The organism is Pontimicrobium sp. MEBiC01747, from assembly GCF_053601635.1.
This window is the reverse complement of record NZ_JBSHNS010000486.1, coordinates 1-52,204: the sequence shown is the minus strand read 5'-3', so window position 1 is coordinate 52,204 and position 52,204 is coordinate 1. Positions and strand designations below refer to the sequence as shown.

The following is a 52,204-nucleotide window of genomic DNA, read 5'->3' as shown; positions in this document are numbered from 1 at the left end:
TCCCCTAACATATCGTTAAGGTCATCGCCTAAATTTTTTTCGTCAGACATGTAATTAATTGATTATTGATTATGGTTTAAAGTTAATAAAATAATTGGTTTATAAAAAAGCTTTATCTATTGGTTCCCATAACTCTATTTTATTACCATCGTTATCTAATATCCAACCAAATTTACCATAATCGTATTCTTCTATGTTTCCTACAACGGTTACACCTTCTTCTTTTAAAGATGCAATTAATTCTTTTAAGTTTTCAACCCGATAATTAAACATAAAATCTTTTTTAGAAGGCTCATAGTACTTAGTGTCTTCTGCAAAAGGACTCCACTGTGTAGAGCAATTGTTGCCTTCTTTATCTTTCCACCAAAAGGTGCAGCCATAATCGTCTGTATTAAAACCTAAGTGTTTTTTATACCATGCTTTAGTTTGTTTTGGGTCTTTGGTTTTAAAAAATAATCCGCCAATACCTGTAACTCTTTTTTTCATAAAAAATATTTTTTTTGATTCCTAAGGCACTAGGGATCTCTTTTATTGTATGTTGTTTATAAAGCTTACTTCTTCTTTAAATTCGTTTCGTATATGTCTATCCATTCTTCTGGTGTCATCTTTGCTGTTAGTTCGCCAATTAATTCATAAGGAATTTCTTCTAGTTTTTTAAATCTAATACAGCTTTTTCCCATATCTAGTTTACGTTTGCAATGCTTTGGGTATTCGCTAACAAACCAATCGTGAAGCTCTTTGTTTGCATAAATACCACTATGGTATAAATTCACTGAGTTTTTTTGTGAAGCAAAACTCATAAAAGGTAACGGTGTTTTAGGATCGCAATGGTAGCCACCTGGATATACTGCGTGTGGAACATAATAACCAATCATTCCGTATTGAATACCTTCTTCAAAACCTTTAGGAAGATTGTCTTTTATAACTTTTCGTAGTTTGTTTAAAGTATTTTTTCGTTCCTCTGGAACTTGACTTATATAGTCTTCTGGAGACGTTGCTTTGTATTGCATAGTGTTAAGTTTTATTTGCGCTGTAAAATTAATGCAGATATTAAAGATATAATTAATCCTATTAATACCACGGTTACAAACATTATAAATGCCATAAAACCAGATCCGCCATAGTCTTCCATTTGTTGTATTAAAACCGCTTTTTGAGTTTTATACTCTTCTGGAGTTAATGTACTTTCCATTGTTTTTAGTGTTGTATCTAAGTATTCTTGGGCAAAATCAGGATTGATTAATGTTGTATAAGCATAATCTGCAATAGCAATTCCTAATCCTACAAAAGCCGAAATTAGAAGTCCAATAATAAATGCTTTTCCTATGCTTACAATACCATTGTTTACTTGATCTCTATAATGTTTTATTCCAAAAAAGATAAAGGATAGAGAAGCTATCATAGTGGTATAACCAACAATTTCTTGAGAAGAATAACTCATACCTTTACCTAGCCAAAGTGCTAATAAAAATAAAAGTATGGCTACTAATAAGCCATAAGTACCAAATTTAATTACTGTGTTTTTCATAAGTTGTTTCGTTTAAAATTATGACCTAAAAGTAATTTAATAGCCAGTTTTTGGACTCATACTAAAGTACTAAAAGACTCATACTTTAGTCTAAAAGTAGTAATTTTAAAGGATTTGAAGAGATTTTGCAATTAAAATAGCTTGGGTACGTCGCTTAGCATTTAATTTAACGAGCAGACTAGAGACATGTGTTTTTATAGTGCTTTCTGAAACAAATAATTTACTAGCGATTTCTTTATTAGATAACCCTTCTGAAATACTTTGAAGAACTTCGTATTCACGTTTACTAATTTCTAATTCTTCAATTTTTTTATAATCAATTTTTGGAGTGGTATCAATTTCTATTGTTTTATGTAAGCTTTTTTTGTTGATATATATACCAACAAAAAAGAAAATAATAGCAATAATAGCTATCACTATTTCTATTTTTAAGTTATTAGATATTAAAGCATACTTGCTAAATTGAAAGAGTAGAAGCAAGGCTAAAATAAGTGTGCCAAAAACTAGAATCGTTTTTTTCATATTTATTGTCCAGACAATCGAAAACTGTATTAAATTTTATTTTTTAAAATTAATAAAATTTAGCTTTAATTTTATTTACAATAGTTTGTGCTAGTTTTTCTTTACTTTCTATTGTCCAGCCTGCTACGTGCGGTGATAAAATAACATTTTTAGCTTCTATTAGATATTTAAAGGCTTCGGGCATATCGTTATTAGTAAATAGGTTTTCGAAAGACGATTTTTCGTATTCCAATACATCTAGTCCAGCTCCAAGAATTTTACCAGATTGTAAGGCCTGCATTAAATGAGAGGTTACTACACTTTTTCCTCTCGCCGTGTTAATTAACCAAAATGGTTTTTTAAACTCATGTATTAATGTATTGTTAACCATACCTATAGTTAAAGGGGTTTCTGGCGTGTGTAAGCTTAGTACATCTGCATGTTTTTGTAATTCTTGTAAAGACACTTGCGTTGCATTATTATCACCTACGTTAGGTTTTAAATCGTAACATAACACTTTAACATCAAAACCTCTTAATTTTTTTGCAAAGGCTTTCCCCATATTACCATATCCAATTAAGCCCACTGTTTTACCGTCTAGTTCAATGCCTCTATTGTCTTCTCTTAACCATTGGCCTTGCCTTACTTCTTTATCTGCTTTGTTTAGTTTGTTAAAAAGCGATAATAGCATAGCTAAGCTATGTTCTCCTACGGCGTTTCTGTTACCTTCTGGAGCAGCAATAAGTGTAATGCCTTTTTGTTCTGCATAATCGCAATCTATGTTTTCTAAACCTGCACCAACACGACCTATAAATTTTAGGCTAGTTGCTGCATCTATAAAATTGGCATCTATACTAAAACGACTTCTTATTATAAAACCATCATAATTATGAATGATTTTTAGAATGTCTTCTTTGGATGCTGTATAGTTTTCATCATTTGTATACCCCAAATCGTTTAGCTGATTAATTAAGAGTGGGTGATTGGTATCTAGATGTAGAATTTTCATAGTTTTCTAGTGTATACAGGAATCTGTTAAATTGATATTTGATTTTAAATTGAAGGGTACACGGTTTGTGTTTTTTTATCTTTTACATTCCCTGTGTGTGCTGTCGTTAGTTTTTCAAATAATAATAGATGTACTTCTTCTTCGTTTTTTGTCATAGGATTATGTTCTACCCCTTTGGGTACCACAATTAGCTCCCCTGGTTTTACAATTTCTGTTCGGTCTCTAAATTGCATATATAAAGTACCTTTTACAACTTGAAATAATTCGTCTTCATGTTCGTGACTGTGCCAAACAAATTCACCCTGTATCTTGGCTAAAAGTACTTGCATATCGTCTACTGTTGCAATTCTGTGCGGGTGCCATTGTTTTGTAAACTCTGCGTGTTTGGCTTTTATATTGATTGCTTTCATAATCTAAAATGCTTTGAGAATGTTTAAATTTACGAAGTTTTGCGTTAAGGATGGAGCAGTCTGTTTGAGCTCTTTTTATTTTTTATAAAAAAGCGAGCTGCGAAATGGGTATAAAAAGAGAGTAAAGCCTGATCCTTGAGTAACGCTCTAGATATTAAGAATTAATTTTGCTATCCAGAAGTATATTAATATACCAAAAATATCATTACTTGTAGTGATAAAGGGACCCGTTGCTATAGCTGGGTCTATGCCTCTTTTGTCTAAAAATAATGGAATAAATGTGCCTATTAAACCAGCGACAATAATAACGACAACTAAAGAAACGGAAATAGCCAATGCTTTTAATAGTTCTGTAGTATAACCCCAAACAAATAAAAATAAAAATAAAGCCAGTATGCTACCGTTTAATGCTGCAAGTAGCATTTCTTTTATTAGACGATTATTAATGCTTCCTTTTACATCGTCGTTTGCCAAACCTTGTACTATGATGGCGCTAGATTGCACACCTACATTACCGGCCATAGCCGCAATTAATGGTGTGAAGAAAAATAACACTGCATATTTAGTAAATGATTCTTGAAAACCCTCCATAATTAAAAAAGCTCCTACTCCACCAACAAGTCCTAAAAATAACCAAGGTAGCCTAGCTCTTGTTAATTCTAAAATACTATCACTAGCTTCTACATCTTGCGTAATACCTGCTGCTAATTGGTAATCTTTTTCGGCTTCTTCTTTTATAACATCTACAATGTCGTCTATAGTAATGCGTCCTAAAAGTACTTTGTTTTCATCTACTACTGGTATAGCTTCTAGGTCATACTTTTGCATGATTCTAGCGACTTCATCTATATCTTCGTCTACTTTTACATAATCTACTTTTGGTATGTATACTGTAGAAATATGTGCTCGAGGTGAAGCCATTAGTAGGTCTTTTAAAGAGAGACGACCTATAAGTTTTTCGTTTTCATCTACTACATAAATAGAGTGTACTCTAGTTACCTCTTCTGCTTGAGCACGCATTTCTTTAACGCATTGGGTAACGGTCCAATTTTCATTTACCCTTACTAACTCTTTTGCCATTAAGGCTCCGGCAGTGTCTTCAGAATAGGTGAGAAGTTCTTGTATTTCGGCCTTATGTTCTTCGTCTTCTATTTGAGAAATGACTGCTTCTTGTCGTTCTTCGGGAAGTTCGTTTATAATATCTGCTGCATCATCGGTATCTAGTTCCTCGATTTCTTCTGCAATCTCTTTAGCAGAAAGAGAGGATAATATTTTTTCACGATCGTCATCATCTAACTCCATCAGAATTTCTGATGTCTTTTCACTATCTAATAGCTTAATGATGTATGTGGCCTGGTTTATTTTTAATTCTCCGAGAATTTCGGCAATATCAGCGTGGTGCAAATCATTTAACAGTTCAAGAATTTCAGTATTATTTCTTGATTCTATTAATTGTTCTACGTTTTCTATAAGCGCTATGCTTATTTTAAACTGAATATTTTCGTTAGTCTCTTCCACCAAACTTTTGTTAGTATAGGGCTTAATCTGTTGATTCTTAATAAATAGAATTTTTGAAAAAGCGATTTTTAAATTATAATTTAATCGGCGTCTGGCATATCGTTTTCTATAAAACTGGTAAGTTCTATAAATTGGGATACGTTTAATTGCTCTGGACGTTTGCCAAATATAACATTTGCTTTTAAATTATCGCTTAGATTAAATGTTTTTAAACTGTTACGAAGTGTTTTTCTACGTTGCTGAAATGCTTGCTTTACAACTTTAAAAAATAACTTTTCATTACAAGGTAAGCTATAATCTTTTTTTCTAGTTAACCTTAGCACACCAGAATCTACTTTTGGTGGAGGATTAAACACGGTTGGTGGTACTGTAAATAAATATTCTGCATCGTAAAATGCTTGTGTTAATACAGATAAAATACCATAAACTTTACTGCCTTCTTTAGAGCAGATACGAGCAGCGACTTCTTTTTGAAACATGCCTGAGAATTCTGGAATTTGATCTCGTAATTCTAAGGTTTTAAATACTATTTGCGTAGAAATGTTATATGGAAAATTACCAATAATGGCGAAAGGCTCGCTGTTAAATGTTTTACTTAAGTCGTACTTTAAAAAATCTTGTTCTAATATTCTAGGTGCTAAATTGAGGTAATTGTTTTTTAAGTAGTCTACACTTTCGGTATCTATTTCAACAACGTAAGTGGTTACTGGTTTTTTTAATAGGTATTTTGTTAATACCCCCATTCCTGGCCCAATTTCCAAAACATTTTTATAGCCTTGTAATTGTAGCGAATCTGCAATTTGTTCTGCTATGGTTTCATCTTCTAAAAAATGTTGCCCTAAAAACTTTTTTGCTTTTACTTGATGATTATTAGGTTTTTGAGCCATAGTTAAATATTAAAAGAATGAAATGATAGAATTTTATAAAAGATAAGGTATTATTTAAAGTTTACAGTGTATTCGTCAATAATTTGTAATTCTGTTCTAAAGGCTAGCATCTTATCTGCAAAACGTTTTAATCCATCGGCCTTTAACTTATCTGCATCTTCTCTATAATAAGCATCTAAAGCTTCACGTGAGTATGAACGGTATTGAATAGAGTAAGTTTGTCCGCCCATTTCTTCTTCTACTAATACTTTGGTTAATTTAGCATCTTTAAACTTACCTGTGGCTAATACTTGCGGAATGTGCTCTTTTATCCATTTTAACCATTCGTCATGTGCGCTATCATCTATATTTACGGTAACATTATATATATACATCTTGAATTGTGATTTTGTAGTATTATAAATTTGAAATTCTATACGTTAATAAAGTAAATCAATTTATTAATCCAATTTTTTTGCAAATAACAGAAGTTCTTCATCAGCATCAAAAGGAAATACAGTTTTTTCGTAGTTTAACCCTAATTTTTCCAATAGTGCTATGGAGCCTTTATTGTTAGGTAATGTAATGGCTATTATACGTTTTAAGTTAAATTTATGTTTAGCTAGTTTTATAATTTCTAAAGAGGCTTCGTAACCAAACCCTTTTCTTTCGTATTCTGGAAGCATAGCAAAACCTATGTCTACATCGTCTAAGGTGTTACGTTTTATTAAACCACATGTGCCTATTGGTTTTAAGTTATTATCTTTTAAGAGTAGTTTGTAGAAACCAAAACCATTGTCTTTGTAGCTTTTAATATTGCCTTCTTTTAAAGCAGTTATAGCTTGGTCTAGTGTTTTTATATTTCTATCTCCTATATATTGTATCCAATGAGGTGTGTTTACTAGTTTTAAATAAAACGGAGCATCTTCTGTAGTAAATTTAGAAATAATAAGTCTCTTCGTTTCTGCTATTATCATCTTGTTTTAATTTATAGCATCACCTCTCAAGGCTCTAAATCTTTTACGAGATTCTACAAAGTAGATACTATCGGCATGGTTAAAAACTATAGTTTCGTATAATGCTTTTGCTTTTTCTGGTAAGGCTAATTTATTGGCATACAATTCGGCTAACGCAAATAATGCATCGTCTATAAGGATGCCTTCTTTGTAGTTTTTAATTATAGCTTCGTAGTTATCTTTTGCTTTTTCATATTCTTGCTTATCTTCAAATAATTGTCCTTGTTTTAAAAGCGTTTGCGGAATAATAGCTTCTGTTTTATGGTTCTTTAAAATAGTACTTAAAATAGTAATGGCTTCGTCCTTTCTGTTTTGAAAAGCTAACAAGTCTGCTTTGGCATAACTTTTTAAAGCTACTTGAAGTGAGTCGTCTAGTTTATTGTCTGAGATAAGCAGTTTTAAATCTAAGGCATCATTTGCTGTAAGTTGAGATGTTGAAGATTTTAATATTTTTAACTGCGATTCTGCCCACTTAAAATCACCTTTATAATAGCTTGTTTTTGCAACTTTAAAACGGGCTTCTTGAGATAAGGTGCTGTTTTTTAAACTTCGTTGTATTTGTGTGTAATAGATTAGAGCTTCATTAAACTTTTCTTCTAATACTAAAATATCACCGAGTTCTAGTTTTATTTTCGCAAGGTTAAATGTAGTAAGGTTTAGTTTTAAACTTTCTTTTAAAAAAGCAATAGCTTCTTTAGTTTTATTCTCGTTAAATGCTAAAAAGTGAGCGTAAGCAATTTGTATGTCTAAAGTATTAGAGAAACGACCAAATTCATTAATAGTATTTAGGTATTTATTATTAATATCTGGATAGTCTTTTTTAGAAGCTAGTTCTGTTTCAATTTTAAGTGTATTGTAATGAGCACTAATTTTCGTGTCTATGTCTTGAGTATTCTCTATAATAAACAAAAACATTTGCTTTGCTAAGTCGTACTTTTTATTAGTATAAGCTATTAGTGCTAATTCTTCAACACGGTCTAAAGAGGTTAGTTCTCTTTTATAGATTGCTTTTTCTTGTATAAATGCTTTTTTATAATCCTTTTGCTGAATAAACAACCAACTTAACATTTCGTTCCAGATGATGTTAGGGCTAGTCTGTATTTTTTTAAGTAGAATTTTTTTTAAGATAATATTATTTTCATTAGTGCCATTTTCACTAATAAAGGTACTAAACTCTCTTTTTATATTATTTAAATAAGAGGCATTAACTTCAGAGAAATTAACGTAGCTATTAAACATTTTTTCAATATCTCCTTGCTCTCCATAAATACGTGCCAATTGCATATTAAAATTAAGCTCTGGTTTTAAATCCATTGCTTTTTTATAAGTGGTAATAGCCTCATCTAGTAGAGAAAGGTTTTCAAAACGTCTACCTATTCCATAAGCATAATTAGCATTGGTTTCTATAGATTTAATGGCCTTATCATAGTTTAACTTGGCATTTATAGTATCTTTTTGTAAAGCATAGTTATAGCCTAATTCTATAATATATGGCCCATAAGCTCTTTTTGCTAATTGAGCTTCAATTAAATTTTGTGCTTCTGTATATTGCTCTAGTTGTTGGTGTATTTTTATTAATTGAATAATATAACTAGGATTATTTTTGTTTTTCTTTACAAGGCTTTTATAAGATATTAATGCTTTTTCAAACTCTCCATTTTTAAAATACTCTCTTGCTACAATATCGTCTTGTGCAAACGTATTGAGACTAAACAAAAAAAGAAATAGTATTAAAAACCGCATATTTATTTACTTTCTGTAAATATAACAAAAGTAGTATGTAGATATTGTGAAATAAATGCAAAAACCTGAAATTAATCAGGTTTTGCTTATAGTGTTTAAAGGGTTTTTAAAATCGTTTAGTTGTTTACAATAGCTACATTGTTTTGCTTTGGGGTGTTTATTTTTTCAACATCAGATGAAAATACTTTAAAAGCAATAACAATTAACGTAGCTAACAAAAGTAGACGTTTAATGTTTTTCATGATTTGTTAGATTTGGGAAAAATAAATTTCATAATAAAATCTATTAAATCAAACAAAACATTGAAAAAATCGTCAAATAACGTTAAAAATTAACACTTAATCGATTAAAATAGAGAAAAGAGCTACTTTTATAAGCCTTAATTTATAATTTTAAACCCTGTATATGGTACTAATACTTCAGGTATTACTATGCCTTCTTCTGTTTGGCAGTTTTCTAAAATACCAGCTAAAACTCTAGGTAAAGCTAAAGCACTTCCATTTAAAGTGTGTGCTAATTCGTTTTTACCTTCACTATTTTTAAAACGTAACTTTAATCTATTGGCTTGAAAAGTTTCAAAATTAGATACAGAAGATATTTCCAGCCAACGGTCTTGTGCAGTAGAAAATAATTCAAAATCGTAAGTTAAAGCAGATGTAAAACCAAGGTCGCCTCCACATAAACGTAAAATACGATATGGTAATTTTAGTTCTCTTAAAATTTCTTTTACATGTGCTACCATACCATCTAATGCTTCATAAGATTTTGTAGGGTGTTCTACACGTAAAATTTCTACTTTATCAAATTGATGTAATCTATTTAATCCACGAACATGAGCGCCATAACTTCCCGCTTCTCTTCTAAAACAAGGGGTGTAACCAGTTATACCAACAGGTAAATCGCTTTCAGGTAATACTACATTTCTAAATATATTTGTACCAGGAACTTCGGCTGTAGGAATTAAGTATAAGTTATCTCCAGTAACGTGGTACATTTGCCCTTCTTTATCTGGTAACTGTCCTGTTCCAAATCCAGAAGCCTCGTTTACTAAGTGAGGTAATTGGTATTCTGTATAGCCAGCAGCTGTATTTTTATCTAAAAAATAAGCTATTAAAGCACGCTGTAAACGGGCGCCTTTTCCTTTGTATACAGGGAAGCCGGCTCCTGTTATTTTGTTTCCTAGCTCAAAATCTATAATATCGTATTTCTTTGCCAATTCCCAATGTGGTAATGCACCATCATGTAATATAGGGATATCCCCCTCTCTAAAGGTTTCTTCGTTATCCTCGTCTGTATTTCCTTTAGGAACAATTGCATTAGGAACATTAGGTATTTTATATAATAACTGATTTAAATCCTCGGCTTTTGTACTTAAGTTTTCTTTTAAAGTTTCTACAAGCTTCTTTAAATCTGTTGTTTTTGCTTTTAAAACAGTTGCTTTTTCTGCTTCACCAGATTTATACAACACACCAATTTCTTTGGATAACTTATTAGATTCCGCTAAAGTGTTGTCTAATTCAGCTTGTAACGCGCGGCGTTCCTCGTCAAAAAGAATAACATTGTTAATCATTTGTGTAGCATAAATATTTCGTTTTGCTAAACGCTCGATTACGAGATCCTTATTGTCTCTAATAAATGGTACTTGTAACATGATGTTTTGTTTGGGCGTTCCCTTACAGGTCAGGCTTTACTCTTGTTTATTATCTTTTTATTTATGAATCGTGAATGTATTCATTTCGCAACTCGCTTTTTTATTTTTTTTTGGAAAATAAAAAGAGCTTAAACATATTGCTCAATCCTTAACGCAAATTATAAATTTAATTTAAAAGCGTAAAAGTAGTAAGTTTTTAGATGCTAGGAAATAATTTGTAGGTCTATTTTGAAGGAAGTAACCATTCGCTATGTGCAAAAGGATTCCATTTAACACTCGCTATATCTGTTTTTGGGTTTACTAATTGCTTATAAGGCTTTCCATTTACACTTATTTTACAATTAACGTATACTGCAATGTCTTTACCTCTTGTTTTAAAATCTTGCTTTAAATGTTGAGCAAATTGCCATATTACATCTGGTTTTGAGCTAGCCATTCGTTTTTGTTTGGCAGATAAGTAATTGTCTAAATTTATAATTTTACTTTCTTTAGTAGCTTTATCTTCTACTGTATAAACGGCAACACCATGTTTAGCACGTAGCATCATCCTCCATGACATTCTATGGCCTTCCTCTGTAAATAATACACTATCTTCAATAAAATGATGGCGGAGTGGCAATGCTATTTGAATAACAAAATAAATACAAAAAACGACTAACATAGGTTTCTTGTAAGAAGGAACTATAATCTCTGCTTTATCATAAAAAACTTTCTTTTTCAAGAATATATTTTTTATCGTTTTCGGTTCAAAAAAGAATAATGAAAATGCTAGAGATAAAAAAGGAAAAACACCAACTTGAAATACAATAGCATTAAATAAGTGGAAAAAAATAGAGGCGAAAAAAGCATACTTTCTAGTAGGTTTAAAAAGAAGCAAAGGAATAATTAAACCATCAAACAATAAACCGCCATAGCATATTAAATAGGGCATAAAATCATTTTGCAAAAAGCCTCCAATTATGGGGTAATTAGCTTTTCCTGCCATTAATATTTTTGGAAATGTTAAATCCATCCAATCTGGATACATTTTAGCAATTGAGGCGTAAGTATATAAAATGAATAATTGTACTACAAATACCCATTTACACCAACTAGGCATGGCATTGCGTTTTATGCTAGGATTTAGTTTAGCATCTATAGAGGCATACTTGTTTGCTGGGAGAAATACCATTATTGCGCTTAATAATATAAGTAAATAGTAATGGTTATTATAAGATGCTTTTTGCATAAAATAAGTACAAGACCACATTATGGTAAACACAATCATACTCATTCTATATTTGTATCCTAACATAATGAGTAAGCCAAAACACCCCATTACACAATAATATACATACATCCAATCTCCTGGTAAAGGCTGTAACCATTCAAAACCAATAAAGGAAAAAGTGAATTCTGGGTCAATTAAAGTTCTTTTAATCCAACCAGTAAAAATAGCGCCTACAGATTCTAAAAAACATAGTAACCCGAAAATAATCCTAAAGACTACAAGCGAACTGTTATCTATATATTTGAATAAAAATTTATTTAACATTGTCTGTTATATACCTTAAAGCATTTTCTTGATCTAAATATAATTGTTTTTTTAAAGCTTCTATAGATTCAAATTTTTCTTCGTCTCTTAACCGCTTTAAAATCTCAACTTGTAAGAGTGTTCCATAAAGGGAGGTGTTTAGGTCGAAAAAATGAATTTCTATAGTCTGTTTACTCCCATTAACTGTTGGGTTAGTCCCTATGTTCATCATGCCATAATAGGTTTTGTTTTGGTATATAGTTTTGGCTATATATACACCCTGCTTAGGAACTAATTTGTAAGATTCTTGTAATTGTAAATTGGCGGTAGGGAAATCAATAGTGCGCCCCAGGCCTTTACCTTTTACAACTTCTCCAGTTAATATAAAGTTATAGCCTAAATAGGCGTTAGCAGTTTCAATATCGCCTAGTTCTAGAGCATTTCTAATTTTTGTAGAACTTACAGCGACATCATTAATATCTTGCGCCGTTATTTCTTCAACTTTAAAACCATAAACCTCACCAAAAGCTTTCAAATCTTCAATATTTGCTGCCCTATTTCTGCCAAAATGATGGTCGTACCCAATAATAATATATTTTGCTTTAAGCTCTTTAACTAATATGTTTTCAACAAATTCTTTAGCTGTTAACCTTGAGAACTCTTGAGTGAATTTTTTAATAATTAAAGACGCTACACCGTAGTTAGCTAAGATGTCTTTTTTTTCATCTATAGTATTAATAAGTTTAATGTTGGCATCTTTTTGTAAAACCATTCTTGGGTGAGGAAAAAAAGTAAGAATAGTAGGTTCTAAACTTTTTTCCTTACCAACGGTAACCAAGCGTTGTATTATTTTCTGATGTCCAATATGGACACCATCAAAAGTACCTATGGTAATTACTGTTTGCTTTTCTGATTTAGGTGTAGATCTCAAAAATGAAAATAATTTATAATACAAAAATAGAAAAGCAATTGGAATAACATTAAGAGCTTCCAATATTATTAACTAATGCTTCTAAGTTTATTAAGTAATATCCTATTAAATCGATAGATTTGTTTATTGGTGTTAATATTTAGTTTATTGCATTATTTAACGTTTAATGGTGTTAAAAACAAGGTATTAAATTTGTTTTTATGATGAAAAAAAGAAAATAAGTGTTAAATTTGAGTGAATTAAAAAATCTTCATTCATGAGAACAAAATTACATTACGTATTTGTTTTGATACTATCATTGTGTGTAGGAGTAGTTTCTGCACAACAAAGCGTATGGTCATCAAGTACATTTAGAGATGGGACACAAGGTGTGTCTATGAAAAAATTAGATAAGGAAAATTATAGTATTTTTCAATTAAATATCGAAGGGTTTAAAGAGCAATTAGTTGGTGCGCCTTTAAGAAGTGCTTCTAGTGGAAAATCTAATACTATAATTACTTTTCCTAGTATAAATGGAAAAACAGCTCAATATCGAGTAGTTGAGACATCGATATTTTCTGATCCAGAATATGCTGCTATTGCACATCCAAATATTAAAACATATTTAGGATCTAGTGTAGATGGTAAAGGAACTAGAGTAAGATTCAGTGTTACACCACTAGGTTTAAATGCCATGATTTCTACACCTGGAGAAGAAACTGTGTTTATTCAACCAGCAACTAAAGTATCTAACGGACAGTATTTAGTTTACAATAGAAATGCTAGACCAGACTATTCAGAAGACTTTGAGTGTTCTACAATAGGAGAGATGGTTAAAAAAGAAGCAATGACGTTAACTAGTAGAGATGCTAATGATCAATTATTAAGAACCTTTAGAATTGCGGTATCAACAACTTCAGAATATACAGCTTTCTGGGATGATGGTAATGCTGGAAATGGTGATGCACAACAAGATGCTTTAGCTCAAATGATTTCTACATTAAACAGAAACAACGAGGTCTTTGAAGTAGATATGGCTATTACATTTGTTTTAGTTGATACTGCAGACGACCCTGCGTTAGATTTAATTTACTCTGGAACAGATCCTTATGGAGGAAACTTAAATGGGGATTTACAAACAAATCTAACAGCTACAGTTGGAGAAGCAGATTACGATATAGGACACTTATTACATAATGATGCTAATAATGGTAATGCAGGATGTATTGGTTGTGTGTGTACAAATGGAAAGGGAAGTGGATTCTCTTCTCACCAATTTGTAGATAATGATGGCGGACCATATATGGCAGATTTTTTCGATATCGATTATGTGCCACATGAAATAGGACACCAAATGGGAGCAAACCACACATGGTCATTCAACTCTGAAGGAACAGGTGTAAATGCAGAACCAGGAAGTGGTACAACCATAATGGGATATGCTGGTATTACTGGAGGAAGTGATGTACAAGATCATAGTGATCCTTATTTCCACTACCATAGTATCGATCAAATTCTTAATAACGTAACAACAGGGGCAAATACTTGTGCAGTTACTACTGCTATTACAAATGCACCACCAGTTGCAGATGCGGGAAGCGATTATACAATTCCTATGGGAACGGCTTTTATTCTTAAAGGAGCAGCAACAGATCCTGATGGAGGTGATGTTTTAACTTATACATGGGAACAAGTAGATGATGGTGTAGTGCCAAATACATCTTTTGGACCAACAAACACTAGTGGAGCGATGTTTAGATCTCGTCCACCAAGTACAAACCCTAATAGATATATGCCTATATTAAGTCGTGTATTAAATGGACAGCTTACAGAAACTAACCCAGTAGAGACTGTAGCTAATACATCTTGGGAAACTGTTTCTACTGTAGGTAGAGATTTAAATTTTGCTTTAACAGTTAGAGATAGATCTGAAGCTAATGGGGTTGGACAAATGCCTCAAACAGATTTTGATGAAATGGTAGTAACAGTAGATGGAGCATCTGGACCATTTGCGGTTACATCGCAAACAACAAATGTAAGTTGGGATGCAGGTTCAACACAGACTGTAACTTGGGATGTTGCAGGAACTGATGGTGGAGCTGTAAATACACCAACGGTAAATATTTTATTATCTACAGATGGAGGTTTAACATTTCCATTTACAATGGCATCTAATGTGCCAAACGACGGGACTCACGATGTTACTGTACCAGTAACAGGAGGAGATACTACTATGGCAAGAGTAATAGTTGAAGGTAATAATAATATATTCTATGCAGTAAATTCAACGAATTTTACGATACAAGAATCTGAGTTTGTAATTTCTGTAGCTAACCCAGTTATAGATATATGTACACCAGATGATGCTGTTTACAATTGTACTTATAATACATTCTTAGGATTTTCAGATACAACAAACTTCTCTGTTACAGGTTTACCTGCAGGAGCAAATGCTGTAATTAACCCTACATCTGCTACAGCAGATGGTACAACTTTTACTGTTACTGTATCTGGAACAGGCGCTTTAGCAACAGGTAGTTATCCTTTTGCAATAACAGGAGTTTCTGGAGCTATTACTAAAAATGTAGATGTTACATTAAATGTATTTAATGGTACAATTAGTGCAACAACATTAACGGCACCAGCAGATGGAGCAGTAGATGTTCCTGCTGATGGAAACTTAACATGGAATGCAGATGTTAATGCTCAAAATTACTTAGTTGAGGTGGCGTCAGATAGTGGATTCGCAACTATAGTAGAGTCTGCTACGGTACAAACTACATCTTACACAACAACAGCTTTAGCTGCAAATACTCAATACTATTGGAGAGTAACTGCATCTAACCAATGTGCTACAGCAGCTGCATCTGCTACATATAGCTTTACAACTGCTAATTTAACTTGTGGAAACTATGTAGATAATGTGTCTCAGGTAATCTCTGCTTCTGGAGCAGGAAATACAATTACATCTACTGTAAACGTAGGTGCAGATTTCCCTATTACAGATGTTAATGTTACTATAAATATAGATCATTCATGGGCAGCCGATTTAGATATTACACTAACTAGTCCAGCAGGAACAGTTATAGAATTAACTTCAGATAACGGAGGTAGTGGTGATAACTATACAAATACTGTTTTCGATCAAGAAGGAACAGATGGGCCTATTACAGGAGGAACGGCTCCTTTTACGGGAAGTTATGTGCCAGAGGGAGATTTATCTACCTTATATGGAGAGAACTCTGGTGGAGATTGGGTTTTAACAGTTGTTGATGATGCCAATCAAGATGGAGGAACATTTAATAGCTTCGATTTATACTTATGTGTACAAGGATCTTTATCTGTAGAGGAGTTTAATAATGAACTTACAGGTTTATTTGTATTCCCTAACCCAAATAACGGAACGTTTAATGTTAAATTAAATACATCATCTACTAATGATATTAGTATGACTGTATATGACATAAGCGGTAGACGTGTTTTTGATAAGAGATACGAAAGCAGCCCTACATTTAATGAAACAGTAAACTTAAATAACGTACAAGCTGGTATGTATATTTTAGAGGTTTCTGATGGTGTTAAAAAACAAAGTAAAAAGATTATTGTTAACTAAAACTAGTTACTCAATACTTATAAAAAAAGGAAGCCAATAGGCTTCCTTTTTTGTTTTTCTATGAAAAAAATGTCTGAATACATTACTAGAAGCATACTATTTGCCGTTATAAGCATTCATAGTATTACTAACACCAGCCAAAACAAAAGATTTAATAATTTCAATGCTTTTTTCTAACCTTTCTGGTAGCTTTTCCTGTTCTTCTTCTGTCCATTCACCTAATACGTAATCAACTTGTCTTCCTTTGCTAAAAGCATCGCTTATGCCAAACCTATAACGGTTATATTTTGTCGTGTTTAATGCATTTTGAGTGTCTTTTAAGCCGTTGTGCCCGCCATCGCTACCTTTAGTTTTAATGCGTAGACTTCCAAAGGGCAAATTAAGGTCGTCTGTAATAACTAATAAGTTTTCTAAGGGGATTTTTTCTTTAGTTAACCAATATAAAATGGCTTTCCCACTTAGGTTCATAAAAGTATTGGGTTTTAAAAATATAAAAGTTCGACCTTTTAACTTATAGGTTGCTATATCTCCTAGTTTTTGAGTCTCAAAGGTTAAGTCTTCTTTTTTAGCAAAAAAATCTAGTATTTTAAAGCCAATATTATGACGTGTGTTTTCGTATTTAGGACCAATATTTCCTAAACCTACAATAAGAAATTTTTTCATAGGGTCTTGTTCTTCAATAGTAAATGTAGCTTTACTTTTTATAAAAATATTAATAAGCTTTTTAAGCATAGAAATAATAATAATTAAGGACTCAAAAATAAAAAAGCATTCTGAATAAACAGAATGCTTTTAATATTATAAAGAATTATAAGTTTTATTCTGCTGCTGCAGTTTCTTCATCCTCATCGTCGTCATCGTCAGCATCAGATACAGATGTTCTAGAACGTTTAACTAAACATACAACAGTGTTTTCTGGATGCATAAATTTATAACCATCACTTTCTAAAGCAGTAATGTATAATTTGTTTCCAATTTTAAGTTCTGAAATATCAGCTTCAATAAAATCTGGTAAATTACCAGGTAAAGCTTTAATTCTTAAGCTACGTTTGTTTTTACGTAAAACACCACCAGCTCTAACACCTCTAGAGTTTCCTACATATGCAACAGGAATATCCATAGTAATCTCTTTATCATCAAATAATTGATAGAAATCTACGTGTAAAATTCTGTCTGTTACAGGGTGGAATTGAATGTCTTGTAAGATAGCATTATAGCTATCTCCATTTTCTAAACTAATTACAACTGTATGCGCATTAGGTGTGTAAACCAATTTTGAGAATGCTAATTCAGCTGCTGAGAAATGAACTGTCTTGTCTCCTCCGTATAATACGCAAGGAACCTGGTCAGCATTACGTAAGGCTTTTGTTGCTTTTCTGCCCACGCTTTCTCTTAGAGATCCGTTGATTGTAATCGATTTCATTTTTGTTATTTATATTTAATTATTAATTACATTAAAAATTTAGAACTTATAGACTTATTGTAATGTACATTGTGCATTACTTCTGCAAATAAGTCTGCGCAAGTTAGTACTTTTATTTTATTACTTTCTTGCTTTAATGGTATAGAGTCTGTTACTATTAATTCTTCTAGTTTAGAGTTTTCAAGTCTCTCGTATGCACTTCCAGATAATATAGGGTGTGTACAGATTGCTCTTACGCTAAGTGCACCTCTTTCCATCATTAAATCTGCGGCTTTGGTTAAAGTACCAGCAGTATCAACCATATCGTCTACTAAAACAACATTTTTGCCAGTAACATCACCAATTAATTCCATGTGAGATATTACATTAGCTTTTGCACGTTGTTTATAACAGATAACAACATCGCTTTCTAATGCCTTAGAGTATGCATAGGCTCTTTTAGAACCACCCATATCTGGAGAAGCAATAGTTAAATTATCTAGATTTAAGCTTTTTAAGTAAGGTAAAAATACTGTAGATGCAAATAAATGGTCTACCGGTTTTTCAAAAAATCCTTGTATTTGATCTGCATGCAAATCCATTGTTATAATACGGGTTGCACCAGCAGCTTCTAACATTTTTGCTACTAATTTTGCAGCAATAGGTACTCTAGGTTTATCTTTTCTATCTTGTCTTGCCCAACCAAAGTAAGGTAAAACAGCAGTAATATGTCTAGCAGAAGCACGTTTAGCTGCATCTAGCATTAACAACATTTCCATTAAGTTTTCTGAACTTGGATTGGTAGATCCAATAACAAAAATACGTTTACCACGTATAGACTCTTCATAAGATGGTTGGAACTCTCCATCGCTATAGGTAGAGGTTATAACGTTCCCTAAAGAGGTACCATAAGAGGCTGCAATCTTTTCAGCTAAAGTTTTACTTTGCGTAATAGAAAAAATCTTAGCTTCTGGCTGTGTAATAGACATAGTTAAAATGTTGTTTTGCAGTGTGTAACACTACATGTTTTTTAATTGCGTGCAAATTTAGAGTTTTTTTTCATCTATCATAATATATATAGAGACTATTTTAAAGTATTTACAGAAAAAAGATATATTTTTGCGCTTCCAATAGCTCAAGTGGCGGAATTGGTAGACGCGCTGGATTCAAAATCCAGTTTCTTCGGAAGTGTGGGTTCGATCCCCACCTTGAGTACTTTTTAAAACCTCAATCTATTTAACGTAAATAGATTGAGGTTTTTCTTTTATTTAGATTAAGTTGTTTTTTAAGATATGTGAATATTTATGATATTTGGTAGTAACTGATTTTAATATGAATATTTTGTAGAAAAGTATTATTATAAGATAAGAGTGGAAAAATAATAATATTAAACCTAGATTAAATTGCTTTTATAAATCTATTAATTTATTCATATTATATTAAAAATAACCCCAATGTTGCTCCCGTATATGTATTTACAGGACTTTTTAAGATTTATTTGTACCTTATGAGGCTTAGTTTTTTTGTTGTAAGGTGTAGTGATTTCAGAAATTTATACATTTTTAAAACTTTTATTTAACAAGTGTTTAAAATTAAAGAAACATTTTTGCCGAATAATTCTTCAAAATCAATTAACAATCCCTAATTTAAAATTTTAATGCATACGAGTTTAGTCATGTTTCAAAAACAAAAAGAAATAATTTTGGATTTGGATTCAACAAATACTTTTATCAACATTGTTGATGTAGTAGGTATTATCCAAGGAGTTCTTTTTGGCTTAATGTTTATAATTCTGAACTCTAAAAAAGAAAAAAAGAAGTATTTTGCTTATTTAGGGGGCTTTATTCTTCTTTTTTCGCTAGAGCCAATACCAAGCTTATTATACTCTCTAGACATATTAAATCAATATCCATATTTAGAGCTATTTCCAGCTCATTTTCATTTTTCGGCCTTCCCTTTATTTTACTTATATATTCAGAAAATATCGATTTTAAAAACGAAAAAAACAAATTATTGGGTTTTAATACCAGGCTTTGTCGAGTTTGTTATAGGGATATTTATTTTTATTCAACCAATTCCTATAAAATTGTCCCTAAAACCTTTTTATTATTCAATGGAATATTATGCATTTGGGCTTTTGTATTCTATTTTTATTGGAATAAAAACACTGAACTTAATAAAAAAACATCAAGTAGAAATTAAAAACCAATACACCTACTTGCTAGATAAGCAGTTAAATTGGTGTAAATGGTTCTTGTATGCAAGTATTTTATTTCAAGTTATCCTTTTAATAGATGGTTTTACGATACATAGTTTTTGGTACATTTTATCTAATGTCTCTAACTTAATATTAATTTATTGGATTTGTTTTAAAGGGTTTACACAACATTCCATAAACTCTGTGTTGGATGATTTTAAATCTTTAGACTTAAACTATAGAGAAAAAGGCTTATTGCCTTATGAAAACAATAAGCCAGAGCTTTATGTTGCAGAAGATACTATTGAAGATGATGAAAAGACATACGAATATCTGGATCATAAAGAAATGAATAATATTCTTAAAAAAGTAGATGCTTATCTAGTAGAATCTGAGGTGTATATAAATAAAGATTTTGCTTTAAACAATCTTTCTAATGCTATTAATGTACATCCAAGAAGAGTGTCGTTTTCATTAAATAAACTTACAGGATACAATTTTAATACTTATATAAATAAGTACAGAATAGATAAAGCGAAGGCCATTTTAAAAAACCCTTTAAAAGACCATTTGTCTATTGAAGGTGTAGGTATAGAAGTAGGTTTTAACTCTAGAGCTTCTTTTTATAGTGCTTTTAAAAAGTTTGAGAAATCTACACCTGCCATGTACAAAAAAAAGAGACAGGACTAATTTTGTAATTATGTTTTGAATTCAGAAATCTATACATGTAAAAGGAATTATATTAATATCTAGACTAAACAGGAATATATATTTGCATTTTTAAAACAATAGAAAAATGAAAATTTATTCTTATCAAATTAAGTTTAAGGATTTCTTTTTTGCATTAAGCGGAATTATAATAGCCATACTGGTCTATATGCTTCTTCGTTTCTATACCATTAAAGATGTTAATATACTGTATACAATACATGGGCATCAATCTCATTATAATTTAAGCCTATTGTGGTTAAGTGTATTTGTATGCTTCTTTTTCTTTTTACTCAATGTGTTTTACTTACAATTAATCATTTCTAAACGAGAAATAAAACAAGTTACAGAATCTATGCGATATGCAAATACACACATACTAAATACTTTTATATATCAAACACAAATATTAACAATAGAAGCTTCAGAAATACCTGAGTTTAATAAAGAGGTTATAAATGTTTATAATAAGTCTGTAGATGAAGCTTTAATACAATCTAAACGAATATCATCTTTAAAAAAGATTAATGAGAAAGCTATTTTAGACTGTCTCACTCCTAATTAAAATAAATACTAAAATTTAAATCAACTATAAAAATGTGCAAAATTAGATTTTTTATTATCGTAATACTTTGTTTTGTCTCTTGTTCTTTTATTTATGGGCAAGTAGGTATTAGTACAACAAATCCTCAGGCAGCTTTAGATATAGATGTAGAAACGTTAGGACTATTGCCTCCAAGAGTAAAACTGGTAAGAACAGATGTAGCTACACCTATTACAAACCCAGTTGGAGGAAATTTGGTAGATGGAACAATTGTATATAATACAGAAACAATTAATGATGTTACACCTGGATATTATTACTGGGAAGTAGATAAGTGGGTGAGGTTTGTTTCTGAATGTTGTTGTGATAATGATTTAACATTTGCAGAAAAAGCACTAGCTATTTCATCTGGTACAAACAATAATGTAAACTTAGAGTTAACATCAACAAATGCTGGTGTAGATGCTTTTAAAATAAATCATAATGGAGCATCCATTGCAGGGATATCAAATGGAACTCATGGAAGATTAATCTATTTGTATAATGGTAGTTCTAATAAAAATTTAACATTAAGAGAAAATGATGATGCAAATGGTACAAATTCTATAAATCGTTTTTCTATAAAAGAAGATTATGTAATGGGGCCAGGTATGGCAGCTTTAATTTTTTACGATGGCTTATACTTAAAGCGATGGATAGTTGTGAAGTTTAAGGAAGAAGAAGATGATTAGTATACTACCTATTTTAGATTTTTTAATTTAAAAGAAGTAGTTAGTTGGGGCCTACAAGTCTAGTGGATTGGTAACAAAAAATAAATAGTAGAAAGTAGTAATTAGGTAATAGGATCATTTTTTAAGGACTACAAAGCGTCATAATATATTCGGGAGAAATATAACTATTGACATTAATTCTAAGCGATGTGAATTTTAAATTTGATTTGTAAAATTAGGAAAACTATTTATCCTTGTTATTTTAACTCCACTAGATATTTGTAGGAAACAACAGTTAGGTCATTTTTTTATGCTTGATCTTTTTTAAGATGGTTATTGTTTTAAAAAAAACATCATAATGTTTAAGAATATAGTAATTGAGATAGTAGTATGCTATCTATATATAGATTTTTTAATTTAAAAGGAAGTAGTTGGTTGAAGAACCCCTGCAAATCTAGTGGATGGATAACAAAAAATAAATAGTAGTAACTAGGAAACAGGATTATTTTTAAGGATTATAAGGACGTCATAATATATTCGAGGAGCTAACGAAGGACGACATTAATTAATTCTAAGTTACATAATCCATAAGAAAACTATTTTAAACTTGTTATTATAATTCCACTAGATATTTGTAGGTAAATATAGAATTAGGCTATTTTTTATACACTTATTTTTAAGAGGGTTTTATGCTTAAAAAACTATTGTGAAGTTTAAGAATAAAAACAATTGAAATAATAGAATACTACAGGTTTTTAGGTTTTTTAATTTAAAAGAAGTAGTTAGTTGGGGCCTACATGTCTAGTGGATAGATAACAAAAAATAAATAGTAGTAATTAGGTAATAGAATCATTTTCTAAGGATTACAAATGCGTCATAATATATTGGGGACAAATATATAGTACTGACCTTAATTAGTTCTAAACTAAGTAAACTTTATATCTGATTTGTAAAATGAGAAAACTATTTATGCTTGTTATTGTAATTCCGCTAGATGTTTGTAGGTAAATATAAAGCTGATTTATTTTTTATAAGTTGTAAGCCTAATATGCTAATGACGTAAAATATTAATTAGTATTTTAGGGGTCTTTTATATACAATGGAGACAGAAAATAAAATACAAGCTATAAAGGTTAAAGATTTAGATTATTTAGAAGTTAACCTAATGATTAAATATAAAAATAAACCGTTATTGTTGTTGTTTTATAACAATGCTTGTCTTGGTTGTACGGGAAGAGCAATCCCTTTAGCACACAAATTTAAACAAGACTATAAAAAGATACAAGTTGTAGGAATACATGTTAATTTTGGAAATGCTAAAACTACTAAAGAAGAAATTAAAAGTATCTTTACTATAAACAATTTACCTTTCCCAATTTATTTAGACGAAACAAAAAGTGTTTACGATAGTTTTAATTGTGAAGGCACTCCACATTGGGTAATAATTAATAAACAAGGGGATGTGTACAGATCTATTTTTGGCTCGCAATATGGAGCACAAAATAGATTGTATTATGCTATAGAAAGTTTAATAAATGAAACCTAGTTTTTATTTAAAAATTTTAAAGTAAATAGTCCTCCTATCCAGGCCATTGGTAAGTAGGCTGCAACAAGATCTAAAATTATAAACCAAATAGGACCAGGAACTATATAATTAATTAAAATACCACCTATTAAAAATAGAACTCCAATAACTAATGCAAATTTCATTTTATTTTTGGCAGCTATCATTCCTGCAATAAAAGCACCAGTTAGTGTGCCTAAAGCATGAGCTAAAAAAGGAAAAATAAAGTGTCTATAATCTAAAGTGGGCATAATTTCTGCTATGGAATTTAAATCGTTTGGGTCTAAATCTGCTATGGGAAATAATATATGGCCTACTTTTACTAACCCCATATTAATACTACTACCACCAAGCCATCCAGCTAAAACGGCTAAGATGTTTCTAACTTTTGGATTCATAATTGTAATTTTTTTGAATACAGTTACAGTCTTAAAGATAAAGGATATATAATAAAATGTTATAATATACCATGTCAGTTTTAAATACATATAATATTGAGTCTGTTTTTTCTAAAAAAACATAAGATTATTATTTGTTGTAGATCATAGTTTCTATGTGCTAAATACTAGCAATAATATTCTATTTTTAATGTATATTTGAGTCACTCTAAACTCAATATTTATGTTAGAAGAACTTTGGTTTAATATACAATACGGCATTAATCACGTTTTAGATATTAATGCGTACGATCATGTCCTGTTTTTAATAGTGTTAACAGTGCCTTATTTGTTTAAAGACTGGAAACGCGTATTTTTATTAGTTACACTCTTTACGGTTGGGCACACATTGTCTTTAATTTTAGCAACATACGGAGCAGTAAAAGTATCGGCAAGTATTGTAGAGTTTTTAATACCAGTAACTATACTTGTTGTCGCTTTATTTAATGTATTTACAGCAGGCAAAGGGGCGCAAAAAGAAAAAGTAGGAGTATTGTTTTTCTCTACACTGTTTTTTGGTTTGGTACATGGTTTAGGTTTTGCAAGAGAACTATCTATTCTAGTTGGTAAAAACGATAATAAAATAGTAACACTTCTTGAATTTGCTTTAGGAATAGAGATTGCACAAATAATTATTGTTTTTATAGTTCTGTTTTTAGGATATTTAACGCAGACAGTTTTTAGATTCTCTAAAAGAGATTGGATTATGGTTGTATCAGCTATAGTTGTAGGATTGGTAATCCCTATGCTATTAAATAGAAATATATTTTAACAATAACATAAAGTTTTCATAAATCTTCAATATTTAAATTGTAATTAAAATACAATCAACTTATCTTCGTTATATTAGTTTATAAGCGTACAACTTTAGTTTTTAATGAACTAAAAAGTTTTAATGGGGCTGTAAAATAGAAAATTCCCTGTTTTTAGTACGTACTTACAATGTTAACGATAGTTTTTATACATGCCAAAACATAAACAACACAGATACGATAAAGCATACTTGCGAATAGCTGAAGAATGGGGGAAACTATCCTTTTGTAAAAGAAGACAAGTAGGAGCATTAATTGTTAAAGATAGAATGATAATATCTGATGGATTTAATGGCACTCCAACAGGGTTTGAAAACTTTTGTGAAGACGATGAGGGGTATACAAAATGGTATGTGTTGCATGCAGAAGCAAATGCAATATTAAAAGTGGCTTCATCTACACAATCCTGTAAAGGAGCAACATTGTATATTACTATGTCTCCATGTAAAGAGTGTAGTAAGCTAATACATCAAGCAGGTATTGTTAGAGTTGTTTATAAAGAAGGATACAAGGATGATTCTGGACTTAAATTTTTAGATAAAGCAGGAATAATAATAGAACAAATAGAAGATTCTAGAGCGTAATGAATACATATAAAAAATACTTCCCACTTATTATAGGTGCTGCAATAGCGGTTGGTATTTTTATTGGTGGAACACTAAACTTTAATGATAGCTCAGACCGGTTATTTACATCTAATAGTAAAAAAGACAAATTAAATAGACTTATAGATTACATAGACTACGAGTATGTAGATGAGATTAATACAGATAGCATTGTAGATGTTACAGTTAATGGTATTTTAGAGAATTTAGATCCGCATTCTGTATACATTCCAAAAGAAGAAATGGAAAGTGTAACAGAAAATATGAAAGGAGATTTTGTAGGCATTGGCGTAAGTTTTTACCCCTACAACGACTCTATTGCTGTAATACGGGCTATAGAAGGAGGGCCTAGCGCAAAAGCAGGTATAAAAGGAGGAGATAGAATTGTTTTCGCAAATGGAGATACATTGTACGGAAGAGATGGAGCAAATGGAGATTTGGTAAAACGATTAAAAGGTCCAATAAATACAGAAGTATTATTAGAAGTTTATAGAAGAGGAGAGCCAGAACTATTAAAGTTTAAAATTAAACGAGATCATATCCCTATTAAAAGTGTAGACGCCTCGTACATGCTAACAAGAACACTAGGTTATATTAAAATAAATAGATTTGCCGAGTCTACATATAAAGAATTTAAGCGAGCACTTAATAATTTGCAAAAAGATGGAGCAACAGAACTAGTGTTAGATTTAAGAGGGAATCCAGGTGGGTTTTTAGGTATCGCTGAACAAATCGTAGATGAGTTTTTAGAAGACGATAAATTAATTTTATTTACTAAAAATAAACGCGGTAAAATAGAAAAAAGTTTTGCAACTAGACGAGGTGCATTCGAAGACGGACATGTATATGTCTTAATAGATGAAAACTCTGCTTCTGCAAGCGAAATCGTAGCAGGAGCTTTACAAGATAACGATAAAGGAACCATTGTTGGTAGACGATCTTACGGTAAAGGCTTAGTGCAACGCGAAATGAAATTAGGAGATGGAAGTGCAGTGCGTTTAACGGTCTCTAGATATTATACACCGACAGGAAGATCTATACAACGATCTTACAAAAAAGGAAATGCAGATTATTTTGATGACTACTATTCTAGGGTAGATAATGGTGAGTTGCTAGATCCAGAAAAAATTAAAGTTGCAGACTCTTTAAAATTCACAACACCTAAAGGTAAAGTAGTTTATGGAGGAGGAGGTATAATACCAGATGTTTTTGTTGCTTTAGACACAGGAATGCAAAACGAAACCATTACGTTTTTACAACGTAGAGGTTATATAAATAGCTTTGCTTTTGAAGTATTAGAAAAAGATAGAACTGTTTTTAAAGATGAAACTAGGCAAGATTTTATAGATAATTATAAAGTTGAAGATGATGTAGTTGTAGAGTTTCAGGACTATTTAAAAATAAAACGCAGAACAAATATGGTTTTTGTTGCCTATAAAGAAGAAGTTAAGCAATATTTAAAAGCGGCAATAGCAGAGCAACTTTTTGGAGCTGGAGCTTTTGAAGAAGTTATTAATAAAAAAGATGTTATGATTAATGAAGTTATAACCCTAAGTGAAGAAAATAAATAACCTGCTAGGCTTTATCGTGCACTTTGGTGTGTTTTCCATTATTCCATAGTGTTAAAATATCTGTTGCTACATGTGCACCACTACCTGCAGCAATAGAAAACTGACTTCTCCAACCAGCCAAAGTACCAGCAACATATAATCCCTTTTCAATACAGTGATCTGTATTTTTTAGCCAAATTCTATTTTTTTCTATTGCAGCTCTAGGATGAGGTTCTATGTAACTTTCAAGCCCTCTTATAGTAATTAAATTTGTATAACCTACAGCTATAACAACATGCTTAGCTAGGTATTCGTTTTTATTAGTTGTTACCTTAAAACCTATAGCCGCTTTTTCTATTTGTAGCGTTTTCTCTTTATCAATTTGTTGTACTTCAGGATATAAGTCTGTTAGTTGCTGCTTACCTTCAATTAAAATATTTTTACCTAGAGTTGCAGGAGCAAAACCTAAAACATTATTTAATAAAGCGTTTTGTAGGTGAGAGGTTTTTTGGTGTGTAATTATAGCTACACACTTGTCTTTGGCATACGGTTTATTTAAGGCAGAGCCTAAAACAAGAGCGCAAGATAGGCCTGCGGCACCACCACCTATAATTAAAGTATCTATCATTTTTTTCTAGATTGTGTTTCTATTTTTTTAGAAACACGTAAAATCTGTAATAAAATAATTCCGCAAAGGGCAGCAAAAATAGTAATTAAGCCTATAATACTTTGCCCTTCAAAAGGAGTGTCCCAATTAATTTTTGTAGCATTATATATAATTAATCCAATAGCTATAATTGTAAAAATGTATGTAAAAAGTTTCATTAGTTTCTATATTTAATTTGTAAACATACTTTAAAGATACTACTATTATTAGGCAAGTAAAACCTTAATATTTTGTGCAAAAAGTTTTACAGCAATAGCTAATAAAATAACTCCAAAAACTTTACGTATAATTTTAATACCGTTTGGACCAATAAAACGCTCAATACGACTAGACGTTTTTAATACTATATAAATAAGGATAACATTTAATATAACAGCTATAATAATATTTTCTATTCTAAATTCAGCACGCAGAGACAACAGGGTTGTTAAACTACCAGGGCCTGCTATTAAAGGAAAAGCTAAAGGGAAAACAGAAGCTGTAATAGAGTTGCCATCCTCATCATCTTTATATAGGGTAATACCTAGAATCATTTCTAAAGCAATAAAAAATAAAATAAAAGCACCAGCAACGGCAAAAGAGTTTACATCTATTCCTATAAGCGACAATAGACTTTGTCCTAGAAAAAGAAAAACAATCATAATAATACCAGCAATAATAGAAGCTTTTTCACTCTGTATGTGTCCAACTTTTTTGCGTAAATCTATAATAATAGGAATGTTTCCTATAATATCTATTACTGCAAAAAGAACCATAAAGGCTGTAATAATTTCTTTAAAATTAAGAAGCATAATTTGCGCGATTTAAATTTTCGGCAAAAATAGTGCTTTAGAATTATATAGTGTATTAAACTAACGTAAAGTTTAATTAAAACACCTAAACAATTATAAGTTGTTTTAAAGGTGATATTTTTTGTAGTAATACTATATTTGTATTCTATTAGAATTAGTATTTATGTTTCAATTAGGAAAAACAATTGTTTCAGAAGAAATTATCGAAAACGATTTTATGTGCAACCTTTCAGCATGTAAAGGCGCTTGCTGTGTAGATGGAGATGCTGGAGCGCCATTAACAAAAGAAGAAACACAAATACTTGAAGATATTTACCCAGAAGTAAAGCCGTTTTTACGCAAAGAAGGTATAAAAGCAATAGAAGAGCAAGGCACATTTATTACAAGTCATTTTGGAGAATTGGAAACCCCTTTAATAGATGGTGCAGATTGTGCTTATGTTATCTTTGATGAAAAAAAAACTGCACTTTGTGGAATAGAAGAAGCATATAATCAAGGTGTCGTTTCTTGGAAAAAACCAATCTCATGTCACCTATATCCAATTAGAGTAAAAGAATATAGTGAGTTTTCTGCTGTTAATTACGACAAATGGAGCATCTGTAGTGATGCCTGTACATTAGGTAAAGAGTTACAAATTCCTATATACAAATTTGTAAAAGAAGCACTCATTAGAAAATTTGGAGAAGATTGGTATAATGAATTAGAGAAGGTAGCAGAGCAAAAACTAAATCAATAAAAACTAATTCACTTTTTTTAGTATAACTACGTTAAGCTGTTTAACAAGTTGTATAAATATTTTTATTGTAAAGAACTCATGCCTAGCATGCTATATAAGCATATTTTAAAGTGTTAAATTTTGGTATATACAAATTATAGCTTTAAAATTTTTATATGGGCTATAAAATAATTATTAAAAAAAGTAAAACACTTTAAACCTCAATAAAACACGCTAGTAACATCACATTTCAACATTTAGTGTTAAAAACTTTACGAAGTTTTAATAGATATAGGCTTTCAGAATTAGATGTAATTTGCAATCTTTGTTTGTCTCAAAACGAGTTAAAATTTCATTTCATTTTTTCATAAAAATAACACTAAATTATGTCTCAAAGCGTCGAGCCAATTTTACAAGAAAATAAAGATAGATTTGTAATATTCCCTATTCAGCATCATGATATTTGGGAATGGTATAAAAAATCTGAAGCTAGTTTTTGGACAGCAGAAGAGATCGATCTACATCAAGATCTTACAGATTGGAAAAACAAATTAAACGATGACGAGCGTTATTTTATAAAACACATCTTAGCATTTTTCGCAGCTAGTGATGGTATTGTAAATGAAAATTTAGCAGAAAATTTTGTAAACGAAGTACAATATAGTGAGGCAAAATTCTTTTATGGATTTCAAATCATGATGGAAAATATTCATAGTGAAACCTATTCGCTATTAATAGATACCTATGTAAAAGACGAAAAAGAGAAAAACGGTCTATTTAACGCTATAGAAACCTTTCCAGCAATTAAGAAAAAAGCAGATTGGGCTCTTAAATGGATTGAGTCTCCAAGTTTCGCAGAGCGTTTAATAGCATTTGCAGCAGTAGAAGGTATATTCTTTTCTGGAGCATTTTGTTCTATTTTCTGGTTAAAGAAAAGAGGATTAATGCCAGGTTTAACATTCTCTAACGAATTAATTTCTAGAGATGAAGGCGTACACTGTGATTTTGCAGTGCACCTACACGAAAAGCATTTAGTAAATAAAGTGCCAAAAGAAAGAATAAGAGAAATTATAGTAGACGCTTTAAATATTGAAAGAGAATTTATTACAGAGTCTCTTCCAGCAAGTTTAATTGGCATGAACGCCAAATTGATGGAACAATATTTAGAATTTGTAACCGATAGACTTTTAGGAGAACTAGGTTGCGAAAAAGAATATAATACAGCAAACCCTTTCGATTTTATGGATATGATTTCGCTTCAAGGAAAAACAAATTTTTTCGAGAAACGTGTATCCGAATATCAAAAAGCAGGAGTGCTTAACAAAGAAGAAGAAGAAGATAAATTCAGTTTTGATGCTGATTTTTAGATAAATGTGAATCTTCTGCCTAATAATTTAGGTAACCTAACAAAACACCACATTAAATAAAGCTACGTAGCTTCCATTAAATAAATGTGCTAAATGGAAACTGGCTAGCGTAATTAAAATAATTCATTAACTGGAATTATAATTTGCTCCCAAATAGCACGTTATAAATTTAGAATAACCAACTAACCCTTTTTCTGAATGGGCGATTCAGAAAAACTAAAAAAAGTGTAAAGTATGTTTGTAATTAAAAGAGACGGAAGAAAAGAACAAATAATGTTCGACAAAATTACTGCTAGAATTCGTAAACTATGTTATAGTTTAAACGAACTTGTAGACCCATTAAAAGTTGCTATGCGTGTAATTGAAGGATTATATGATGGAGTAACAACTAGTGAGTTAGATAATTTAGCAGCAGAAGTAGCGGCAACAATGACGACTGCTCACCCAGATTATGCACGTTTGGCAGCACGTATATCTGTTTCTAACTTACACAAAAACACAAAGAAAACGTTTAGTGAAGTTATGCAAGATTTGTATACTTACGTAAATCCTAGAACTGGTAAAGAAGCTCCACTTTTAGCAGACGATGTATACAATGTTATTATGGAGAATAAAGATAGATTAGATTCTACAATTATCTATAATAGAGATTTTGGTTACGATTACTTTGGATTTAAAACCTTAGAACGCTCTTACCTTTTAAAATTAAACGGGAAAATAGCCGAAAGACCGCAACACATGTTAATGCGTGTTTCTATAGGAATACATTTAAACGATTTAGATGCAGCCATAGAAACGTACGAATTAATGTCTAAAAAGTATTTTACACACGCTACGCCAACATTATTTAACTCAGGAACACCAAAACCACAAATGTCTTCATGTTTCTTATTAACAATGAAAGAAGACAGTATAGATGGTATATACGATACATTAAAACAAACAGCAAGAATATCGCAATCTGCCGGAGGAATAGGCTTATCTATACACAATATTCGTGCAACAGGAAGTTATATAGCTGGAACAAATGGAACTAGTAATGGTATTGTGCCAATGCTACAAGTATTTAACGATACAGCACGTTATGTAGATCAAGGAGGCGGAAAGCGTAAAGGAAGTTTTGCAATGTATATAGAACCTTGGCATGCAGATATTTTCGATTTCCTAGATCTTAAAAAGAACCACGGAAAAGAAGAAATGCGTGCAAGAGATTTATTTTATGCTATGTGGATGCCAGATTTATTCATGAAGCGTGTACAAGAAGATGGAAATTGGACACTAATGTGCCCTAATGAATGTCCAGGATTGTGCGATGTACATAGTGAAGAATTTGAAGCACTTTATACGGGTTACGAAGCAGCAGGAAAAGGACGTAAAACAATTAAGGCGCGTGAGCTTTGGGAGAAAATATTAGAATCTCAAATAGAAACGGGTACACCATACATGTTGTACAAGGATGCAGCAAACCGTAAATCTAATCAAAAGAATTTAGGAACTATCCGTTCATCAAACCTATGTACAGAGATTATGGAGTACACTTCTCCAGATGAGGTGGCTGTATGTAATTTAGCATCTATTGCATTACCAATGTTTGTTAAAAACGGAGTGTTCGACCATAAAGAGTTATTTAGAATTACAAAACGCGTAACTAAAAACTTAAATAGAGTAATAGATAGAAACTACTATCCAGTAGAAGAAGCTAAAAACTCTAATATGCGCCACAGACCAGTAGGTCTGGGAGTACAAGGATTGGCAGATACATTTATTAAGCTTAGAATGCCTTTTACAAGTGATGAGGCTAAAAAACTAAATAAAGATATTTTTGAAACCTTATACTTTGCAGCTGTTACAGCATCAATGGAAGAAGCTAAAGCAGATGGGCCATACGAAACATATGAGGGCTCTCCAATAAGTAAAGGAGAATTTCAATATAACCTATGGGGAATAAAAGATGAAGAATTAAGCGGACTTTGGAATTGGGATAAATTGCGTAAACAAGTACTTAAACATGGTGTACGTAATTCATTATTAGTCGCACCAATGCCAACAGCATCAACCTCTCAAATTCTAGGAAATAATGAGTGTTTTGAACCTTACACATCTAACATTTATACACGCCGAGTATTATCTGGAGAATTTATTGTTGTAAACAAGCATTTATTAGAAGACTTAGTAGAATTAGGGCTTTGGAATGATGGTTTAAAGAACGAAATAATGAGAGCTAATGGATCTGTTCAAAATGTAGATGTTATACCTCAAGATATAAAAGACCTATACAAAACCGTTTGGGAATTAAGTATGAAAGATATTATAGATATGTCTCGTCAGCGAGGATACTTTATAGATCAATCACAATCTTTAAACTTATTCTTAGAAGGAGCTACTATGGCTAAGTTAACATCAATGCATTTTTATGCTTGGAAAAGTGGCTTAAAAACAGGTATGTATTATTTACGTACTAAGAGTGCGGTAGATGCAATTAAATTTACTGTAGAAAAGTCTAAAAAAACAGAGCCAGTAGCTAAATCTGTAGATGCACAGCAAACTATTGTAGAACAAAAGCAACAAAAAGCAGCTAATACTGCAGCTAAATTTGCAAAAGAAACGATAGATGTAGAGCCAATGAGTCCAGAAGAAATGAAAGCTTTAATAGAGCAAGCAAAAGCAGCAGAAGGAGACGATTGCTTAATGTGTGGATCTTAAGCGAATAGCTTTTTAAAATTAATTTAAGTGTTATAAAAGCATCCTATTTTAGGGTGCTTTTTTCAGAAATACTATTACTAACTAAAATAAAACCATGAATAAAACAAATTTTAAAGTAACCCCAGATTTATATGCTAGTAAAGGGAGCCGTTTTGCTAATTACATTATAGATCTTATTGTAATATTAGCAGTGCTTTTTGGAGGGTTTATGCTTTTTGGATACTTCTATTATTCGTATGCTACAGATACAACAACAATGGATAATTTTTTAAATGAGACTAACGAGATAAATCCATTATTAGATAGGTTAATCACAGGGTTGGTTCTTGCGCTATGCTACTTTATTATGGAAACAGTACTTAAAGGAAAATCTGTAGGTAAATATGTAACAAAGACAAGAGTTGTTATGGAGGATGGTGCTATGCCAAAAACTGGAGATTTAATTAAAAGGAGTTTGTGTAGAATTATACCATTCGATCAGTTTTCTTTTTTAGGAGCACAAGGAAGAGGTTGGCATGATTCTATATCCAATACTTATGTTGTTGATGAGAAACTATTTAATGCCAAGAAAGAGTCAGCTAATAATCTAGATCAAATAGGAAAATATGTAGAAGATTAATAAATTTTACATAAAACTTATAAATAAAAAGCATCCTAAATTTAGGATGCTTTTTGTATATATATATGGACTAATACTAATCTGTTGAAGCCATCAAAGCAAAAAACTTATTAATATTAGGAAGTATTATAATACGTGTACGTCTATTTTTAGAACGCCCTTCTCTAGTGTCGTTATCTGTTAAAGGTTGGTAGCTACTACGGCCAGAAGCAATTAGTTTTTCAGGGGCCACACCATAATCTTTCTGTAGTTTTCTAACCACAGATGTAGCTCTAAGAACACTTAAATCCCAATTATCTGCAATTTTATCTGTATTAATACTTCTAGAATCTGTATGCCCTTCAACCATAACATCTATACTAGGCTCAGAATTAATAACATCTGCTAATTTTTGTAAAATAGTATTAGCTTTAGGATTTAACCTATAACTACCACTGTTAAAAAGCATTTTGTCCGAAATAGAAATCATAACTACAGTTTCATTAATATCTACACTAATGTCTTCGTCTTCATTTAAAGAACTGGTATCTATAGTACGATTTAGGTGATAATCTATAGCTAAATTCATAGAATCTTTTAAAGTTTTAGCTTGATTTAGTACATGCGGGTCTACTTGAGTTAATGTTTCTCGCATTCTTTGTTTAGTAAGGTTAGATGCTAATGTACCGTCTTCTGAGACAGCAAATTTAGTATCATTTTCTAACTTTAAACCCTCAACGTTTTCAGTTAAAGAATTAATTTTTGAATTGTATTGATTAACTCTAGCCTCTATAATAGAAAACTTGTTTTCTAGATCTTCTTTTTCTACTCGAGTTTTGGTAAGTTCATTAGTTAATTCACCTTTTTCTTGCTCTAAAGCCAAGTATTTCTTTTTAGAAACACAAGATGTAAATATTAATAAAGAAACTAATGTCATTGAAATAATTCTCATATAATTTGTTTTTTGGTTTTCTATAAATACGCTGCTATTTTGCTTATAGATGTTTAAAACGCTATTTTAAAGAAATTTTAACAATTAAAGTGAAATGTTTATAGTAATAAAAAAAGCCTAATTATAACAAGTATAATCAGACTTTTATTATAGACTAATTTATTGAGGTTATTCTTCTTCCTTAACTGTGGCAGGAACAACAGCACTATCGTGTTCGTTATAATATTCTTCCAATAAATTCATTGTAGCATTAAGTAAATCTTTAGTTTCTAAAAGTAAACCAAAGTATAATGTCGTGTTTTTAGGACTAGATTCTTCGTTTCTTGTACGCTCTACTTGTCTTGCGATTTTTGAAGTAACTAAATCGAACATTCTTGTTTTGTCATCTAAAATAGTTCCTATTTTCTCAAAAGAGCGAGAATCGAAAGCCTCTTTTATATAATTAAATAAAGTTTCTAAAACCTCATCAACCTCTTTCAATTCCTTTACTTGGCTAAATGTAAGTTTCTTATGGTTATTATTAATATGTTTATGGCTTGCTCTAGAAATGTATTCTAACGATTGGGTCATATCTTGTAAATAACCTAATATGTTAATATAGAAATTACTAGCACCTACACTAGATTCATCTAAATTTTTAATAAAATAGAAAATATTATCTCTTAAATCATCTACTTCTTCAGATAGCTTCACAACTTGTTTCTTATTCTTCTTTAAAGAACTTAAGTTTTGCTTAGCTAAACCATTAATTGCGTTTGTGTAAATTCTATTACCGCGCTTTACTACATTGGCAATGTTAGAAGCGCTTTCATGAATAACACCTTGTACAGAGCTACTTTCTGCATTAGTCAAACTGTCCTCTACTTTAGCTATTTTAGCTTTTTTGTTATGTGCAATATAGTTTCTAACTAATAGTAATATTGCTAATAGTAATAAAACAGGAGTCATTATTTCTACGTTCCAATTTAGTAAAAATGCTATAAAACCAGCAGCAATAAAGGCAATAAGTGCCGTAAAAAACCAACCAGCAATAACATTAATAACCCCAGCAACTCTATATACAGCACTTTCAGCTCCCCATGCGCGATCTGCTAAAGATGTTCCCATTGCAACCATAAATGTCACATAAGTTGTAGATAAAGGTAATTTCATAGACGTTGCTATAGAAATTAACACAGCAGCAACCATTAAATTTACAGAAGCACGAATTAAGTCAAAAGCAGGTGCTTCTTTTTTTTCAGATAATGGAAGTTCTGGTTTTTCAAATTGTTTTTCAATTTTTGCTTGAATAGATTCGGGTAAAATATATGAGGTCATTAGAGAAGCAGACATTGCTAAACGAACAAACCCACGAGATAAAAAGTTAGGTTGAAAACGTTCTTTTGTTTCTGTAGATTGACTTGATAAATCTATAGAAGTTTTAACGACACCTTTAGCCTTACTAGAAAACCATAGTGTTGCAACCATTATCATACCAGCAAAAAATAATAAATAAGATGGGGTTTCAACTTTACCTTCTAAAAAAGACATACTAAATGTATTGGCAGCTTCACCAGAAGCCATCCAGACTTCATAAGATTTAAGAGCGGTAATTGGCACACCTATAAAATTGACTAAGTCATTACCTGCAAAAGCCAAAGCCAACGCAAAAGTTCCAACTATAATAATAACTTTATAAATGTTAGTTTTTAATAGAGCCATTATAACAAATGAAATAAGCGTCCATACCACTAAACTAATACTCACAATTTTTAAAATGTGAGTTTCTAAATAATCTTTTATTTTCATGCCATCTGTGAAAGCAAAAGTTTCGTCTGCATATGGCGTACCTTTAATACCTTTTATAAAGATGAAATAGGTCATAGAAGAAAGCGCTATACCTCCAAATAATGCACCAACCCAATTGGCTTTATTTTGAAAGCTGAAAGACAATAACGCTCTAGTTATCCATTGTACTATTGCGCCAATGGAAAATGCAATAATAACCGAGAGTAATATACCAAGTATGATTTTTGTTGCAGTAGATGTATTAATATAATTTACAATTTCTGTATAATCATTACCCTTATGCCATATTTTTATTAATGCTACTGCAACTGCAGCTCCTAATAATTCAAAAACAATAGATACAGTGGTAGAAGTGGGCATGCCAACAGTATTGAAAAAGTCTAATAACAAAATGTCTGTTATCATTACTGCCATGAAAATTATCATGATCTCACTAAAAACAAATTGATCGGGGTTAAAAATGCCTTTACGGGCAACTTCCATTAAACCACTAGAAAATATGGCTCCAACAGCTACACCAATGCTAGCAACAATCATAATTGTTTTAAAAGAAACAGCTTTAGAACCTATTGCTGAGTTCAAGAAATTTACAGCATCATTACTAACACCAACTACTAAATCTGCAATAGCTAAAAGTGCTAAAGCAATAATCATAAATAAATATAAATTTTCCATTAAAAAAGGCCTAATTAATATAGGCAAATTTCATGTTTTAATTTGTACGCAATGTTAAGTTAATGTTATGTTCTAATGGCATGGAATATTAATTATTGACTAATAGTAGCTTATTTACTCTCATTAAATATGCTGTAATGTTAATATAAGTGGAGTTTTTATAAGTAGGTTAAATGTCTATAAAACAGATGTTTATGAATTCAATGTTAATTTAATGTTACGTAAATATTGTTTAAATGTAAATTTATTGTTATATTTGTTATGCAATCATTAAGTAATAAATAAAAATATATATATGAAGACAATAGTTTCACTTTTAATGTTATTAGCAGTAACACTAACATACGCACAAGAAAAGAATCAGCCTAAATTTGAGAAAAAAGGAAATCAAACAGAAGCTACTTTTTACCATGATAATGGGCAAATTGAGCAACACGGATTTTTTAATAAAGAAAATAAACTACAAGGTATTTGGACAAGTTACGATGTAAAAGGAAATAAAACAGCTGTAGGTTTATACAAAAATGGAATTAAAGTAGGTAAATGGTTTTTTTGGTCAGAAAATTCCCTTAAAGAAATTGACTATGATAATAATGCTATTGCAAGTGTAAGTGAATGGAAAAACAAAAGCACAATTGCTATTAGAGATTAATAACCTACATATTTAAGCATAAAAAAAAGCATCCTTTTTTAGGATGCTTTTTTTTATGCTTAAATATGTTTTTAGAACTTGTAAGTATATCCTAAAGAGATTTCTCTTCCTGGATTTCTTAAAGAAAATGTTCTGTCAGAAGTCCCAAAAGATTCATAAGCACTTTCTCTTTCATCACCTAAAAGGTTTGTGATTTTTAAATCTATGTTAGATTTTTTATCCTCGCCAAACGATTTATTTAAAGTAAAATTAAGGCTATGGAATGGTTGAGTGTAAACATCTGGTACAATACCAGTACCAACAACTTGTAATGCTTTACCTTGTACATTATAGAATAAACCAGTTTGTAGGCCAAAATCACTATTGCTGTAATCGAAACCAAAATTAACTAAGAAAGGAGATTGACCTTGTAAATCTCTTTCTCTTTCAATAGTTTGCCCTTCTCTAGCTGCTAATACTCTTCTATCAAATTCAGCATCGGCCATTTCTAATTTTGACTCTATAACAGAAATGTTTGTAGTAAATTTTAAGTTTTTTAAATCTTCCATTAAAAACCCAAAATTTTGTCTAAACTCTAACTCTACCCCTAAAACTCGTGCATTTCCTAAATTAGACACTGTTAATTGGTCTGGAGAGGCAGGAAAGAATACATTTTCTATAGGATCTTTAAAGTCTTTATAAAAGCCACTTAAAGCTATCATTTGACCTTCTTCTCTAAAGAATTCATAACGTAAATCGAAGTTATTAATATATGAAGGTCTAACGGCATCATAAAAATCATTACCAAAACCATTACCAATAAATGTTCTATTAGTAATTGGGTCAAAAATTTGAATGTTTGAAGCTTCTTTAAAAGAAGGTCTTGCAGTTGTTCTAGAATAAGATGCTCTTAAGTTAGTTTTCTCATTTAAAGCGTAAATTAAGTTTGCAGATGGGAATAAGTCAAATTCATCTAAAATACTTTCACTATTAAATATTTCACTTCCAGATTGGTTTTGTCCTGTATAGTAAGTTTTATACATTTCTGTACGTAAACCAACTACAGCTTTTAAGGCTTCAGAAATATTAAATTCATTAGATATATATAAAGCACCTATGTTTTGTTCTCCTTCATAAGCATTAGAAGGTTGAAATTCCTGACCAAAATTTAAGAATGTACCGTTTTGATTTTCTACTGTCCATAGGTTTTGCGACGCTAGTAAATTATCTGCATTACCATCAGCTACAGTTAAGTTAGTAGAAGTAAATAAAAATTGATCTGTACTAAAATCTCTGTATTTATAACTGAATACTCCTCCAAATTTTACCTTAGCTGGCTTTTCGAATAAGTCGTATTTATTAGAAAAGTCCACTTTACCGACCCAACTTTCTTCTTGTAAGGTTCTCCAAATTCTAATAGGGAAACTAGAGGTACTAGGACTTATTACAAAGTTTCCGCCTTGTGTTTTTTCTAAAGGAGTAATCCTATGATCTTTATCTAAAACTTTTGCAAATGTAGGGGAGAACTTCCATTCAAAATCGAATCCATTTGAGTTTATTTGGTGCTTTCCACTAAATAACATATTTGTAATAGAACGTTCTGTATATAATAAAGCATCTTTTTGTACTTGTTCTAAACCAGCATTACCTCCAGCTTGTGCTAAACTTTGATTAAAGAAACCGGCAGAAGATTCTCCATTTTGAATATGAAGAATATTTGCTTTAAATTTAGATTTTTCGGTTTTATAAGTTAAACCAGCAAGGCCGTTTAAAACAATGCTGTTAATCCCTTCATCTCCATTTGTTAATCTAGTTGCCAAAAGGTCATTATTTGCTGAATTATTCTCATCCTTAGTAAAGTTTCCATCAATTCTATTTTCATAAAAAGTTGTTGTGTTTTTATATGATACAGAAGCCAAGTAACCTAATTTATCATCTCCAATATCAAATTGATTTCCTGCTGTAAAACCAAAATCGTAGTTTATGCCACTATTTTCTCTTTTTGCAGCTAATTCTTTATTAAAAGCGCCAGTTAGTGTAGTTAATAACGTACTGTTTTCAAAATCTCCTGGAATAGGTTGGTATCTATTAATAGGTAAATCACGTTTACCACCATCGTACCCTAAAAAATCTGATTTACTACCAGAATATGATAAGTAATTATCTTTTAAATGCATATCAGAGTTATATCCAGCACCTACAGATATAGAATATTCAGCTTTGGTAGGCAATTCTTTTGTAATGATATCAACAACACCTCCTGTAAAATCTGCGGGATATTCTGCAGCTGCAGATTTAATAACGATAACGTTGTCAATTATGTTTGTAGGGAATATATCCATTTGTATAGTATTCCTGTCTGGATCTAAACCAGGAATGTCAACACCATTTAAAATAGATTTTGTGTAACGGTCTCCTAAGCCTCTTACATAAACGTACTTTCCTCCTTGCACAGAAACTCCAGGAACACTTTTAATAGCACTAGCAGCGTTGCCAGCACCAGATTTTTTAATACTTTGTGCCGATAACCCATCAAGTAAAGTAACCGATTTTTTTTGCAAACTCAGTACTGCACTTTCGGTATTTCTCTTAACAGAAGTTGTAATAACAATTTCTTCTAAAGCATTTTTACTAGCATTTAGTATTACTTCTAACTCAGCAACACCATTATCTTTAATAATAACATCACTAATTTCTTTTGTGGCATAACCTACAAAAGAAAATGAAAGCGTGTAAGTACCAGCATCTAAGTCTAAAGAAAATTTTCCATCGAAATCTGTTGTTGTTCCTTTAGATGTCCCTTTAACAGTGATATTTGCATTTGGCAAAGGGTCATTACCATATTCTCCATCTAATACTGTTCCTACAACTTTGCCTTGGCCATAAGATGAACAGACAAATAGGATACTTAGTAAAGTAAGTATTTTAGTTATTTTTTTCATTTCAAAGTATAAATAGTAAAAAAAAAAGACTGCTCATTCTTTTAATTAAGGAAATGAGCAGTTTATAAATTGTATGTGAATGTTAGAATCCTAAACTACCTGCAGTATTAGCGTATGTCCAGCTTAATCCAGAAGTAGAAGCCCCAACAGTTTGAGATCCTTGGGTTACAGCTGTACCTTCAGTACCAAAACCTGTAACAGTTACAGTAGTTGCTTTGTTTACAAAGATATCTTCAATATTAGTAACGGCAGTTGGAAGTACAACTTCCCAAGAACTAAATGTAAGTGTACCATTATTATAGTTAGTTGCATCAGCATCAGCATCTAATTCAATATCAGAAGTGTCTTTAAAACCATAAGCATAAACATTGTTAGTTGCTCCTGTTGCACCTTTTCTAAAATCAGCATACTCACCGTTAGAAGTTGTTGTATTTCCTATTAAAGTAATATTTTCTAAAGTAAAAGAACCAGTTGCAGTTCCTTCAGGGCCATCTATTTCTAAAGCATGGTCAGATACGTCTCCTAACACTACTACCGAGTTAGAAATTGTTCCTGAATAAGCTTGGTCAATATCTAGACCATCATCTCCTTGTCCCCATACTAATAAGTTAGAAGCATTAACAGTACCCCCGAAAAACTCTACTCCATCATCTACATTAGCAACGACTTCAATATTGTTTATTACAGTACCTGTACCAACTCCGCCAAGAGTTAATCCATTAATTTCATTTCCTTCTCCAATTAAAGCTCCACCATGGCGGATAGAAACATATTGTAATACGCCAGAATTATCATCTGGAGCAGAACCTCCATACAATCCAAAAGTATCATCTGCAGGAATTCCTTCTATTTGTAACTCTGAAACATCTCCAGAAAAAGAACATGGAGCATTTCCTAAAATAATTAAACCACCCCATAAACCTCTATTATTTACATCAAGGTTTGTACCAGCAGTTTGCCCTATTTGAATGTTATCACTTGTTGAAGTAAAAATAATTGGGTTAGATGCAGTCCCAGCTGCATTTATTTTACCACCTCTAGCTACAATTAAAGCAGAAGCTAAAGATCCTGTTCCAGGAGTTCCTTTAATAATTGTACCTGCTTCTATAGTTAAAGTCGCTCCAGATTCTACAACTACTTTTTGATTTAATACATAACATTTATCGTTTGTCCAAGTTGTATTAGAAGAAATTACTCCAGTAACATTAACTACTGTATCAGTATTACCTCCGTTTCCATTACCTCCTTGTTGGATAATAGTGTTTTCCTCGATTATAATTGGTGTGTCATCATCTTGAATACACCCAGTTAGTATTAATGTTGAGACAGCTATTGCTGATAATAGTACTTTTTTCATTGTGTTTTTTTTATTCAATTAAAAGAATATTTTAAATAGTTGTTTATTTCGCTGCAAAGAAACAGAGATAGTGTAAAGCTTAAGTTAACGACTAGTTAAAAGTTGATGATTAAAACGTTATCTAAATGTTATGAATTAGTACATTTACAAGTTTTAACTTAACATTGAATTAAAGAAGGTTTTTAAAAATATTTAACAGTATCACGTATGTTAAATGTTATATTTGTAGTAGAACCCAATAATAGAAATGATTAAAAAACTAGTTTCAACTTTTTTTACAATATTATTTATGGTTATTATAACTGTACCATCAATTATATCTGTTATTGATGACTCTATAGACGTTTCTGTTTTTTATGATTTATCGGAAGAAGAGGACGAAATAGAAAGTGAGCACGTTAAAACATTGGAGCTTTTTTCTGAAGTAAAAAACGAACCTATTTGTTTTTTAGAAACTACCGAAATAGAATACTTAGGATTGGATTTTAGAAATTACCCGAAACCTTACCTTAATTTAATATCTCCTCCTCCAGAACTATAATTAACTTTTAACATTTTACCTATAATTAGCTTAAAATATAGAAAGGTAATTATAGATAAAGTCATACAAGATATTTTTTAATTACAAATGTAACCCTATAATCAGTTAATAGATTTAGTTGAAAAAACGATAATAAAAAAGATGAAAGCACATACAAAGGAGTCGCAAGCGATAATGACACCAGAAAAATCATTACAAGTTTTAAAAGAAGGCAATAAAAGATTTCAAGAGAACTTAAAAGCTAGTAGAAATCTATTAGAACAAGTTGAAGATACAAGTAAAGGACAATATCCATTTGCTACTATTTTAAGTTGTATAGATTCTAGAGTGTCTTCTGAGCTGATTTTCGACCAAGGTTTTGGAGATATCTTTAGTGTAAGAATAGCTGGTAATTTTGTCAATGAAGATATTTTAGGAAGCATGGAATTTGCTTGTAAATTAGCAGGAACTAAACTAATTGTTGTTTTAGGGCATACAAGTTGTGGAGCTGTAAAAGGAGCATGCGATGATGCTAAACTAGGAAATTTAACAGGAATGTTAGACAAAATAAAACCAGCAGTTAATGCTGTAAGCTTACCCGAAGAGAGTAACCTTAGAAACTCAAAAAATATAGAGTTCGTAAATGATGTTGCTAAGAAAAATGTAGAGCTAACAATAGATAGAATTTTAAAGGAGAGCGATGTTTTAGCGCAAATGAAAAAAGATAAAGATATCGATATTGTAGGCGGAATGTACGATATTAAAACAGGCGCAGTTTCATTTTATAATTAAGAATAAAAATATTAGATTAAAATGAGAAAAGTATTCGGTGTTTTAGCATTATCAATAGTATTTATGTTACCAAAATTAGCAAACGCTCAAGAGAGTGATTTTGGTAATTGGCTTATTTATATAGGAAGTAAAAAATTAAACTCTAAATGGAATATACATAATGAAGTACAGTACCGAAATTATGATGCCATAGGAGATTTAGAACAATTACTTTTAAGAACAGGAGTAGGTTATAATTTATCTGAAAATAATAACAATGTTCTACTTGGGTATGGATACATATTATCTGAAAACTACATTGGGGATACGGATGATAAAGTTTCTGTAAACGAGCATAGAATTTTTCAACAATTTACGACTAAGCAGTCTGTAGGACGATTAAAGTTAGGACACCGTTATCGATTTGAACAAAGGTTTGTTGAGTCAGAATTTAAAATGAGGTTCCGTTATTTTTTATCTCTAAAATACCCTTTAGGCTTAAATGAAGAGCAAGACTATAAAGTGTACCTATCTGCTTACAACGAAATCTTTTTAAATACAAAATCTTCGGTTTTTGATAGAAATAGACTATACGGAGGCGTAGGGTATAAGTTAAATAAAAGCCTTAGGTTCGAGTTGGGGTACATGAATCAATTTTTTGAAAATTCTGGAAGAGATCAACTAAATATAATTACATTTTTTACTTTTTAAAGCAAACTTTAAGGGGGTTAATCAATATAATATTACACATGAAAAAATTATTTTCAAACATTAAAGGAGACGCTTTTGGTGGTATCACTGCTGGAATAGTAGCCTTACCACTAGCTTTAGCATTTGGGGTGTCCTCTGGTTTAGGGCCTGAAGCAGGATTGTACGGAGCTATTTTTATTAGCTTTTTTGCTGCGCTATTTGGTGGTACAGATACACAAATTTCTGGTCCAACAGCTCCAATGACGGCCGTTAGTATGGTTGTTATTGCAGGAATTATAGCAGCTAACGATGGAGATGTAAATAAAGCGCTACCAGCTATATTATTAGTTTTTTTATTGGCAGGATTAATGCAAATAGGATTAGGGCTTATAGGATTAGGAAAATACATTAGATACATCCCATATCCAGTTGTGTCTGGGTTTATGACAGCAATTGGGGTTATTATATTACTTACACAAATCTTACCATCCATTGGGTATTATCCTAAAGAAGATATAGAATTTGTTTCTAAATTTAAACCACAAGCAGAAGAGGTAATACTAGAAAATATTTTAAAAGAAGAAGCAGGAGAAGGTATATTAGTACTAGAAAATTTTAAAGAGACTATTTCTAGAGCAGGCGAGATAACGCAAGAGGGTATTTATAAAGAATCTCAGACTCTAGCAGCAAAAGAAGCTTCAGGAGCATTAGGAGCCTTAAAAATATTACCAAGAGCTTTACAGCATATTAATTGGTTAGAATTACTATTAGCATTAGGAACCATAATAATTATATATGGTTTCAAGCGTATTACAAAAGCAATACCCAGTACTCTAGTTGCTTTAGTTGTTATGTCTGGAATAGCAGTAGGGTTTGAACTAAATTACAGGCCAATTCAAGAAATCCCTGGAGGCATCCCAATTCCAAAATTAGAAATGTTTACAAGCTTTAAATTAGATGACATTACGCCATATATTTTTACAGCCTTAACATTAGCATTATTAGGAGCCATAGATTCCTTATTAACCAGTGTTGTTGCAGATAACATGACTAAAACTAAACATAAGCCAAATAAAGAATTAGTAGGGCAAGGAATAGGGAATTCTATCGCTGCAATATTTGGAGGTATTCCTGGTGCTGGAGCAACTATTAGAACGGTAGTTAATATAAATTCTGGAGGAAAAACAAAGCTTTCTGGTATGATTGCTGGAGTTATGTTGTTAGTTATTTTATTAGCTTTAGGACCAGTAGCTTCAAAAATTCCGGCTGCGGTTTTAGCAGGTATTTTAATAACAGTGGGTATTGGTGTAATGGATTATAAAGGATTAAAAGCAATCCCAAGTTTACCAAAAGATATAAGTTTTGGGCCTATTAAATTAAGTTCAGAAGTATTAATTATGTTACTAGTGTTAGTATTATCAACATTCTGGAACCTAGTTTATGCCGTAGGAATTGGTTTGGTAATAGCTTCGCTGATGTTTATGAAGAAAATCGGAGATATTTCTGCAGAGCGCTCCGATGTTAAACCACTAAAAGAAGAAGCGTGGCCAGATGAAATTGGTTTTCCTGAACAATTAAAAGAAGAAGTTTTTATAAAACATATAAAAGGGCCATTGTTTTTTGGTTCAACTAGCGATTTCCAACAACTCGCGGCACAAATACCAGATACAGCTAAAATGGTAATTATGCGTTTAGGACGTATGCAATATATGGATCAATCTGGGTTGTATGCTATGGAAGATATGCTGCAAGACCTAAAAAAGAAAAATGTTCAAGTTGTTTTTGTAAACCTATTAAAACAACCACGTTACATGATGGAGCGTATTGATATTATACCAGATTTTATTTCAGAAGAACACATCTTTAAAAATTTTAATTCATGTATGGCTTGGTTTAAAGAAAATAAGGAAACTATAGATTCTAATTGAAATACTTTATAAAATAAGTATCTTGCGCATGTAAAATTATATCTATGAATTGGGAACAATTACTCTCATTAAAGCGTTTTGGAGATACTAACAAAAGATTAAGAAAAGAACAAGATGAAACACGATTAGGTTTTGAGGTCGATTACGACCGTGTTATTTTTTCTTCAGAATTTAGAAGCTTACAAGATAAAACACAAGTCATTCCATTGTCGCAAACAGATTTTGTGCATACACGTTTAACACACAGTTTAGAAGTTAGTGTTGTTGGGCGTTCTTTAGGTAGACGCGTAGGGAAAAGAATATTAGAAAAGCATCCACAATTACAAACTGTGCATGGTTATCAAGCTAATGACTTTGGAGCTATTGTAGCGGCTGCGGCATTGGCTCACGATATAGGAAACCCGCCTTTTGGTCATTCTGGAGAGAAAGCAATTGGCGAGTTTTTTATTTCTGGAAAAGGTAAAAACTACAAAACCGAATTAAAACCAAAAGAATATCAAGATTTATGCGATTTTGAAGGAAATGCGAATGGTTTTAAAATTGTAACACAAAGTAGAGAAGGGCGAGAAGGAGGTATCCGTTTAAGCTATGCAACATTAGGCGCTTTTACTAAATACCCTAAAGAGTCATTGCCAAAAAAACCAACCACGCATATAGCAGATAAAAAGTATGGTTTTTTTCAGAGCGATAAAGAGGCTTTTATTGCAGTTGCCGAAGAGTTAGGAATGCTTAAACGTAATAAAGAACATTTAAGTTTTTCACGTCACCCACTGGCATTTTTAGTAGAAGCAGCAGACGATATTTGTTATACTATTATAGACTTTGAAGATGGTATAAATCTAGGTTTAATACCAGAAGAGTTTGCTTTAGAGTATTTAATTAATTTAGTTAGAGACTCTATTAACACCAAAAAATATGGACAGCTAACCAATACGCAAGACCGAGTAAGTTACTTAAGAGCATTAGCAATTAATACACTTATTAATGAAGTTGTGGATATTTTTATGGCTAACGAAGATGTTATTTTAAATGGGACGTTTGATACAGCTCTGTTGGATAAAAGTAAGTACGAAGCGCAAATTAATGATATTATAAAGCTAAGTATAGATAAAATATACCAATCTATAGAAGTTGTAGATAAAGAAATAGCTGGATATGGTGTTATAAATACGTTGTTAGAAGTATATACAAAGGCAGTAAATAACTGTTATGAAGGCACAGCCTCAAATTACGATAAATTAATTTTAAAAGGCTTGCCAAAAACATTAGAAATTCAACAAGAACATTTGTACGAACGCTTATTAAATGTATGTCATTACGTATCCTTATTGTCAGACAGTCAAGCTATTTTAAATTATAAGAAAATTAAGGGATTTAGTATATAAAATATGTTAAGGCATCAGTTCAGAAATGAACTGTGCTAAGCTTTTAGGATCTAAACCAACAAACTGTTGTAATTCGTTTATAGTACCATGTTCTATAAAAGTGTCAGGAATGCCTTTTAAATAAATGGCATTTTTATAATCATGTCTTGCAGAAAATTCTAAAATACAACTTCCAAATCCGCCAGCAATAGACCCGTCTTCAATAGTAATAATTGTATGATAAGATTTAAATATAGAATGTAGTAAAGACTCATCTATAGGCTTAACAAATCTCATATCGTAATGAGATATAGTATCGTTGTTTTTAATACTATTAATAGCTTCCGTTATGTTTTTTGAAATAGTTCCAATAGACAAAACAGCTATATTTTTACCTTTTTTAAGCTGAACACCTTTACCAATTTCAATTTTAGAAAAAGGTTGTTCCCAATTTATGGTTACCCCTTTACCACGGGGATAACGAATAGCAATAGGAAGCTCTAGTCCAAGTTGTGCAGTATACATTATGTTGCGTAATTCTATTTCGTTTCTTGGAGCAAAAATAATAAGGTTAGGTATTAAACGTAAATAACTAATATCAAAAACACCATGATGTGTAGCACCATCTTCACCAACCAATCCAGCACGATCTAAACAAAAAATAACTGGGAGTTTTTGTAGTGCGACATCGTGTATTACTTGGTCGTATGCACGCTGTAAAAATGTGGAATAGATATTACAAAACGGTATTAATCCTTGTGTAGCCATTCCTGCCGCTAAGGTAACAGCATGCTGTTCTGCTATACCTACATCGAATGCACGATCTGGTATTGTTTCCATCATGTATTTTAAAGAACTACCTGTAGGCATAGCTGGAGTAATACCTACAATATTTTTATTTTGTTTTGCTAAATCAACAATAGTATGTCCAAAAACATCTTGATATTTAGGAGGCGTTATAGTGTCTGGTTTTATGTACAAATCTCCAGTTTTTGCATCAAATTTTCCTGGAGCATGATAAGTAACTTGATTTTCTTCCGCTTGTCGTAAGCCCTTACCTTTGGTAGTAATAATATGTAAAAATTTAGGCCCTTTAATATGTTTTAAACGCTCTAACTCTGTAATTAGTTGTGGTAAATTATGACCATCAATTGGACCAGAATAATCAAAATTTAACGCTTCGAAAATATTATCTTGTTTTTGAGTTCCCTTTTTTACATTAGTTAAATATTGTTTTAAAGCTCCCACACTAGGATCTATACCAATAGCGTTATCATTTAAAATTACTAGTAAGTTACAATTGGTAACACCAGCATGATTTAACCCTTCAAAAGCCATTCCGCTGGCAATAGAAGCATCTCCTATAACTGCAATATGTTGTTTTGTAGCATCTCCCTTTAATTGAGATGCTATAGCCATACCTAATGCTGCCGATATAGATGTAGAAGAATGACCTACACCAAAACTATCAAATTTACTTTCACTACGTTTAGGAAAACCACTTAAGCCATGAAGTTGCCTGTTGGTATCGAAATTGTCTTTTCTTCCTGTTAAAATTTTGTGTCCATAAGCTTGATGTCCAACATCCCATATAAGCTCATCGTACGGTGTGTTAAAAACATAATGTAAAGCAATAGTTAATTCAACCACACCTAAACTAGCCCCTAAATGTCCTGCTTTTGCAGCCACAGCATTAATAATAAATGTACGGAGTTCTTTTGCTAACTCAGGAAGATCATCTTTTGGTATAGTTTTAAGGTATTCAATTGATTCTAAAACGTTTAATATGGATTTTGTCATTAGGTAGCTAAATAGAATGCAAAATTATTAAAATCAGAGGTATAATGTTCGTAATTAGACAATAAAGTTAAAGAAAAGCTATAATAATTGTAAGTTGCTTCTTATATTTGAGACCATTACCAAAACCTCACATATAATAGAACCTTTAAAAATGATGAAAAAAAATTACTTATTACCTTTTCTTGCGCTGGTATTGCTATTTGCTACCCAGTCAGGATTAGCACAAGACCGTTTAGTTGATAACGAATTTGGAACTCTTATTCTGAATTGGTTAGATGCTAAAAAAACTGATTATAACTTAACTGCAAATGATATTTCAGATTTACAGGTAAGTGATGCTTATTATTCTAAGAAAAGTAAAATTAACCATGTATACGTTAATCAAGCTTATCAGGGAATAAAAATACATAATGCTATTTCTAGTGTAGCTGTAAAACAAAATTCTGTATTTCATTATGGAAATGCGTTGATTTCAGATATCGCCTCTAAAGTAAATACAACCACAGCCGTTATAACTCCAGAAGGCGCTATTAATAGCGTTGTATCTCAATTTAATTTAGGGAATACAGCTGGCTTAGAATTGATTAACACAAGTGATAATAATAGATATTTATATACTAGTGGAGGTGTGTCTAAAGTAGAAATTCCTGTACAGTTGGTATATCAGCCAACATTAGATGGGAGTTTAAAATTAGCATGGGATTTAAGTATACATACTAATGATGGTGCTAATTGGCATAGTGTTAGAGTAGATGCACTTACAGGTACTATTTTAGATAAAAACGATTGGATTGTATCTTGTAATTTTGGAGGAGATCATACAAGTCATAATCATGTAAACCACTCAGTAAGACAGCAACAAGATTTTAGTCTATTAAAAACTAACAACTCATTGCTAGTAGATGGGTCTCAATATAATGTGTTTCCAATACCATTAGAAAGCCCTAATCATGGACCAATAGAGTTAATATCTGAGCCAGCTAACGCTACAGCATCTCCACAAGGATGGCATGATACTAACGGAGTTGCTGGAGCAGAATTTACTATTACAAGAGGAAATAATGTTTGGGCACAAGAAGATGCAGATGGTAACGACGGTGTTGGTTATTCTCCAGACGGTGGAGCAACTTTAGAGTTTAACTATCCTTTTGATGATAATCAACCTCCTTTAGGTTACAGAGACGCATCTATTACTAATTTATTCTATATGAATAATATTATGCATGATGTATGGTACCAATATGGTTTTGATGAGGCGAGTGGAAATTTTCAAGAAAACAACTATGGAAATGGAGGTGTAGCTGGAGATTTTGTATTTGCAGATGCGCAAGATGGAAGTGGTATAAATAATGCAACGTTTGGAACACCACCAGATGGAAATAACCCAGGTATGACAATGTTTTTATGGTCAGCTCCAGGAGGTTTAGGTCAGCCATTAACAGTAAACTCAGGAGGTCCTATTGTTGGCCCAATTACTGCGGCAGTCCCAAGTACAGGTAATGGAGCAGATGGACCAGGGAATATTACAGGGCCATCTACAACACCAGTAACAGCAGATTTAGTACTTGTAGATGATAGTTCGGCAACACCTACAGAAGGTTGTAATGCGTTAACTAATGGAGCCGATGTAAATGGAAAAATTGCTGTAATAAAAAGAGGGTCTTGTACATTTGTAGAAAAAATTCAAAACGCTCAAAATGCAGGGGCAGTAGGTGTTATAGTTGTAAACCATAATAATCCTACAAATGATCCTAATTATACAGAGTATGTTAATATGTATGGTAATACTAACCCTGTGTTTACTATTCCATCAATTTTTATAAATAACGCTGATGGGGAACAATTAATAACTGCGCTTCAAAATAATGAAACTATTAATGCTACTATTGTGCAAACTGGACCATATCAAATAGATGGAAGTTTAGATAATGGTATTATCGCACACGAGTATGGTCATGGAATTTCAACAAGATTAGTAGGAGGGCCGAGTACTTCAAATTGTTTAGGAAATGCTGAACAAATGGGAGAAGGATGGTCTGATTGGTTTGGATTAATGGTAACATTAAAAGCTACAGATTTACCAGAAGATATAAGAGGTATAGGAACATTTGCAATAGGGCAACCTACAGATGGAGGAGGAATTCGTCCATTCCCTTATAGTACAGACACAACTATTAACCCAGTAACCTATGGAGATACTAATAATCAAGCAGGTTTTTCTCAACCTCATGGAATAGGATCTATATGGGCAGCTATATTATGGGATTTAACTTGGAAGTATGTTGAGAAATACGGATTCGATGCAGATATTTACAATGGAACTGGTGGAAATAATAAGGTAATGCAATTAGTGTTAGATGGTTTAAAATTACAAGTATGTAACACTGGTTTTGTTGGAGGAAGAGATTCACTATTAGCAGCAGATAATGCATTAACAGGTGGAGAAGATCAATGTTTAATTTGGGATGTGTTTGCAGCAAGAGGAGTAGGCTTAAATGCCTCTGAAGGTACTGCAAATTCAAGAACAGACCAAGTTGAAGATTTTACTACGCCACCAGATACAGATCCTACTTTAGCTAACTGTACATCATTAAGTGTAGATGAGTTTGCTATAGCTAGTCAGTATTCTGTATTCCCTAATCCAGCAAATAACGTATTGTCTATAAAAGTTAAAAAGAACTTTGGAAAAGTAAACTTAACATTAACAGATGTTAATGGAAGACAAGTAATATCTACAACTGCTAATTTATTAGACCAAGTAGATTTAGACATTTCTGCTTTACAATCTGGATTATATATCTTGAATATTAAAGGAGAAACAATTAATGTTAATAATAAGATTATTAAAAACTAAATAGCGTTTTTATAAATAACTTAAAAGGCAACTAAGATATTAGTTGCCTTTTTTATTAATCGAAATTAACAGTAATAGGTAAATTATAAAGCACAGAAACTACCTTTTGTTTTTTTCTTGCAGGTTTAAAAACAGGAAGTTGTTGTAACACTCTTTTCGTTTCTTTTTCTAAAAGTAGGTGAGGAGCTCTTACCTTTAAAAGGTTTGTTTTGCCATCTTTATCTATTTCAAAACGTACCAATATTTTTTGTTTTCCTTTTAAGCCTAAGTTTGTTGATGTATTA

At 31.5% G+C, this 52,204-nt stretch carries 47 protein-coding genes and 1 tRNA gene; 20 read left to right on the top strand and 28 right to left on the bottom strand.

Translation table 11 applies throughout. The features are described 5' to 3' along the window. Nucleotides 1-99: 99 nt before the first annotated feature. The 15 genes from ACVC2P_RS16100 to ACVC2P_RS16030 all read right to left on the bottom strand — a co-directional run bounded on the left by ACVC2P_RS16100 (nucleotide 100) and on the right by ACVC2P_RS16030 (nucleotide 12,686). Nucleotides 100-486 carry a VOC family protein gene (locus ACVC2P_RS16100; RefSeq protein ID WP_452599478.1) on the bottom strand — a complete coding sequence of 129 codons (387 nt, stop codon included), beginning with the start codon at nucleotides 484-486 and terminating at the stop codon, nucleotides 100-102. 65 nt (nucleotides 487-551) lie between these two features. Continuing rightward, nucleotides 552-1,010 carry a DUF1801 domain-containing protein gene (locus ACVC2P_RS16095; RefSeq protein ID WP_452599477.1) on the bottom strand — a complete coding sequence of 153 codons (459 nt, stop codon included), beginning with the start codon at nucleotides 1,008-1,010 and terminating at the stop codon, nucleotides 552-554. 11 nt (nucleotides 1,011-1,021) lie between these two features. Continuing rightward, on the bottom strand, nucleotides 1,022-1,528 hold the full coding sequence (locus ACVC2P_RS16090) for a DUF4199 domain-containing protein (RefSeq protein WP_452599476.1): 507 nt from the start codon (nucleotides 1,526-1,528) through the stop codon (nucleotides 1,022-1,024). A gap of 105 nt (nucleotides 1,529-1,633) precedes the next feature. Further along, entirely contained in the window at nucleotides 1,634-2,050 is a 417-nt protein-coding gene (locus ACVC2P_RS16085; protein WP_452599475.1) for a response regulator transcription factor, read from the bottom strand. Between the two features lie 49 nt (nucleotides 2,051-2,099). Then, nucleotides 2,100-3,038 (bottom strand): 2-hydroxyacid dehydrogenase, encoded by a 939-nt coding sequence (locus ACVC2P_RS16080; protein ID WP_452599474.1) that lies wholly within the window; start codon nucleotides 3,036-3,038, stop codon nucleotides 2,100-2,102. 44 nt (nucleotides 3,039-3,082) lie between these two features. Continuing rightward, complete coding sequence (locus tag ACVC2P_RS16075; protein WP_452599473.1) at nucleotides 3,083-3,448, bottom strand: cupin domain-containing protein; 366 nt, start codon at nucleotides 3,446-3,448, stop codon at nucleotides 3,083-3,085. Nucleotides 3,449-3,595: 147 nt separating this feature from the next. Continuing rightward, entirely contained in the window at nucleotides 3,596-4,966 is a 1,371-nt protein-coding gene (mgtE, locus tag ACVC2P_RS16070; protein ID WP_452599472.1) for a magnesium transporter, read from the bottom strand. A gap of 80 nt (nucleotides 4,967-5,046) precedes the next feature. Next, nucleotides 5,047-5,853, bottom strand: a complete 807-nt coding sequence (gene rsmA / locus ACVC2P_RS16065) for a 16S rRNA (adenine(1518)-N(6)/adenine(1519)-N(6))-dimethyltransferase RsmA (protein WP_452599471.1) — start codon at nucleotides 5,851-5,853, stop codon at nucleotides 5,047-5,049. Nucleotides 5,854-5,903: 50 nt separating this feature from the next. Then, entirely contained in the window at nucleotides 5,904-6,227 is a 324-nt protein-coding gene (locus tag ACVC2P_RS16060; RefSeq protein WP_452599470.1) for a DUF4286 family protein, read from the bottom strand. A 66-nt stretch (nucleotides 6,228-6,293) separates the two neighbouring features. Next, nucleotides 6,294-6,809, bottom strand: a complete 516-nt coding sequence (locus ACVC2P_RS16055) for a GNAT family N-acetyltransferase (protein WP_452599469.1) — start codon at nucleotides 6,807-6,809, stop codon at nucleotides 6,294-6,296. A 6-nt stretch (nucleotides 6,810-6,815) separates the two neighbouring features. Further along, nucleotides 6,816-8,564: a tetratricopeptide repeat protein gene (locus tag ACVC2P_RS16050; RefSeq protein WP_452599468.1), complete on the bottom strand. Its 1,749-nt coding sequence runs from the start codon at nucleotides 8,562-8,564 to the stop codon at nucleotides 6,816-6,818. Between the two features lie 143 nt (nucleotides 8,565-8,707). Next, nucleotides 8,708-8,833 carry a hypothetical protein gene (locus tag ACVC2P_RS16045; RefSeq protein ID WP_452599467.1) on the bottom strand — a complete coding sequence of 42 codons (126 nt, stop codon included), beginning with the start codon at nucleotides 8,831-8,833 and terminating at the stop codon, nucleotides 8,708-8,710. A 137-nt stretch (nucleotides 8,834-8,970) separates the two neighbouring features. Continuing rightward, nucleotides 8,971-10,242, bottom strand: coding sequence for a serine--tRNA ligase (serS, locus tag ACVC2P_RS16040; RefSeq protein ID WP_452599466.1), 1,272 nt, complete (start codon nucleotides 10,240-10,242; stop codon nucleotides 8,971-8,973). A gap of 223 nt (nucleotides 10,243-10,465) precedes the next feature. Continuing rightward, complete coding sequence (locus ACVC2P_RS16035; protein ID WP_452599465.1) at nucleotides 10,466-11,776, bottom strand: HTTM domain-containing protein; 1,311 nt, start codon at nucleotides 11,774-11,776, stop codon at nucleotides 10,466-10,468. Continuing rightward, nucleotides 11,766-12,686, bottom strand: a complete 921-nt coding sequence (locus ACVC2P_RS16030) for a bifunctional riboflavin kinase/FAD synthetase (protein ID WP_452599464.1) — start codon at nucleotides 12,684-12,686, stop codon at nucleotides 11,766-11,768. The genes ACVC2P_RS16035 and ACVC2P_RS16030 overlap by 11 nt, the downstream gene beginning before the upstream one ends. A gap of 256 nt (nucleotides 12,687-12,942) precedes the next feature. Between ACVC2P_RS16030 and ACVC2P_RS16025 the strand changes: the two genes are divergently transcribed. Beyond that, complete coding sequence (locus tag ACVC2P_RS16025) at nucleotides 12,943-16,278, top strand: zinc-dependent metalloprotease (protein ID WP_452599463.1); 3,336 nt, start codon at nucleotides 12,943-12,945, stop codon at nucleotides 16,276-16,278. Between the two features lie 96 nt (nucleotides 16,279-16,374). Here the strand turns inward: ACVC2P_RS16025 and pth are convergent, their stop codons facing one another. From pth to ACVC2P_RS16010, 3 genes are all read right to left on the bottom strand, one after another. After that, nucleotides 16,375-16,941, bottom strand: coding sequence for an aminoacyl-tRNA hydrolase (pth, locus tag ACVC2P_RS16020; RefSeq protein WP_452599479.1), 567 nt, complete (start codon nucleotides 16,939-16,941; stop codon nucleotides 16,375-16,377). Nucleotides 16,942-17,095: 154 nt separating this feature from the next. After that, nucleotides 17,096-17,701, bottom strand: a complete 606-nt coding sequence (locus tag ACVC2P_RS16015; RefSeq protein ID WP_452599462.1) for a 50S ribosomal protein L25/general stress protein Ctc — start codon at nucleotides 17,699-17,701, stop codon at nucleotides 17,096-17,098. Nucleotides 17,702-17,727: 26 nt separating this feature from the next. Continuing rightward, nucleotides 17,728-18,669 (bottom strand): ribose-phosphate pyrophosphokinase, encoded by a 942-nt coding sequence (locus ACVC2P_RS16010; RefSeq protein ID WP_452599461.1) that lies wholly within the window; start codon nucleotides 18,667-18,669, stop codon nucleotides 17,728-17,730. A gap of 144 nt (nucleotides 18,670-18,813) precedes the next feature. Between ACVC2P_RS16010 and ACVC2P_RS16005 the strand changes: the two genes are divergently transcribed. The 5 genes from ACVC2P_RS16005 to ACVC2P_RS15985 all read left to right on the top strand — a co-directional run bounded on the left by ACVC2P_RS16005 (nucleotide 18,814) and on the right by ACVC2P_RS15985 (nucleotide 23,385). Beyond that, nucleotides 18,814-18,895, top strand: a tRNA-Leu gene (locus tag ACVC2P_RS16005). A 487-nt stretch (nucleotides 18,896-19,382) separates the two neighbouring features. Continuing rightward, entirely contained in the window at nucleotides 19,383-20,567 is a 1,185-nt protein-coding gene (locus tag ACVC2P_RS16000; protein WP_452599460.1) for a helix-turn-helix domain-containing protein, read from the top strand. A gap of 106 nt (nucleotides 20,568-20,673) precedes the next feature. Continuing rightward, the gene (locus ACVC2P_RS15995) at nucleotides 20,674-21,150 is read left to right on the top strand and encodes a hypothetical protein (RefSeq protein WP_452599459.1); all 477 of its coding nucleotides are present in this window, start codon (nucleotides 20,674-20,676) and stop codon (nucleotides 21,148-21,150) included. A gap of 32 nt (nucleotides 21,151-21,182) precedes the next feature. Continuing rightward, nucleotides 21,183-21,860, top strand: a complete 678-nt coding sequence (locus ACVC2P_RS15990) for a hypothetical protein (RefSeq protein ID WP_452599458.1) — start codon at nucleotides 21,183-21,185, stop codon at nucleotides 21,858-21,860. 1,078 nt (nucleotides 21,861-22,938) lie between these two features. Next, nucleotides 22,939-23,385, top strand: coding sequence for a TlpA family protein disulfide reductase (locus ACVC2P_RS15985; RefSeq protein ID WP_452599457.1), 447 nt, complete (start codon nucleotides 22,939-22,941; stop codon nucleotides 23,383-23,385). Here the strand turns inward: ACVC2P_RS15985 and ACVC2P_RS15980 are convergent. Next, complete coding sequence (locus ACVC2P_RS15980) at nucleotides 23,382-23,801, bottom strand: hypothetical protein (protein ID WP_452599456.1); 420 nt, start codon at nucleotides 23,799-23,801, stop codon at nucleotides 23,382-23,384. The two genes, ACVC2P_RS15985 and ACVC2P_RS15980, sit on opposite strands and share 4 nt — an antisense overlap. A 223-nt stretch (nucleotides 23,802-24,024) precedes the next feature. Here ACVC2P_RS15980 and ACVC2P_RS15975 point away from each other — a divergent pair, with 223 nt between their 5' ends. From ACVC2P_RS15975 to ACVC2P_RS15965, 3 genes are all read left to right on the top strand, one after another. Further along, nucleotides 24,025-24,612 carry a HupE/UreJ family protein gene (locus ACVC2P_RS15975; RefSeq protein ID WP_452599455.1) on the top strand — a complete coding sequence of 196 codons (588 nt, stop codon included), beginning with the start codon at nucleotides 24,025-24,027 and terminating at the stop codon, nucleotides 24,610-24,612. A 192-nt stretch (nucleotides 24,613-24,804) separates the two neighbouring features. Then, complete coding sequence (locus ACVC2P_RS15970) at nucleotides 24,805-25,236, top strand: deoxycytidylate deaminase (RefSeq protein ID WP_452599454.1); 432 nt, start codon at nucleotides 24,805-24,807, stop codon at nucleotides 25,234-25,236. Then, on the top strand, nucleotides 25,236-26,828 hold the full coding sequence (locus ACVC2P_RS15965; protein WP_452599453.1) for a S41 family peptidase: 1,593 nt from the start codon (nucleotides 25,236-25,238) through the stop codon (nucleotides 26,826-26,828). The genes ACVC2P_RS15970 and ACVC2P_RS15965 overlap by 1 nt, the downstream gene beginning before the upstream one ends. Before the next feature lie 4 nt (nucleotides 26,829-26,832). Here ACVC2P_RS15965 and ACVC2P_RS15960 read toward each other — a convergent pair whose 3' ends face one another. Genes ACVC2P_RS15960 through ACVC2P_RS15950 form a run of 3 tightly spaced genes read right to left on the bottom strand, consistent with a single transcriptional unit; the run spans nucleotide 26,833 to nucleotide 28,265 of the window. Next, the gene (locus ACVC2P_RS15960) at nucleotides 26,833-27,435 is read right to left on the bottom strand and encodes an FAD-dependent oxidoreductase (RefSeq protein WP_452599452.1); all 603 of its coding nucleotides are present in this window, start codon (nucleotides 27,433-27,435) and stop codon (nucleotides 26,833-26,835) included. Continuing rightward, nucleotides 27,432-27,632 (bottom strand): hypothetical protein, encoded by a 201-nt coding sequence (locus tag ACVC2P_RS15955; protein ID WP_452599451.1) that lies wholly within the window; start codon nucleotides 27,630-27,632, stop codon nucleotides 27,432-27,434. The genes ACVC2P_RS15960 and ACVC2P_RS15955 overlap by 4 nt, the downstream gene beginning before the upstream one ends. Before the next feature lie 48 nt (nucleotides 27,633-27,680). Continuing rightward, nucleotides 27,681-28,265 (bottom strand): MarC family protein, encoded by a 585-nt coding sequence (locus tag ACVC2P_RS15950; protein WP_452599450.1) that lies wholly within the window; start codon nucleotides 28,263-28,265, stop codon nucleotides 27,681-27,683. 163 nt (nucleotides 28,266-28,428) lie between these two features. Between ACVC2P_RS15950 and ACVC2P_RS15945 the strand changes: the two genes are divergently transcribed. The 4 genes from ACVC2P_RS15945 (at nucleotide 28,429) to ACVC2P_RS15930 (ending at nucleotide 33,669) form a co-directional block, all read left to right on the top strand. Beyond that, on the top strand, nucleotides 28,429-29,001 hold the full coding sequence (locus tag ACVC2P_RS15945) for a DUF3109 family protein (protein ID WP_452599449.1): 573 nt from the start codon (nucleotides 28,429-28,431) through the stop codon (nucleotides 28,999-29,001). Nucleotides 29,002-29,366: 365 nt separating this feature from the next. Beyond that, nucleotides 29,367-30,347, top strand: a complete 981-nt coding sequence (locus ACVC2P_RS15940) for a ribonucleotide-diphosphate reductase subunit beta (protein WP_452599448.1) — start codon at nucleotides 29,367-29,369, stop codon at nucleotides 30,345-30,347. A 234-nt stretch (nucleotides 30,348-30,581) separates the two neighbouring features. Next, nucleotides 30,582-33,050 (top strand): ribonucleoside-diphosphate reductase subunit alpha, encoded by a 2,469-nt coding sequence (locus ACVC2P_RS15935; RefSeq protein WP_452599447.1) that lies wholly within the window; start codon nucleotides 30,582-30,584, stop codon nucleotides 33,048-33,050. Nucleotides 33,051-33,144: 94 nt separating this feature from the next. Further along, nucleotides 33,145-33,669 carry an RDD family protein gene (locus ACVC2P_RS15930; protein ID WP_452599446.1) on the top strand — a complete coding sequence of 175 codons (525 nt, stop codon included), beginning with the start codon at nucleotides 33,145-33,147 and terminating at the stop codon, nucleotides 33,667-33,669. 76 nt (nucleotides 33,670-33,745) lie between these two features. Here the strand turns inward: ACVC2P_RS15930 and ACVC2P_RS15925 are convergent, their stop codons facing one another. Both ACVC2P_RS15925 and ACVC2P_RS15920 read right to left on the bottom strand, forming a co-directional pair. Further along, nucleotides 33,746-34,600, bottom strand: coding sequence for an OmpA/MotB family protein (locus tag ACVC2P_RS15925; RefSeq protein ID WP_452599445.1), 855 nt, complete (start codon nucleotides 34,598-34,600; stop codon nucleotides 33,746-33,748). Nucleotides 34,601-34,768: 168 nt separating this feature from the next. Continuing rightward, the gene (locus ACVC2P_RS15920) at nucleotides 34,769-37,063 is read right to left on the bottom strand and encodes an inorganic phosphate transporter (RefSeq protein ID WP_452599444.1); all 2,295 of its coding nucleotides are present in this window, start codon (nucleotides 37,061-37,063) and stop codon (nucleotides 34,769-34,771) included. A gap of 295 nt (nucleotides 37,064-37,358) precedes the next feature. Here ACVC2P_RS15920 and ACVC2P_RS15915 point away from each other — a divergent pair, with 295 nt between their 5' ends. Continuing rightward, on the top strand, nucleotides 37,359-37,715 hold the full coding sequence (locus ACVC2P_RS15915) for a toxin-antitoxin system YwqK family antitoxin (RefSeq protein ID WP_452599443.1): 357 nt from the start codon (nucleotides 37,359-37,361) through the stop codon (nucleotides 37,713-37,715). Nucleotides 37,716-37,786: 71 nt separating this feature from the next. On the opposite strand, the gene ACVC2P_RS15910 is transcribed toward ACVC2P_RS15915, so the two are convergent. Together ACVC2P_RS15910 and ACVC2P_RS15905 are read right to left on the bottom strand one after the other, a co-directional pair. Then, nucleotides 37,787-40,636, bottom strand: coding sequence for a TonB-dependent receptor domain-containing protein (locus ACVC2P_RS15910; RefSeq protein ID WP_452599442.1), 2,850 nt, complete (start codon nucleotides 40,634-40,636; stop codon nucleotides 37,787-37,789). 82 nt (nucleotides 40,637-40,718) lie between these two features. Continuing rightward, complete coding sequence (locus tag ACVC2P_RS15905) at nucleotides 40,719-41,993, bottom strand: hypothetical protein (protein ID WP_452599441.1); 1,275 nt, start codon at nucleotides 41,991-41,993, stop codon at nucleotides 40,719-40,721. 247 nt (nucleotides 41,994-42,240) lie between these two features. On the opposite strand from ACVC2P_RS15905, the gene ACVC2P_RS15900 reads away from it, so the two are divergent. The 5 genes from ACVC2P_RS15900 (at nucleotide 42,241) to dgt (ending at nucleotide 47,287) form a co-directional block, all read left to right on the top strand. Continuing rightward, a complete protein-coding gene (locus tag ACVC2P_RS15900) occupies nucleotides 42,241-42,534 on the top strand; it encodes a hypothetical protein (protein WP_452599440.1) in 294 nt (97 codons plus the stop codon). A gap of 141 nt (nucleotides 42,535-42,675) precedes the next feature. Next, nucleotides 42,676-43,305, top strand: coding sequence for a carbonic anhydrase family protein (locus tag ACVC2P_RS15895; protein WP_452599439.1), 630 nt, complete (start codon nucleotides 42,676-42,678; stop codon nucleotides 43,303-43,305). A 21-nt stretch (nucleotides 43,306-43,326) separates the two neighbouring features. Then, nucleotides 43,327-43,995 (top strand): DUF2490 domain-containing protein, encoded by a 669-nt coding sequence (locus ACVC2P_RS15890; RefSeq protein WP_452599438.1) that lies wholly within the window; start codon nucleotides 43,327-43,329, stop codon nucleotides 43,993-43,995. Nucleotides 43,996-44,033: 38 nt separating this feature from the next. Next, entirely contained in the window at nucleotides 44,034-45,902 is a 1,869-nt protein-coding gene (locus ACVC2P_RS15885; protein WP_452599437.1) for a SulP family inorganic anion transporter, read from the top strand. Between the two features lie 44 nt (nucleotides 45,903-45,946). Then, nucleotides 45,947-47,287, top strand: coding sequence for a dGTP triphosphohydrolase (gene dgt, locus ACVC2P_RS15880; protein ID WP_452599436.1), 1,341 nt, complete (start codon nucleotides 45,947-45,949; stop codon nucleotides 47,285-47,287). A 6-nt stretch (nucleotides 47,288-47,293) separates the two neighbouring features. Here the strand turns inward: dgt and dxs are convergent, their stop codons facing one another. Next, nucleotides 47,294-49,066 carry a 1-deoxy-D-xylulose-5-phosphate synthase gene (gene dxs, locus ACVC2P_RS15875; RefSeq protein WP_452599435.1) on the bottom strand — a complete coding sequence of 591 codons (1,773 nt, stop codon included), beginning with the start codon at nucleotides 49,064-49,066 and terminating at the stop codon, nucleotides 47,294-47,296. Nucleotides 49,067-49,217: 151 nt separating this feature from the next. Between dxs and ACVC2P_RS15870 the strand changes: the two genes are divergently transcribed. Next, nucleotides 49,218-51,920 (top strand): T9SS-dependent M36 family metallopeptidase, encoded by a 2,703-nt coding sequence (locus tag ACVC2P_RS15870; RefSeq protein WP_452599434.1) that lies wholly within the window; start codon nucleotides 49,218-49,220, stop codon nucleotides 51,918-51,920. A 55-nt stretch (nucleotides 51,921-51,975) separates the two neighbouring features. On the opposite strand, the gene ACVC2P_RS15865 is transcribed toward ACVC2P_RS15870, so the two are convergent. Beyond that, the coding region (locus ACVC2P_RS15865; protein ID WP_452599433.1) for an energy transducer TonB at nucleotides 51,976-52,204 on the bottom strand (229 nt) is incomplete at its 5' end.

What these genes read in the sequence shown, in the direction of transcription:
- ACVC2P_RS15885 (WP_452599437.1), top strand. Translation starts at nt 44,034, where the DNA reads ATGAAAAAATTATTTTCAAACATTAAAGGAGACGCTTTTGGTGGTATC.
- ACVC2P_RS16090 (WP_452599476.1), bottom strand. Translation starts at nt 1,528, where the DNA reads ATGAAAAACACAGTAATTAAATTTGGTACTTATGGCTTATTAGTAGCC.
- ACVC2P_RS16075 (WP_452599473.1), bottom strand. Translation starts at nt 3,448, where the DNA reads ATGAAAGCAATCAATATAAAAGCCAAACACGCAGAGTTTACAAAACAA.
- ACVC2P_RS16055 (WP_452599469.1), bottom strand. Translation starts at nt 6,809, where the DNA reads ATGATAATAGCAGAAACGAAGAGACTTATTATTTCTAAATTTACTACA.
- ACVC2P_RS16085 (WP_452599475.1), bottom strand. Translation starts at nt 2,050, where the DNA reads ATGAAAAAAACGATTCTAGTTTTTGGCACACTTATTTTAGCCTTGCTT.
- ACVC2P_RS15920 (WP_452599444.1), bottom strand. Translation starts at nt 37,063, where the DNA reads ATGGAAAATTTATATTTATTTATGATTATTGCTTTAGCACTTTTAGCT.
- dgt (WP_452599436.1), top strand. Translation starts at nt 45,947, where the DNA reads ATGAATTGGGAACAATTACTCTCATTAAAGCGTTTTGGAGATACTAAC.
- ACVC2P_RS15935 (WP_452599447.1), top strand. Translation starts at nt 30,582, where the DNA reads ATGTTTGTAATTAAAAGAGACGGAAGAAAAGAACAAATAATGTTCGAC.
- ACVC2P_RS16015 (WP_452599462.1), bottom strand. Translation starts at nt 17,701, where the DNA reads ATGAAATCGATTACAATCAACGGATCTCTAAGAGAAAGCGTGGGCAGA.
- ACVC2P_RS15930 (WP_452599446.1), top strand. Translation starts at nt 33,145, where the DNA reads ATGAATAAAACAAATTTTAAAGTAACCCCAGATTTATATGCTAGTAAA.
- ACVC2P_RS15870 (WP_452599434.1), top strand. Translation starts at nt 49,218, where the DNA reads ATGATGAAAAAAAATTACTTATTACCTTTTCTTGCGCTGGTATTGCTA.
- ACVC2P_RS16025 (WP_452599463.1), top strand. Translation starts at nt 12,943, where the DNA reads ATGAGAACAAAATTACATTACGTATTTGTTTTGATACTATCATTGTGT.
- ACVC2P_RS15945 (WP_452599449.1), top strand. Translation starts at nt 28,429, where the DNA reads ATGTTTCAATTAGGAAAAACAATTGTTTCAGAAGAAATTATCGAAAAC.
- ACVC2P_RS15925 (WP_452599445.1), bottom strand. Translation starts at nt 34,600, where the DNA reads ATGAGAATTATTTCAATGACATTAGTTTCTTTATTAATATTTACATCT.
- pth (WP_452599479.1), bottom strand. Translation starts at nt 16,941, where the DNA reads ATGAAAAAATTTCTTATTGTAGGTTTAGGAAATATTGGTCCTAAATAC.
- ACVC2P_RS15975 (WP_452599455.1), top strand. Translation starts at nt 24,025, where the DNA reads ATGTTAGAAGAACTTTGGTTTAATATACAATACGGCATTAATCACGTT.
- ACVC2P_RS15905 (WP_452599441.1), bottom strand. Translation starts at nt 41,993, where the DNA reads ATGAAAAAAGTACTATTATCAGCAATAGCTGTCTCAACATTAATACTA.
- ACVC2P_RS15955 (WP_452599451.1), bottom strand. Translation starts at nt 27,632, where the DNA reads ATGAAACTTTTTACATACATTTTTACAATTATAGCTATTGGATTAATT.
- ACVC2P_RS15910 (WP_452599442.1), bottom strand. Translation starts at nt 40,636, where the DNA reads ATGAAAAAAATAACTAAAATACTTACTTTACTAAGTATCCTATTTGTC.
- dxs (WP_452599435.1), bottom strand. Translation starts at nt 49,066, where the DNA reads ATGACAAAATCCATATTAAACGTTTTAGAATCAATTGAATACCTTAAA.
- ACVC2P_RS16010 (WP_452599461.1), bottom strand. Translation starts at nt 18,669, where the DNA reads ATGTCTATTACACAGCCAGAAGCTAAGATTTTTTCTATTACGCAAAGT.
- ACVC2P_RS15965 (WP_452599453.1), top strand. Translation starts at nt 25,236, where the DNA reads ATGAATACATATAAAAAATACTTCCCACTTATTATAGGTGCTGCAATA.
- ACVC2P_RS16045 (WP_452599467.1), bottom strand. Translation starts at nt 8,833, where the DNA reads ATGAAAAACATTAAACGTCTACTTTTGTTAGCTACGTTAATTGTTATT.
- ACVC2P_RS15960 (WP_452599452.1), bottom strand. Translation starts at nt 27,435, where the DNA reads ATGATAGATACTTTAATTATAGGTGGTGGTGCCGCAGGCCTATCTTGC.
- ACVC2P_RS16080 (WP_452599474.1), bottom strand. Translation starts at nt 3,038, where the DNA reads ATGAAAATTCTACATCTAGATACCAATCACCCACTCTTAATTAATCAG.
- ACVC2P_RS16095 (WP_452599477.1), bottom strand. Translation starts at nt 1,010, where the DNA reads ATGCAATACAAAGCAACGTCTCCAGAAGACTATATAAGTCAAGTTCCA.
- ACVC2P_RS15980 (WP_452599456.1), bottom strand. Translation starts at nt 23,801, where the DNA reads ATGAATCCAAAAGTTAGAAACATCTTAGCCGTTTTAGCTGGATGGCTT.
- ACVC2P_RS15915 (WP_452599443.1), top strand. Translation starts at nt 37,359, where the DNA reads ATGAAGACAATAGTTTCACTTTTAATGTTATTAGCAGTAACACTAACA.
- ACVC2P_RS15990 (WP_452599458.1), top strand. Translation starts at nt 21,183, where the DNA reads ATGTGCAAAATTAGATTTTTTATTATCGTAATACTTTGTTTTGTCTCT.
- ACVC2P_RS15940 (WP_452599448.1), top strand. Translation starts at nt 29,367, where the DNA reads ATGTCTCAAAGCGTCGAGCCAATTTTACAAGAAAATAAAGATAGATTT.
- ACVC2P_RS16060 (WP_452599470.1), bottom strand. Translation starts at nt 6,227, where the DNA reads ATGTATATATATAATGTTACCGTAAATATAGATGATAGCGCACATGAC.
- ACVC2P_RS15970 (WP_452599454.1), top strand. Translation starts at nt 24,805, where the DNA reads ATGCCAAAACATAAACAACACAGATACGATAAAGCATACTTGCGAATA.
- ACVC2P_RS15985 (WP_452599457.1), top strand. Translation starts at nt 22,939, where the DNA reads ATGGAGACAGAAAATAAAATACAAGCTATAAAGGTTAAAGATTTAGAT.
- ACVC2P_RS15900 (WP_452599440.1), top strand. Translation starts at nt 42,241, where the DNA reads ATGATTAAAAAACTAGTTTCAACTTTTTTTACAATATTATTTATGGTT.
- ACVC2P_RS15950 (WP_452599450.1), bottom strand. Translation starts at nt 28,265, where the DNA reads ATGCTTCTTAATTTTAAAGAAATTATTACAGCCTTTATGGTTCTTTTT.
- ACVC2P_RS15895 (WP_452599439.1), top strand. Translation starts at nt 42,676, where the DNA reads ATGAAAGCACATACAAAGGAGTCGCAAGCGATAATGACACCAGAAAAA.
- ACVC2P_RS15890 (WP_452599438.1), top strand. Translation starts at nt 43,327, where the DNA reads ATGAGAAAAGTATTCGGTGTTTTAGCATTATCAATAGTATTTATGTTA.
- serS (WP_452599466.1), bottom strand. Translation starts at nt 10,242, where the DNA reads ATGTTACAAGTACCATTTATTAGAGACAATAAGGATCTCGTAATCGAG.
- ACVC2P_RS16035 (WP_452599465.1), bottom strand. Translation starts at nt 11,776, where the DNA reads ATGTTAAATAAATTTTTATTCAAATATATAGATAACAGTTCGCTTGTA.
- ACVC2P_RS15995 (WP_452599459.1), top strand. Translation starts at nt 20,674, where the DNA reads ATGAAAATTTATTCTTATCAAATTAAGTTTAAGGATTTCTTTTTTGCA.
- rsmA (WP_452599471.1), bottom strand. Translation starts at nt 5,853, where the DNA reads ATGGCTCAAAAACCTAATAATCATCAAGTAAAAGCAAAAAAGTTTTTA.
- ACVC2P_RS16100 (WP_452599478.1), bottom strand. Translation starts at nt 486, where the DNA reads ATGAAAAAAAGAGTTACAGGTATTGGCGGATTATTTTTTAAAACCAAA.